This is a genomic window from Streptomyces sp. NPDC017056 (genome assembly GCF_044332485.1).
GTDB lineage: Bacteria > Actinomycetota > Actinomycetes > Streptomycetales > Streptomycetaceae > Streptomyces.
The window spans coordinates 114,404-170,585 of the sequence record NZ_JBIRPD010000003.1 but is presented as its reverse complement, the minus strand read 5'-3'; the positions used below and the strand labels follow the sequence as shown (position 1 = coordinate 170,585).

The following is a 56,182-nucleotide window of genomic DNA, read 5'->3' as shown; positions in this document are numbered from 1 at the left end:
CTTCTTCCAGCCGGTCAGGTAGGGGACGGTGGCGGTGTTGTCGAGGACCGTGCGGTGTGGGAAGAGGCCGGTCTGCTGGATGACGTAGCCGATGCGGCGGCGCAGGCGTACGGGGTCGGCCTGCGCGATGTCGCGGCCCTCGACGAAGATGCGGCCGCCGGTCGGGTCGGTGAGCCGGTTGACCATCTTCATGGTGGTCGTCTTGCCGCAGCCGGACGGCCCGACCAGCGTCACCAGCTCGCCTTCGGCGACCTCGAAGGAGAGGCCGTCGACGGCGGTGGTGCCGTCCGGGTAGCGCTTGGAGACGGACTCGAACCGGATCATTGGTCCATTGAAGCCCGCGCCCCGGAGCCGGTCGCCTTATGCGCGCAAACGGGCCTGCCCCCCGAAACTCCCTAGTCGGCCAGCTCCTCCAGCCGCTCCCGTGCCGCCCGCACCGAGCGCCCGCGCCAGGACAGGCCCGACCAGGGGTCGGCCTCGGCGAGCCGGTCGGGGATGGTGGACACCGTCCACCGCTGTGCCGTCAGTTCGGGGTCGTCCAGTTCGTCGCGGGTGATGGGGGTGGCCACCGGCGCGCCCGGCTTGGCCCGTACGGAATAGGGCGCCACCGCGGTCTGCGCGTACGCGTTGCGCTGCACGTCCAGGTAGACGCGGCCGCCGCGCGCGGCCTTGCGCTGCTCGGTGGTGAGCCGGTCGGGGTGGCGGGCGGCGAGGCGTTCGGCGGCCAGGTGGGCGAAGTCGCGCACCGTGTCGAAGTCGGCTCCGGCGTCCAGCGGCGCGATGACGTGCAGGCCGCGCGACCCGGTGGTCATCAGGCGGGCGGACAGCTTCAGTTCGTCCCACAGGTCGCAGACGCGGTGGGCGGTCCACCGTACGTCCTCGAAGTCCGCGCCCTCGGCCGGGTCGAGGTCGAAGATCAGCAGGTCGGGGTGGTCGGGGCGGTGTTCGCGGGAGAGCCAGCGGTGGACGGTGACGCTGGCCTGGTCCGCGAGGTAGACGAGGGTCGCCGCGTCGTCACAGACGACGTGGGTGACCTTGCCGCCCTCCTTGGCCTGTACGGAACGCCGTACCCAGTCGGGGAAGTGGTCGGGCGCGTTCTTCTGCATCAGGGGTTTGCCGCCGATGCCGTCGGGGTGCCGTTCCATCATCAGCGGCCGGTCGCGCAGGTGCGGGACCGCGCGCCGGGCGACCGCCTTGTAGTGCTCGGCCAGGTCGCCCTTGGTGATCCCGTCGTCCGGGAAGAGGACCTTGCCGGGACGGCTGATGCCGACCGTGCGCCGCCCCGCCTTGATGGTGCGTGTGTCGTCCGCGCCGCCGCTTTTGCCGCTCATGACGAGGACGGGTAACCGGCCGGGCCGCGCGGCAAACGCGGCCGGTGGCGGCACCTCTTCGGCGGGGGGCCGTACGAGTTGCTTCCGGGGCACCGCCCCTCGTCCTGCCGCGCACCGCACCGCACCCGTGCTTACGATCCTGGGGGCCGTCGTCAACGTGGCGCCAGTTCACCCCGAAAGCGGGCCGTGGCGGGCGCCGCATTGACGGCAGTGTCCCTTGCCCTGCCATCGGTCGGGAGGGTGGGCCGCACGGGTGGAAGGGAGCGCGACGATGAAGGCCGTAGCAGTCACCGCATTCGGCGAACAACCCCAGCTCATGGACGTGCCGGAGCCGGAGCCCGGACCCGGCGAGGTCCTGGTGCGGATGTCCGCGGCCGGGCTCAACCCGGTCGACTGGAAGATCGCCGACGGCTTGTTCAAGGACGCGGTGCCACACTCCTTCCCGCTCGTCCTGGGGTCGGACGGCGCCGGCGAGGTGGTCGGCGTCGGCGCGGGCGTGCGCCGCTTCCAGGTGGGTGACGCGGTGTTCGGCCAGTTCCAGCGGCCGGAGCGGGGCGGCGGCTCGTACGCGGAGTTCGCGACGGCCGAGGAGAAGTCGCTGGCCGGCGCCGCGCGCAGCGTCACGTACGCGACGTCCGCCGCCGTACCCACGGCCGGGACGACGGCGTACAACCTCATGGAGGAGACCCGCGTCGGCGAGGGCAGGCGGGTGCTGATCATCGGCGGGACCGGGGGCGTCGGCACGTTCGCGACCCAGCTGGCGGCCGGCCGGGGCGCCGAGGTCATCGTCACCGCGCGGCCGGCCCTGGCGGACCTGATGCGCACCCTGGGCGCCGCCGAGACGGTGGACCACGCGGTGGGGCCGGTGGCCGACCAGGTGCTCGCCGCCCACCCGGACGGCGTGGACGTGCTGCTGGACCTGGTCGGCGGGCCGGCCGCGTTCGGCGAGGCGACCCGGACCGTACGGGACGGCGGCACGGCCGTCTCCACCGTCGGGTCGGCCGACGCCGACGTCCTGACCGAGCACAACCTGCGCGGCTTCAACTTCCAGAACCGGCCCTCGCCGCAGCTGCTGGAGATCCTCGCCGGGCAGCTCGACGCGGGGCGGCTGACCGTGCCCATCGGGAGCGAGATCGCCCTGGAGGACATCCCGGAGGCGCTGGAGCTGAGCCGTACGGGACACGCGCAGGGCAAGACGGTCGCCACCTTCTAGTGCCGCCACCTTCTAGTGCCGCCACCTTCCGGTGCCGCCGCCTTTCAGTGGTCGTGCGGTCCCGGCCGGTGCACGGGCCCGTGGGTGTCCTCGCAGTGCGGGGACGCGAGGGCGGCGGCGTCCGGGCCCGCCGCTATGTGCAGGACCTCGCCGGGCGCCGCCTGTTCGCCCACGTGGTCGACCTGGAGGGTGGCGTGGGTGATGCCGTATTTCAGGCTCAGCAGTTCGTGCAGGCTGCGGCGTACGGCGTGGCAGTCGCCGCCCGGCGCTACCAGGATGTGCGCGGACAGCGCGGGTTCGCCGGAGGTGATCTCCCAGATGTGCAGGTCGTGGACCTCGACGACCTGGTCCGCCTCGACGAGGTGGTCGCCCAGCGCGTCCGGGTCCACCCCGCTCGGCGCGGCCTCCATGAAGATCCGCCCGGACTCGCGGACCAGCCCGGTGCCAGCGCGCAGCATCAGGACGACCACGACGAGCGAGGCGATGGCGTCGGCTCGCGCGAAGCCGGTGGTCAGCACGACCGCACCGGCGACGGCGGTGGCGATGAAGCCGAACAGGTCGGTCAGGATGTGCTGGTAGGCGCCCTCGACGTTCAGGCTGCTGCGGTTGGCCTTGGAGATGCACCAGGCGGCGGCGATGTTGACGACCACCCCGGCGAGCGCGGTGACCAGGACCAGGCCGCCGGTGACCTCGGGCGGCGAGACGAGGCGGGCAATGGCCTCGTACCCGAGCCAGACCGACAGCACCAGCAGCGTGATGCCGTTGGCCTGCGCGGACAGGATCTCGGCGCGCTTGAGGCCGTACGTGTAGCCGCCGCGCGCCGGCCGGGCGGCCAGCCGCATCGCGACCAGCGCCAGCACGATGGAGGCGGCGTCGGTGAGCATGTGGGCGGCGTCGGAGATCAGCGCCAGTGAGCGCGCCAGGAAGCCGATCACCACTTCCACCGCCATGAACACGGTGATCAGCGTGAGCGCGGCCCGCAGCCAGCGGCGGTCGGCGTCCGGTGAGAGAGCGTGCGAGTGGGAGTGGGAGTGCCCGTGTCCCGGCCCGTGTCCGTGTTCGTGTCCGGGCTCGTGCGAGTGGGCGGGCGCCGGTCCGTGGGCGTCGGGCGGGTGCCCGGAGGCGGCGTCGGCGGTGTGGGCGTGCTCGGTCATGGGCGCGCTCCTTCCTGGGGCGTCCTCAAGGACGTGCGCCAGGAAGCAAACCGCACTTCGCCCCGAGATCCAAAGGCTGCACCGGTGACCGTTGTCATTACCGCCGGACGGCGCATTGTTGCTGGTCAAAGCGGTGAGTGCGGTACGCCGTGCGGACGGCCCGGCCGACGCGCGGGCCGCCCCGCGGCGCGTTCACCGGTCTCGGGGCGTGCGGCGCAGGGCCGTGGCGAGCCGCCGGGCGACCTCGGGGGCGCAGCGCCCCAGTTCGACGAGCGGGCGGGGTGCGTCGGAGGCCAGTGAAGGCCCGTCCAGCCCCAGGGACGGCAGGGTGATGCCCACTCCGGCCAGCGCGTCCCGTAGTTCGTCCCGTGCGGCCTCCGCGTCGGTGATCGTCCCGTCCGCCGTCGCGCGTTCCACTGTGTCCATGATCGCAGCGCCTTCCCTTGGTGCCCGTGCCGTGCTTCCACCGAAGAGCTTCGCTCGGTGAATCCACGATTACTAGGAGTAGCCAATTATGCGCCCGTGAAACGAATTCGGAAGCGGTTCTGCGGGCGCCGTGCGAACCGGTGCCGAGAGCCCGCCGGTGAGGCCGCAGGACACGGCCTCTTACCCTTGAAACGCGCCGGCCGGGTGTCCGCGCCCGGTTGACTTTCCCGTCCGCCGGTCCTGTCCTACCGCCCCGCACGACCACCGACCCACCCGAAGCCCCGAGGTAACCGGCAGTGAGCACCGCCCCGCCCGCAGCGTCCGCGCCGCTTCCCCCTGCCCGCGTCACCGTCGTCGGCATCGGCGCCGACGGCTGGGACGGGCTGCCGGACGCCGCCCGGGAGGCGCTGCGCGGCGCGGAGACGGTGGTCGGCGGCGCCCGGCAGCTCGCCCTGCTGCCCGCCGCGTGCGCCGGTGAACGGGTCCCGTGGCCGACGCCGCTGCGGCCCGCCGTGCCGGGGCTGCTCGCCGCGCACGCCGGGCGCGAGGTGTGCGTACTGGCCAGCGGCGACCCGATGTTCTACGGGATCGGGCGGACGCTCACCGAGGTGCTGGCCGAGGCCGGTGCACCGCCGCCGCGCGTGCTGCCGCATCCGTCCTCTGTCTCGTACGCGTGTGCCCGGCTCGGCTGGCCGGTCGAGGAGACGGAGGTCGTCACCCTGGTCGGCCGCCCCCTGGCGGGTCTGGCGGGCGCCCTGCACGACGGCCGCCGCCTGCTTGTCCTGTCCGCGGGGGCCGAGACTCCCGCCGAGGTCGCCGCGCTGCTGCGCGAGCGCGGCTTCGGGCCGACCCGTATGCGCGTACTGGAGCAGCTCGGCGGCCCGGACGAGCGGCAGGCCGAGGGCACGGCGGAGGACTGGCCGCCGTCCGCCTCCGACCGCATCGACCCGCTCAACGTCATCGCCCTGGACTGCGTCCGCGCCCCGGACGCCCTCCGCCTCGCCGCCGCCCCCGGCCTGCCCGACGCCGCGTACGAGCACGACGGCCAGCTGACCAAGCGTCACGTACGGGCCGCCACCCTCGCCGCCCTCGCCCCCGCCCCCGGCGAACTGCTGTGGGACATCGGCGGCGGCTCCGGTTCCATCGGCATCGAGTGGATGCGTACGCACCGCACCTGCCGCGCCGTCGCCGTCGAGCGGGACGCCGTACGGGCCGGGCGCATCACCCGTAACGCGGACGCCCTCGGCGTACCGGCGCTGCGCGTGGTCACCGGGCCCGCTCCCGAAGCGCTCGCCGGACTTCCGGCGCCCGACGCGGTGTTCATCGGCGGCGGGCTGACCGCGCCCGGCCTCCTGGAGGCGTGCTGGGCGGCGCTGCCGCCGGGCGGCCGGCTGGTCGCCAACACCGTCACGCTGGAGTCCGAGGCGCTGCTCGCCGGCTGGTACCGGCGCCACGGCGGCGAACTCGTCCGGCTCGCCGTCGCGCACGCCGTACCGGTGGGCGGCTTCACCGGCTGGCGGCAGGCCATGCCGGTCACCCAGTGGTCGGTCACGAAGCCCTTGTCCCCTGCCGCCCCTGCCGCCCCCTCTGCCCCTGGAGACGCACAGTGACCGTCCACTTCATCGGCGCCGGACCGGGCGCCGCCGACCTGATCACGCTGCGCGGCGCCCGGCTGCTGGCCCGCTGCGAGGTGTGCCTGTACGCGGGCAGCCTGGTGCCGCGCGAGCTGCTCGCCGAGTGCCCGCCAGGCGCCCGCCTGGTCGACACCGCGAACCTGGACCTCGACCAGATCACCGCCGAACTGGTCCGCGCCCACGAAGCGGGCCTCGACGTGGCCCGGCTGCACTCCGGCGACCCGTCCGTCTTCAGCGCCGTCGCGGAGCAGATGCGCCGCCTGGACGCGGCGGGCGTGCCGTACGAGGTCGTCCCCGGTGTACCGGCGTTCGCCGCCGCGGCCGCCGCCCTCAAGCGCGAACTGACCGTCCCCACCGTCGGCCAGACCGTGATCCTCACCCGCATCGCCCAGCAGGCCACCGCGATGCCCGAGGGCGAGGACCTGGCGACGCTGGGCCGCAGCCGCGCGCTCCTGGTCCTGCACCTCGCGGCCCGCTACGTGGACCGGGTCGTCGGCGAACTCCTGCCGCACTACGGCGCCGACTGCCCCGCCGCGGTCGTCGCGATGGCCTCGCGCCCCGACGAACTGGTGCTGCGCGGCACGCTGTCCGACATCGCGGACCAGGTGAAGGCGGCGGGCGTGGTCCGTACGGCGGTCATCATGGTCGGCCGCACGCTGGGCGCCTCGCAGTTCCGCGACAGCCACCTGTACTCGACGGAGCGGGAGCGGGGGTGCGCGGCGGAATCCGGCGGGGCCGGATAGCGGGGCCGGACAGCGGGACCGCATAACGGGACCGGATAACGGGTTGATCGGGAGCGGCGGGTGCAGCAGGATCGGCCGAATGAGCGAGCGTGTGCGGCCTGTTGGGAGCGACAGCGTGGGGCCCGTGGGGAGTGACAGCGTGGTGCCCGTGGGGAGTGAGAGCGGCGTGCGGCCGGCCGAGGCCCTGATCGTCGTCGACGCCCAGTCGGCCTTCTTCGGGGGCGAGGAGGCGGTACCGCACGCGGCGGCCGTCCAGGAGCGCATCGAGGACCTGCTCGACCGCGCCAGGGCCGCCGAAGCCCTGATCGTCCACCTCCAGAACGACGGCGCGCCCGGCATGTCGGACGAGACGGGCACCAAGGGCTGGGAGCTGCACCTTCCGGTCGTCCCCGGCCCCCGCGAGGTCGTGATCCGCAAGACGGAGGACGACGGCTTCCACGAAACCCCGCTGGGCGGCCTGCTCGCCGGGTCCGGCGTACGGTCCCTCGTCGTCTGCGGCGTGATGTCCGAGATGTGCGTCCTGGCGACGGCCCGTGCCGCCCTGGAGCGGGAGTACCGCGTCGTCCTGCCCCACGACGCGCACGGCACGTACGACATCCCGCCCGCGCCCGGCGAGACCGAGGGCGTCCCGGCGGCGATGGCCTCGCGCGTGGCGGAATGGGCGCTGGGCGACGAGGTGGAGGTCATCGCGTACGCGAAGGACGTCCCCTTCGGGGCGCCGCCCGCCGCCTGACGGCTACGGTCCGCGCGGGGCGGCCCGCCCCACCACGTTCCCCGCCCGGTCGATGCAGATCACGTCCACCGCGACCGGCGCCCCGCGCAGGACCGCCAGGGCCTCGTCGCGGGCCGTCGCGGCGACCAGGTCACCGAGCGGTACGCCGCGCGCCGCGCACAGCTGGAGCGCGGCCAGCCCGGTGTTCGCTTCCGCGACCTCGGCCGCCAGTGCCTCGTCCGCGCCGCCCTGCCGGGCCAGGTCCGCCAGGAACCCCTTGTCCACCTGAGACCGCGCCGAATGCAGGTCCAGGTGGCCCGCCGCCAGCTTGGACAGCTTCGCGAAGCCGCCGCAGACGGTCAGCCGGGGCACGGGATGCCGTCGTACGTACTTGAGCACCGCGCCCGCGAAGTCCCCCATGTCCAGCAGCGCGTCCTCGGGCAGGTCGTGCTCGGCGACCACGACCTTCTCCGAGGTCGAGCCGGTGCACCCGGCCACGTGCGTACGCCCGGCCGCGCGCGCCACGTCCACGCCCCGCCGGATCGAGTCGATCCACGCCGAGCACGAATACGGCACCACGATCCCGGTCGTCCCCAGGATCGACAGCCCGCCCAGAATGCCCAGCCGCGGATTCCACGTACTGCGCGCGATCTCCTCGCCGTGATCGACCGACAGCTCGATCTCGACGTCGCCGCCGTCCCCGTACCGCGCCGCGACCCCGGCGACATGCTCCCGCATCATCTGCCGCGGCACCGGATTGACGGCCGGCTCGCCCACGTCCAACGGCAGCCCGGGACGAGTGACCGTACCGACCCCAGGCCCGGCCTTGAACACCACCCCGCTGCCCGCCGGAAGCCGCCGCACCGTCGCCCGGATCAGCGCCCCGTGCGTCACGTCGGGGTCGTCCCCCGCGTCCTTCACGACGGCCGCCATGGCCCTGGCGCGGTCCTCGCCCAGCTCCTCGGCCGCCAGCGCGAACGCGGGCGTCTGCCCCTTCGGCAGCGTGATCGTCACCGGGTCGGGGAAGTCCCCGGTCAGCAGCGCGGTGTACGCGGCCGTGGCCGCCGCGGTCGCGCAGGCGCCGGTCGTCCAGCCGTGCCGCAGCCCGGTGTGCGCGAGCTGCGCCGTACGCCCGCCCGCTGCGCCTCCCGTACCGTTCCCCTGCGAACCCGCCTCAGCCACGGAGAAGCCCACCCGTCATGACCGCTCCCACCGATCCCGTACGCCCTCGCCCGCACGTCCTGATCCTCGGCGGCACGACCGAGGCCCGCCGGCTGGCCGCCGACCTGGCGGACCGGCTGCCCGCGCTGCGCGTCACCACGTCCCTCGCCGGGCGCGTGGCCGCGCCCCGGCTCCCGGCCGGAGAAATCCGCATCGGTGGATTCGGAGGCCCGGACGGCCTCGCACACTGGCTGCGCGAGCACGCGGTGGACGCGCTCATCGACGCCACCCATCCCTTCGCCGGCACGATCAGTTTCAACGCGGCGCAGGCCGCCGCCACGGCCCATGTTCCCCTGCTCGCCCTCCGCAGGCCCGGTTGGGTCCCCGGCCAGGGCGACGACTGGCACCCGGTCGCCTCCCTCGCCGAGGCCGCCGCCGCCCTCCCCGCCCTCGGCCACCGCGTCTTCCTCACCACCGGCCGCATGGGTCTCGCCACCTTCGCCCACCCCACCGACCTCTGGTTCCTGGTCCGCTCCGTGGACGCCCCCGAGCCGCCTTTCCCACCGCACATGGAGGTTCTCCTCGACCGCGGTCCCTTCACCCTCGAAGGCGAACGCGACCTCCTCCGCCGCCACCGCATCGACGTCCTCGTGACGAAGGACAGCGGCGCGGCGGCCACCGCCCCGAAACTCACGGCGGCACGCGAGGCGGGGGTGCCGGTCGTGGTCGTACAGAGGCCGGACGCCCCGCCCGGCGTGCCGGTCGTCGGGACTCCGGATCAGGCGGTCACCTGGCTCCGCTCCACCGGAATCCACAGCTCCGCGTCCGCCTGAGCGCCATCCGCCGACAGCCGCGTCCGCAGGATCTCCGGCCCCGGCCGGCTCTGGTACGGGTTGGACGGGAACCACTGCGTGAACACGTCCCGCCACATGTACTGGAGCGTCTGCGGAAACGGCCCGGAGTTCTCGAAGACGGCCCACGCCCCGGCAGGGACGGCGAGCGCGTCCAGCCCCTCGGGAGCCTCCGCGCCGGTCACCACACCGTGGTAGTAATCGAGCTCCGTCCCCTCCGCCCGGCTCGGGTCGAGATCGTCACTCACCCCGACGATCCCCTCCGGCACCTGATCGGACAGAGCCTCCATCCGCCGCAGCGTCTCTTCGCCCATCCCCCGTACGAATTCGACGATGGCCGGATTGCCCCCCACATGCACCAGCGGCACACGCACCTTCTTGCCGACCACCCGGAACGCGTCCTTCTCCACCACCTTGTACCGCATGCTGCCGCTCCCTTCGACAATCAGGCGAAAGGACATCCGGGGCTGGGACTGCAAACTCGCACCGGTCCGCCGCGCCTCGCCCGGCCCGACCCCGTGCATGGCACGGAACGCCCGCGCGAACGCCTCGCCCGAGGTGTAGCCGTACCGCACCGCGACATCCAGCAACGTCCGCTCCCCGGCGAGCACCTCGGCACCCGCGACCGTCAGCCGCCTGCGCCGGATGTACTCCGACAGCGGCAGCCCCGCGAGCGCGGAGAACAACCGCCGGAAGTGGTACTCCGTCGTCAGCGCGACACGCGCCAGCTCGCCCACGTCGATCCGCCCGCCAAGGCATTCCTCAATGCGGTCCATGGCCAAATTAAGCCGCTCCAGCACCCCGGCCTCCTTCCCTTCCACCCACCACGCTAGAAAGAAACCACCTTGCCGGACCCGACAACTTGTGCACGGGTGGGTCGGGTGGCCGGGGACAGCGAGCGCACAGATTCACTGCATGGCGAGGAGATGGTCGTCCAGTTCCGCCACGAATCGTTCGCCGTGCCAGTGCGGCCCAGCTTGCCGCCGGGTTGGCTGAGTTTGAGGTGTCCTTTCAGGGACGACCAGGTGCCGTGGAAGTCTGCGGCGCCGTAGCGCGACAAAGGTCAGCGGCGCGGCGGCCACCGCCCCGAAACTCACGGCGGCACGCGAGGCGGGGGTGCCGGTCGTGGTCGTACAGAGGCCGGGCGCCCCGCCCGGCGTGCCGGTCGTCGGGGCTCCGGATCAGGCGGTCGGCTGGCTGCCGGTGCTTTGAGCGGGTAGCGCGCGGTGCTGTTCGCAGCCGTGCCCTTCGCTGGTTCCGCCACCTGTCCCTGTCCCGGAGAGCAGGGCGCACACGACATCCTCCGGGAATTCCGGCCCGAGGCCGGAGTGGCCGAAGAGCGCCCGGAACACGATGGGAGCGGCGAACAGGTCCAGCACGAGATCGACATCGAGGCCGGTCCGGAGATCACCGCGTGCCTGCCCCTTCCGCAGGGACGCGACGCACGCCTCCCGGCGAGGTGCCCAGAACTCGGTGAGGAAGCGTTCCCGCAGCTGCGGGTCGTCCGCGAGATCGGCCACCAGCGCGGGGAGTACAAGGCCGAAGGTCGGATCGTCCATCGCGACCCGGAGCGCTTCGAGATGCCCGACGAGGTCGCAGTGGGTGCATCCGGTGTCGATCTCTACGACACCGACCCTGCCCTGGGCCATGGCCTCGACGACCAAGTGTTTCTGGCTCTCCCAGCGCCGCCGGATGGCGGGTTTGGTGGTTCCCGCCCGCTGCGCGATGGCTTCCATGGTCAGGCCCGGGTAGCCGACTTCCCGTAGGAGTTCGGTCACCGCGGCCAGCACGGCGTGGTCGATCCGCTCGTCCCGCCTGCGCGCCATCGAACACTCCCGGGAACCGCACGCCGATCCTGTTGCCCGGCAACCTTACCGGGGAAGCAGCACGACCTTGCCGAACGCCTTCCCGCCCGCCACCCGCCGGAGTGCGTCGCCGGCCTCGGCGAGCGGGAATTCCTGATCGACCACAGCCGAGACACGGCCTTCGTCCAGAAGCGCCATCACCCTCTCCCAGGAAAGCCGGAGGTCCTCCGGAGCCACCGAATTGAGGCTGAACGCGTACAGCGACGGCGATTTGTGGAAATTACTCAGCAGCGGCGCGAGGGATGCGGCGTCGGGAAATCCGCCGGCGGCGCCGCAGAGCACATAGCGCCCGTTGGGCCGCAGGAGTTCGAGATGTTTCCCCAGCTCAGGCCCGGCGACCGTGTCCACGACAATGTCGTAAGTCGCATCGGGAAGCGTGGACGCCCCGGTCCGGTCGATGATGTGCGAGGCCCCCAGGGCCCGCAGGCGTTCACCGCGGGGCGCGGACGAGGTGACGGCGGTGACCTCGGCTCCCCGGGCGCGCGCGAACTGCGTGGCGAGCATCCCGATCCCGCCTCCGGCGCCACGGACGAGTACCCGCTCCCCGGCAGCCGCCCCCACCCGCCAGAGCGCGAGTTCGGCAACCAGCGCGTTGGCGCCAATCGCGACCACATCAGCGGCTCGCGCGCCCGGCGGGACCGGGAAGACCAGCTCGGCGTCGGCCACGGCTGTCTCGGCAAAACCCCCGAAGCCCGGTAGCAGAGCCAGCACCCGCTGTCCCACCAGTCCTTCGGACACATCCGGCCCGACCGCCGTCACCTGGCCGACGGCCTCCACCCCCGGCACCGCCCCCGCACCGGGAAATGCCGCGTATTCGCCCCGCAGCGCCATCACGTCCACATACCCGACACCGGCGGCTTCGACGTCGACGCGTACCTGGCCGGGGGCGGGAGACGGCTCCGGCGCGTCGGTTGTGGCGGTGTCTCCGGCAGCCCCGGCGATCACTGCTTTCACGGTGCGGCTCCTTCACGTCGACGAGCGACATCATAACGTTCCGACTCGGATCGGAACGTTATGATGGCCCGAGCTGGGCGTCAACCTCTCGGTCCGCGCTTCACCGCGGCCATGCCGTGCTCCAGCGGTTGGCTTCTCTGACGCGCGCCACCAGTGCCTCGCGGCGTTCGGCGTCGTCCGGGGGCGGGGGCGGGGGCGGGGGCGGCTTCGGGGGCGGGGGGTGTGGCGGCTCGTCGGTCATGGGGAGCACGTCCGGAGTACGTCGGCGAGGCGGCGGGCCACCTCGGGGGTGCAGCGGCCGAGCGTGACGAGCGGGCGGGCGGCGTCGCCGGTGAGGGAGGCGGCGTCCAGGCTCAGGGTGGGGAGCTTGATGCCGACGGCGGTGAGTGCGGTACGGAGTTCGTCGCGCGCTTCCTCGGCGTTTTTGATCGTATTTGTGGTTCGGGCGTGCTCGGTCGTAGCCATGTGTTTCTGCCTTTGAGCGGTCGACGGAATCCGCAAACACCTTGCGTGCACTCATCGTTACGCTCCGGATGGAAGTGCGGTAGCGGGTCGCCGTTGCCCTCCGGGCACGACAACGAGGAGCTGAGCGCTGTGGTGGATGAACCTGGCCTCGACGAAGAGGAGTCGGCCCGCGAAGTACTTGCCCGCGAGCTGCGCCGCCTGCGCGAGGTATCCGGTAAGACGCTGAGCCAACTGGCTGACGAAGCCAACTACGACCGTACGTACCTGAACCGGCTGGAAAACGGGGAGCGCCTGTCGAGGCGGGACGTCATGGTGGCGCTGGACCACATCTACGGCACCGGGAAACTCCTGGTCGGACTCTGGTCACTGGCACGCCGCGGCGCCTTCCTCGACCGCTTCAAGCGGTTCATGCAGTACGAGGCGAGGGCCGTCGTCATGCACAAGTACATGATGGCCATTCCCGGGTTGCTCCAGACCGAGGACTATGCCCGCGCTGTACTGTCGGCGGCTCCGACACCGATCAGCGCGAACCTGCTGGAAGACCGGGTGGCTGCCCGGCTCGGCAGGCAGGAGCTGTTGAAGCGGACCCCGCCGCCGAGTGTGCGCATCATTCTCGATGAAGCCGTGCTCCGGCGTCCCCTGCCTGATGCCAAAGCCTGGTACGGCCAGCTCAGCCACATCTTGGAGATGGCCAGAACACCGAATGTCGCTATTCAGGTGCTGCCTTTCAGCGCAGGCACACATGATCTGATGGGTGGCTCGCTGACCCTGCTGTGGATGGCCGACGGGAGTGCCGTTGCCTACCTCGAAGGCAATAAGTCGGGAGATTTGATCGAGGACATGGCCGAGGTGAACCAACACCGCGTGTCCTACGATCGGTTGAGGGACATGTCCCTCTCGCTGACTGACTCGGTCGCGTTTATCCAACAGGTGATGGAGGCCAGTACCCCATGAACACCCGTCGTGACCTGCATGCCGTCGCGTGGCGGAAGAGCAGCTACAGCAACGGTGGCGACGCGACCTGCGTCGAGGTCGCCGATGGCTTCCCCGGTGTCCTTCCCGTACGCGACAGCAAGGACCCGGGCGGCCCGGTGCTCATATTCACGCATGAGGCTTGGGGCGCCTTCATAGGCGGGCTGACTCAGTCTCCCTCGCGCTTGAGCGCGAAGACGTGGCAGGTCTTCGGGTCTCCGACGCGCGCGTAGAGCACAGGTTGATTCTTTTCCTCGCCTACCTGGAGGGTGTGGATGGTGCTGCGCTCCAACGCGGCGTCCAGGCGGTCGAAGGTGAGGGTGAGGGTGGTGCGGTCCGGGGAGACGGTCCAGCCGCCGTTGCCGATGAAGCCTGAGGAGGGGCGGGCGTCGGAGGACGGAATGGTGGTCGTGTCCTTCGGCCAGTCGTGGACCATGAAGGTGCGGCCCAGTTTGCCGCCCTGGTCCTTGAGGGTGATGGCGCCTTCGCCGGACCAGTCGCCGAGGAAGTCGGCAGCGTCATAGCGCGACGAGGGTGCCGGGCCGCAGCGTTCGTCCTTTGTGGCGCAGCCGGTGAGGGTGGACGCGAGCAGGAGTGCCGTGGTGGCGGTGGCGGCGGCTGTGGCTGTGGCGCGTAAGCGTGCGGTCATGTGAATTGTCCCCGCTTGGGTGCCCGTTGAGGGGCCGGCCGGGTCGGCGGGCCCGCGCCGAGGGTAAGCGATCTACGTCGGCGCGGCCCGCTCGTCACACGGTTACTTCTCCGGGTAGCGCCGTGGCGTCCAGACCGTTTCGCGGCTGTCGCCCGGGCGCCGTACGGACTCCGTCTGGGAGGAGCCGATGAGGAGGATCGTGCGCATGTCGACCTCCTCGGGGGCGAGGGAGGCGAGGGGGACCACGCGGATGGACTCCTCGGGGCCGCCCACGTCGCGGGCCAGGACGACCGGGGTGTCCGGGGCGCGGTGCTCCAGGAGGAGTTCGCGGGCCTTGGCGACCTGCCAGGTGCGGGTGCGGGAGCCGGGGTTGTAGAGGGCCATCGCCAGGTCGGCGGAGGCGGCGGCGTGGAGGCGGTCGGCGATGACTTCCCAGGGCTTGAGGCGGTCGGAGAGGGAGATGACCGCGTAGTCGTGGCCGAGGGGCGCGCCGGCGCGGGCCGCTGCCGCGTTGGCGGCGGTGACGCCGGGGAGGACCTGTACGGGGACGGATGCGTACGGGGGCTGGGCGGCGACTTCGAGGACGGCGGTGGCCATGGCGAAGATGCCGGGGTCGCCGCCGGAGACGACCGCGACCCGGCGGCCGCGGCGGGCGAGGTCGAGGGCGAGTTCGGCGCGTTCGGACTCGACCTTGTTGTCGGAGGCGTGGCGGGCCTGGCCGGGGCGTACGGGGACGCGGTCCAGGTACGTGGTGTAGCCGACGAGGTCGGTGGCGGAGGCGAGGGCGCCGCGCGATTCGGGGGTGAGCCAGCGGGGGCCTGCCGGGCCGGTGCCGACGACCACGACCGAGCCCGTGACGGGGGCCGGGGGCGGGGTGGCGATGCGGCTGGGGACGACGGCCACCGAGAAGTACGGGACGGTGGACGGGTCGACCGAGGCCAGCGGCGCCGTGCGTTCGCCGGGCATCGTGGCGCGTTCGACGTAGTCGGCCTCGGGGAGGCGGCCGGAGTCGGTCAGTGCCTGGTGCACGGAGGGGAAGGTGCGGCCGAGCTTCATGACGACGGCGGCGTCGGTGGCGGCGAGGCGGGCGGTCAGTTCCTCGGTGGGCAGGGTGCCGGGGAGGATGGTGAGGACTTCGTCCGCCTCGCAGAGCGGCTTGCCGAGGCGGGCGGCTGCGGCGCTGACGGAGGTGACGCCGGGGATGACCTCGGTCTCGTAGCGGTCGGCCAGACGCTGGTGCATGTGCTGGTAGGAGCCGTAGAAGAGCGGGTCGCCCTCGGCGAGTACGGCGACCGTGCGGCCGGCGTCGAGGTGCGCGGCGAGGCGGGCGGCGGCTTCGGTGTAGAAGTCGTCGAGGGCGCCCCGGTAGCCGCCGGGGTGGTCGGTCGACTCCGTGGTGATCGGGTAGACCAGGGGTTCTTCGTGGTGGTCCGGTCGGATGTGGCGCTCGGCGATCGAGCGGGCGATGGAGCGGCCGTGGCGGGCGCTGTGGTACGCGATCACGTCGGCGGACGAGATGACCTCGACGGCGCGGAGGGTCATCAGGTTCGGGTCGCCGGGGCCGAGGCCGACGCCGTACAGGCGCCCTGGGGCAGGGGAGGACTGCTCGGCCGTGTGGTCGGCGGTGTGCTGCTCGGTCACTCTTCCACGCTCGCTATCGCGTTGATCGCTGCCGCTGCCATGGCGCTGCCGCCGCGCCGGCCGCGTACCACCAGGTGTTCCAGGCCCGAGGGGTGCTGGGCCAGTGCGTCCTTGGACTCGGCCGCGCCGATGAAGCCGACCGGGATGCCGATGACGGCGGCCGGGTGGGGCGCGCCCTCCTCGATCATCTCCAGGAGGCGGAAGAGCGCGGTGGGCGCGTTGCCGACGGCGACCACCGCGCCTTCCAGGCGGTCGCGCCACAGTTCGAGGGCGGCGGCGCTGCGGGTGGTGCCCATGCGCCGGGCCAGGTCCGGTACGGACGGGTCGGCGAGGGTGCAGATCACGTCGTTGCCGGCGGGCAGCCGCTTGCGGGTGACGCCGCTGGCGACCATGTTCGCGTCACAGAGGATCGGGGCGCCGTTGTGCAGGGCCTCGCTCGCCCGGGCGACGACCTTCGGGGAGTACGCCAGGTCGCGTACGAGGTCGGTCATGCCGCAGGCGTGGATCATCCGGACGGCGACCCTGCTGACGTCGTCGGGCAGGTCCGCGAGGTCCGCCTCGGCGCGGATGGTGGCGAAGGACTGGCGGTAGATCTCCGCGCCGTCCTTCTCGTAGTCGAACTCGCTCACTGTGTTTTCGTTGCCCTCGGTCATGTCGTGGTGGGGGTCGTACGGGTGGCTGCCCGCGCCGACGCGACGGCGTCGGCGAGGCGGTCGGTGTCGGTCGGGGGGATGTGGGTCGCGGCGGGCGCCTCGTCCCGGGTGCCCCGTACTGCGACGTCGTAGCCGTCACCGGTGGCCACGACATCGACCCACGCGCCGTGCGGACGGCCGCAGCGGCGGGCGCAGCCCGACCAGTGGACCGGCAGTGCGGTGCCGCCCTCGCGCAGGGTGGCCACGGCGTCGGTCCGTACGTCGGACAGGGACTTGGCGCAGCCGGGGCGGCCGGTGCAGGCGCCGAGGCCGTACCAGGGGGAGGCGGGGTCGGTGACCAGACCGGCCGCGGCCAGTTCGCGCAGCCGGGCTCCGGCCGCCTCGGGGGGCAGGCCGGGGACGACCACGCCGCGCCAGGGTGTCATACGCAGTTCGGCGGAGCCGTCGTGGACGCAGGCGGCCAGCTGCCGGAGCTGGGTGGTGGTGAGGCGGCCGAGGGGGGCGAGGAGGGAGAGGGCGTGGGTTCCGTCGGGGGAGACGACCATTCCCGGGCGGGGTGGGGCGGGTGTCGAAGTCAGGGGCGCGGGAGTCGTCGGGTACGGCTGGGGGAGGAGCGTACGGAGCAGGTCGCGTACGGCCGTGGCGTCGTGGCCCAGCGGGAGTTCCCGTACGCGCCAGGAGCCGTTGCCTGCCTCGCGGGCGACCGAGAGGAACGCTTCGGCGGCGGCGAGGGCCGCGCGGGGGGCGTCGCCGCCGGGGAGCCGCAGGGCCTGGTCGTCGTCGCCGACGCGCAGCAGTGCCGTGCCGCCGGGTTCTGCGACCAACGTCACATCGGCGCCGAGCGAGGCCACGTCGCCGCGGCCGTCGTCCAGTGCGAAGAGGAAGCGGCCGGAGAGCGAGGGTGCCGTGTCGCTCGCACACAGGAGACGGTCCAGCTCACGGGCCCATTCCTGGACGGCGGCGCCGCCGTCGGCGCCCTGGCCGTCGAGGCCCGCGAGCGGTGTGGCCACGATGTTGCGTACGCGTTCGTGGCGGTCGGAGGGGAGGAGCCCGGCGGCGCGCAGCAGGCCCGCGAGGGCCTCGGAGCAGTCGTCACCCAGGCCGCGTAGTTCCGCGTTGCCGCGGGAGGTGAGGGAGAGGTGGCCGTCGCCCAGGCGGTCCGCGGCGTCGGCGAGGGCGACGACCTGACGGGCCGTCAGCAGCCCTGCGGGCAGGCGGAGTCGGGCCAGGGAGCCGTCGGCGGCGGAGTGCAGCCGCAGCGCCCCGGGGCAGGCGTCGCCGCGGTCCCGTACGCAGGCGTCACCGCGGTCCCGAATGAGGGTTTCGTCCCGATGCGGGGGTATCGCGGGGGTGGGCGGCATGGCGGCGAGCATACCGACGATGGCCCGGACGGTCCGCCGCCCCGTCGCCGGGCACAGCGCTTACTATGCAGGTCGGTGGGTCAGCTGGCCCACCGGACGCCAGCGACGGCGCCAAGGGAGGAAGCCCGGTGAGAACCCGGCGCGGTCCCGCCACTGTGAGCCCGGCCACCACCGGGTGAGCCAGGAACTCCCGCCGTCCGTGAACACCGCCCGGGGCGCGGACCCCGAGGAAGGCCAGACGCCGCAATGATCCTGCTGCTGTCGACGTCCGACACCGACCTGCTCAGCGCCCGTGCGGCCGCCGGTCCCGTGCCGTACCGGCTCGCCAACCCCGCCCGTCTCGACCTCGCCGAGCTGCCCGCCCTGCTGGACGGCGCCGACCTGGTCGTCGTCCGTCTCCTCGGCGGCCTGCGCGCCTGGCAGGAGGGCCTGGACCAGCTCCTGGCCGCCGGCCAGACCCGCCCCGTCGTGGTGCTCACCGGCGAACAGGCCCCGGACGCGCAGCTCATGGAGGCGTCCACCGTCCCCATCGGCATCGCGGCCGAGGCCCACGCCTACCTGGCGCACGGCGGCCCCGCCAACCTGGACCAGCTCGCCCGCTTCCTGTCCGACACCGTGCTGCTCACCGGGCACGGCTTCGAGCCGCCCGCCGCCGCGCCTTCCTGGGGCCACCTGGAGCGCTCGAAGCACCTGGCGGCCGAGGCGCGTACGGGCGCGGAGGTCGTGGCCCGTACGGACGACACGGGCGCCGCGACCGGCCCGCTGGTCGCCGTGCTCTACTACCGCGCCCACCACATGAGCGGAAACACCGGCTTCGTCGAGTCGCTGTGCGAGCGGATCGAGGAGGCCGGCGGCCGCCCCATGCCGCTGTTCGTCGCATCGCTGCGGGCGCCCGAGCCGGAGCTGATCGAGGAGCTGCGCGCCGCCGACGCCATCGTGACGACTGTGCTGGCGGCGGGCGGCACCAAGCCCGCCGAGGCGTCGGCCGGCGGTGACGACGAGTCCTGGGACGCGGGCGCGCTGGCCGCGCTGGACGTGCCGATCCTCCAGGCCCTGTGCCTGACCGGGCCGCGCAGCGCCTGGGAGGAGAACGACGAGGGCCTGTCCCCGCTGGACGCCGCCAGCCAGATCGCGGTGCCCGAGTTCGACGGCCGGCTGATCACCGTCCCGTTCTCCTTCAAGGAGACCGACGAGGACGGCCTGCCCGTGTACGTCGCCGACCCCGAGCGCGCCGCCCGGGTCGCCGGCATCGCCGTCCGCCACGCCCGGCTGCGCCACATCGCGCCCGCCGACAAGCGCCTGGCGCTGGTGCTGTCCGCGTACCCGACCAAGCACTCCCGCATCGGCAACGCGGTCGGCCTGGACACCCCGGCGAGCGCGGTGGCGCTGCTGCGCCGCCTCCGTGAAGAGGGCTACGACTACGGGGACGAGCCCGTGCCCGGCCTGGAGTCCGGCGACGGCGACGAGCTGATCTACGCGCTGATCGAGGCGGGCGGCCACGACCAGGAGTGGCTGACCGAGGAGCAGCTCGCCCGCAACCCCGTCCGTATCCCGGCCGCCGACTACAAGCGCTGGTACGGGACGCTGCCGCAGGAGCTGCGCGAGCAGGTCGAGGAGCACTGGGGCCCGCCGCCCGGCGAGATGTTCGTGGACCGGAGTCAGAATCCGGACGGCGACATCGTGCTGGCCGCCCTGCGCCGCGGCAATCTGCTCATCCTCATCCAGCCGCCCCGCGGTTTCGGCGAGAACCCGATCGCGATCTATCACGACCCGGACCTGCCACCGTCGCACCACTACCTGGCCGCCTACCGCTGGATCGCCGCCTCCCAGGAGGACGGCGGCTTCGGCGCCGACGCCATGGTCCACCTCGGCAAGCACGGCAACCTGGAGTGGCTGCCCGGCAAGAACGCCGGCCTGTCCGCCGCCTGCGGCCCGGACGCGGCCCTCGGCGACCTGCCGCTGATCTACCCCTTCCTGGTCAACGACCCGGGCGAGGGCACCCAGGCCAAGCGCCGGGTGCACGCCACGCTCGTCGACCACCTCGTACCGCCGATGGCCCGCGCCGAGTCGTACGGCGACATCGCGCGCCTGGAGCAGCTGCTCGACGAGTACGCGGCGATCTCCGCCATGGACCCGGCGAAGCTGCCCGCGATCCGCGCCCAGATCTGGACGCTGATCCAGGCCGCCAAGCTGCACCACGACCTCGGTCTGGAGGAGCGCCCGGACGACGAGGGCTTCGACGACTTCCTGCTGCACGTCGACGGCTGGCTGTGCGAGGTCAAGGACGCGCAGATCCGCGACGGCCTGCACGTCCTCGGCGGCGCGCCGCAGGGCGAGGCGCGCGTCAACCTCGTGCTCGCCATCCTGCGCGCCCGGCAGATCTGGGGCGGCACGTCCTCGCTGCCCGGTCTGCGCGAGGCGCTGGGCCTGGACGAGTCGGCCGCGACCCGTACGACCGCCGACGCGGTCGAGGAGCAGGCCCGCGGCCTGGTGCAGGCCATGGACGACGCGGACTGGGACCTCGCGGCCGTGGAGCGGGTCACCGCGGAGCTGCCCGAGGCACAGCGCGAACCGGTCGCCGCGATCCTCACCTTCGCCGCCCGTGAGGTCGTGCCGCGCCTGGCCGCCACCACCGACGAGATCGACCACGCCGTGCACGCGCTGGCCGGCGGCTTCGTCCCGGCGGGCCCGTCAGGATCGCCGCTGCGCGGCCTGGTCAACGTGCTGCCGACCGGCCGTAACTTCTACTCGGTCGACCCCAAGGCCGTCCCCAGCAAGCTCGCCTGGGAGACCGGCCAGGCCCTCGCCGAGAGCCTCCTGGAGCGCTACCGCACCGACCACGGCGACTGGCCGACCTCGGTGGGCCTGTCCCTGTGGGGCACGAGCGCGATGCGTACCTCCGGTGACGACGTGGCCGAGGCGATGGCGCTGCTCGGCATCCGGCCCGTCTGGGACGACGCCTCGCGCCGCGTCACCGGCCTGGAGCCGATCCCGGCGGACGAACTGGGGCGCCCGCGCGTCGATGTGACGCTGCGTATCTCCGGCTTCTTCCGCGACGCGTTCCCGCACGTCATCGGCCTGCTGGACGACGCCGTACGGCTCGCCGCGTCCCTGGACGAGCCCGCCGACGTCAACTACGTCCGCGCGCACGCCCAGGCCGACCTGGCCGCGCACGGCGACGAGCGCCGCGCCACCACCCGCATCTTCGGCTCCCGCCCCGGCACGTACGGCGCGGGCCTGCTCCAGCTCATCGACTCGCGTGACTGGCGTACGGACGCCGACCTCGCCGAGGTCTACACGGTGTGGGGCGGCTACGCGTACGGGCGCGGCCTGGAGGGCTGCCCGGCGCGCGAGGAGATGGAGACCGCGTACAAGCGGATCGCGGTGGCGGCGAAGAACACCGACACCCGCGAGCACGACATCGCCGACTCGGACGACTACTTCCAGTACCACGGCGGCATGGTCGCGACCGTGCGAGCGCTCAAGGGCACCGCGCCCGAGGCGTACATCGGCGACTCCACCCGCCCCGAGACGGTGCGCACCCGCACGCTGGTCGAAGAGACCTCCCGCGTCTTCCGCGCCCGCGTCGTCAACCCGCGCTGGATCGAGGCGATGCGCCGCCACGGCTACAAGGGCGCCTTCGAACTCGCCGCGACCGTCGACTACCTGTTCGGGTACGACGCCACGACCGGCGTCGTCGCCGACTGGATGTACGACAAGCTGGCGCAGACGTACGTCCTCGACCCGGAGAACCGCGCCTTCCTCCAGGAGGCCAACCCCTGGGCCCTGCACGGCATCGCGGAACGCCTCCTGGAGGCGGAGTCGCGCGGCATGTGGGCCGAGCCGGACAAGGAGACGCTGACGGCGCTCCGGGAGGCGTTCCTGGAGACCGAGGGCGACCTGGAGGACAAGGGCTGAGGCCCCGGGACTCCCCTACGACGGCGGAGCGCCGGTCGGGCTGACTGCTCAGCCCGACCGGCGCTCCGCCGTTATGTGAGGTGACAGGGCCTCAGCTGCGAGACGTGACGGGTCTCGGCTGTGAGACGTGACGGGGTCTCAGCCCGTCGTGCTGAACCCCTCGCCGACCGTCAGCGTCACCACGCCCGCCCCCGCGGACGCCCCGTCCGCCGCCTTCTCCGTCTTCACGCCCGACAGCCGGGCGCTCAGCACCTTCGCCTGCGCCTCCATCGACGCCGGGTAGCCGATGACCGTCTCGTTGGCGCCCGGGGCCGCGTTGCCGGTGGACACCACCGTGAAACCCAGCTTGCGCAGCTCCGTCGCCACCCCGGCTGCGTAGCCAGGCGTGCCGGTGCCGTTGAGCACCCGCACCTTCACCGAGCGCGCCGTGACGAGGTTCTTGGCGGCGGCGGCCAGCTTGTCCTTGTCGATCTCCTTGTCGTGCGCCAGGTCGCTGAAAAGCGTGCCGGCCTGCGGGTACTGCCACACGACGTTGGCCTTGTCGGTGGGCACGTCGGCCTCGCGCGAGTAGTTCGGCACGGTCAGGAAGGTCAGGCGGTCGCTGGGGATGTCCTTGACCGTGGAGGCCAGCTCGGACAGCGGCTTGACGCCGGCCAGGTCCTGGTCCGTGGTGAGCGACTTGGTCGCCGAGTCGAGGAAGTCGTACAGCGCCGTCGGGCTGCCCAGCTTGGACTGCGCCTTCTGGCCGAGCGCCTTCATGAACTCCTGCTGGCGGCCGATCCGGCCGAGGTCGGAGCCGTCGCCGACGCTGTAGCGGGTACGGACGTAGCCGAGCGCCTTCTCGTCCTGGACGTTCTGGCAGCCCGCCTCCATGTCGAGGTGCGCCTTCTTGTCGTGGATCGCGGTCTTCGGGCAGACCTCTATGCCGCCCAGCGCGTTGACCATGCCCTTGAAGCCCTGGAAGTCGACCGAGACGAAGTGGTCGATGCGCAGCCCGGTGTTCTTCTCCACGGTCTTGATCGTGCAGGCCGCCGCGTTCCCGACGTCGCCGCTCTCCCCGCCGATGGTGAACGCTTCGTTGATCTTGAAGTGGTGGGGCTTCGACTTCCGGCCGTTGCCGCTGTCGCAGGACGGGATGGACACCCAGGAGTCGCGCGGGAAGGAGACGGCGGTGGCCCACTCGCGGTTGGCGGCGATGTGCAGCACCATCAGCGTGTCCGACTGCATCGTGTCCAGGTTCTTGCCGTACTTGGCGTTCGCGCCTGCACGGCTGTCGGAACCGACGACGAGGATGTTCTTCGAGCCGGGGCTGAGGTTGGCGGGGCGGTCGCCGCCGAGGCGGCTGCCGACGTCCGCGCCGTGGATGTTGCCGTCCAGCTTGAAGTAGACCCAGCCGCCGATGCCTGCCGTGATCAGCAGGAGGACGCCGATGACGCCGCCGGTCCAGGCGAGGATGCGCCCCCGCCGGGTCATCCGGACCTTGCCCGCCTTGCGCGAACGGCCGGAGCCGGCTGCCCTGCGGGACCGGCCGGGGCCCGACCGGTCGGGTCCTGACCGGTCGGCCCGCCGTGAACGGCTGCCGGAGCCCCCGGCGGGTCCGGAGGGGCCGGTGGGGCCGGTGGGGTCCGAGGGGCCGGAGTGGACGGAAGTGCCGGTCTGGCCGGTCTGGCCGGAGGAAGCGCCCCGCCGGGGCCGGTGCCTGTCTTGCACGCCTAAAGGTCCTTCTGGTGCGTCAGATGCCCGCGCTCGGCAGGACGAGCATGCGGTCGGGGTCGTACGGGAACCACTGCGGGCAACTGCCGCTGCTGCCGCGCATCGTACGCAACCTGCACCACAGTTCGCCCGCCCCGTCCCGCCACCAGGCGCTGATACGGCCCAATTCCCAGCCACCGTCCGGATATTGCAGCTCCACCGGCTGGTAGACCCACTGCACCTCCGCCTCCGGAGGCGGACCGCCCTCGGACCGGGACCCGCACCTCGTCGTCATCTCCCCCTCCCGACGCGCCCGTTGTGAACGTTCTGGCGCACTCTACAGCCAAGATCTACAGGGCTGTAGAAATGTACGGGTGTGGGGCGGATCACATGGCGGGGGTGCGGGGCGGGGTGGCCGCTGTGCCGTACGGCGGTTCAGGGCTGGGTGGCTGCTGTGCTGTACGGCTGTTCAGAGCGAGACGGCTGCTGTGCTGTACGGCTGCTCAGAGCGGGGTGGCCGCTTTCAGAACGAGGAAGAGGGCGACCGCCGCGTTGAGCGAGGAGAGGGCCGAAGCGGCGGTGCCCGCGGCGGCGACCAGGGCGGCCAGGCCCGCCGGCGTCAGGGCGGGCGGCCAGCTGCGGGCGGGCGGTACGGGGCCGAGAAGGGCCGCCACCCGGCGCGGTACCGGGCCGGGCTCCGGATCGGCGAAGCCCGCCAGCAGCGGGCTCGGCGCGGGCCGGGAGACCAGCGCGGCCTTGCCCACGGCGCGCGCGGTCAGCCGCCGGTCGCCGACGGTACGCGCCGCCTCCTCGTCGGCCCAGCGCTCGGCGCTGAAGGCGACCGCCGCGCGCAGCGGCAGCAGCAGCGGGTTGGCGCAGCCCGCCAGCCGTACGGCGAGCAGGAAACGGTGGTGGCGCTCCGCCAGGTGCGCCCGCTCGTGGGCGAACAGCGCCCGGCGCTCGTCGCTGTCCAGGCTGCGCAGCATCCCGCGCGAGACCGCGATCCGGCCGGGCCGTGCCGCCCGTCCGGGGCGGCCGGGCAGGCCGGGCACGGCGTACGCGTACGGGATGTCGTCGGGGAGCACCGCCAGTTCCGTACCGCCGGGCAGGCCGTCCAGCGCCTGGTGGGTGCGGGAGCGGACCCGGTGGTGCCGGCGCAGCTCGGCGCCGCAGGTCGCGAGGACGGCGGCGAGCGCGGCGATGGCCGCCGTACCGGCGACCTCGGCGATCGGCACCGCGGCGCGCACCTCGGGGTCGGACCAGCCGTCGGGCAGCGGGTTGCCCGGCAGCTGGGCGGTCCCCACCACCACCAGCAACCCCAGGCACAGCGTGCTGCACACGCCGAGGACCACGGACAGGGCGGTCAGCAGGCGGGTGGTGCTGCGCGGGTGCAGGTGCTGACCGGCGAGACGGGCGATCGGCAGCGCGGTCAGCGGCAGCAGGAGCGGAAGGAAGACGAAGACGCCCATGGGTCAGTCAGTCTCCGGGGCGGTGGCGGCCGACGGGGGCGGGGTCGCTGGGGCCGCCGTTTCCGGGAGCGTCCTCGGCGGTGTCTCCGGCGGTATCTCCGGCGGCGCGCGCGGGATCGTCGTCGGCGGGGTCGTCGTCGGCGGTGGCGCGCTCCAGAAGGGCGCGCAGCAGCTGCTCGTCGTGGGCCGAGAGCGCCGACACGAAGCTGGTCAGGACGGCGTCCCGGTCCGACTCGCTGTCCAGGACGCGGCGCATGCGCAATGCGGCAAGCCCGGCCTCGTCGGCGGCCGGGGTCCACACGTAGGACCGGCCGACGCGCTCACGGGTGACGGCCTTCTTGGCGTACAGGCGGGAGAGAATCGTCATCACCGTCGTGTACGCGAGGTCGTCACCGAGGTGTTCCTGCACCCAGGCGGCGGTGGCGGGGCCCGGTGAGCGGTGGAGCGCGGCCAGCACCTGCGCTTCCAGCTCGCCCTGGCCCCTGCGGCGCGCGCGGTCGCGTCCGCCCGCAGGGTCGCCGAAGAGGTCCCCGTTCATGCCGTCGCCTCCCGTCGTGCCGAGTGCCCCGCTCGTCCGGGGCGTCGCCGCATCCTACTGAGCGGTCAGGGAACGCGTCCCCGCTCCCGTTCGTCTCCCTCTACAGCACTGTAGATTTTGTGGTCTGCCGCACAGGGGGCCACACCCCGATCCGGGAGGAACATCCATGGGAGTCTCGCTGGCCAAGGGCGGCAACGTCTCGCTGTCGAAGGAGGCACCCGGCCTGACCGCCGTGACGGTGGGCCTCGGCTGGGACGTGCGTACGACCACCGGCACGGACTACGACCTGGACGCCAGCGCCCTGCTGTGCAACGAGTCGGGCAAGGTCGTCTCCGACCGGCACTTCGTCTTCTACAACAACCTCACCAGCCCGGACGGCTCCGTCCAGCACACCGGTGACAACCTGACCGGTGAGGGCGAGGGCGACGACGAGTCGGTCAACGTGAACCTGGCGGGCGTGCCCGCGGAGGTCTCGAAGATCGTCTTCCCGGTCTCCATCCACGACGCGCAGAGCCGCGGCCAGAGCTTCGGCCAGGTCCGCAACGCGTTCATCCGCGTGGTCAACCAGGCCGACGGCGCCGAGCTGGCCCGCTACGACCTGACCGAGGACGCCTCGACCGAGACCGCCATGGTCTTCGGCGAGCTGTACCGCAACGGCGCGGAGTGGAAGTTCCGCGCGGTGGGCCAGGGCTACGCGTCGGGCCTGGCCGGCATCGCGGCCGACTTCGGCGTCAACGTCTGACCCGTATCCGGCTCGTATCCGGCCCGTATCCGGTACGACGGCGGGCCCGCGGCGCGTGTGCCGCGGGCCCGCCTGCCCGGCCTCATCTGCCCGGCCTCGCCTGCCGGATCTCGCCTGCCGGGCCTCGCCTGCCCGGCCTCGCCTCAGAGGTCGAACTCGGCCGGCGGGATGTCCAGCGCGTAGCAGACCTCGCGCACCACGGCCTGCTCGGTCTTGTCGAAGTCGCCGTCGGCGCCGCCGATGACGATGCCGATCTGGATGACGGCCCGCGCCTCGACCGGCTTCTTCTTCACCTTGCCGATCTCCTGCATGATCCCGACCTTGCCGAAGTCGAAGTCGGCGGTCAGCTTGTCCAGGTAGGCGTCGAAGCGCCGGCGCAGGTCGTCGGCGGAGAAGTTCTGCAGCACCTCGTTGGTGGCGATGAGCTGTGCCACCCGCTGCCGCTCGGAGGGGTCCACAGACCCGTCGGCGGCCGCGACGAGCGCGCACATCGCCATGCTCGCGTCCCGGAAGGCGCCGCTCTTGAGCTCGTTCTTCTTGGCGGTGAGCTGGGTCTGCATCGTCTGGGCGGAATCCTTGATCCGGTCCCACAGAGCCATGGGGTTCTCCTTGTCGTTCCCGTGGGGGTGTCGCGCGTCGCCGCTGGCCGCGTGCTGTAGGCCGAGTAACGCGCAAGCAAAATCTACAGGCTTGTAGAAGTTAGGTGCGCGAGGGTGCGCGAGGGCATATGGCCCGCGCCCCACGACATGCGGCCCACCCACCCCCCGACATGCGCGAAGGGCCGGGGCAGCAGCCCCGGCCCTTCGTTTCCCCCGTCCCCCGAAGTCCCCCCTCGGGCGATTCAGGCGGTCAGGCGCGTCACCTGACCCGTCGCCTGATCCGTCACCTGACCCGTTACCTGACCCGTTACCGCAGCCGCAGCGCGGTGCGGATCGTCGTGAACAGCTGCGTCTGGTCGGTGACACCGAGCACGCGGTACGCCTGCGGGCCCTGCGCGGCGATCCGTACCTGCGTACCGGTGTGCTCCTGCGACTGGCCCGGCGTGTTGGTCGAGTAGTTGACCTTCAGCTTGCCGCCCTCGTCGGTGACCAGGGTGGAGGAGAGGCCGGGCGGGTTGGCCTCCAGCGGCACGATCTGGCTGGAGTGGCCGTGGTCGGCGGTGGTGACGACGAGCGTGTCGGGGTGCTTGGCGGCGTAGTCCCTGGCCACCTTCACCGCGCGGTCGAACGCCGCGGTCTCACCGATCTGCCCGCAGGGGTCGGCCGCGTGGTCCTGCTTGTCGATCGAGGCGCCCTCGACCTGGAGGAAGAAGCCCTTGTCCCGGCCGTGGCCACGCTGCGACTTCTGCTTCTTCTCCAGCAGCTGGATCGCCTTGGCCGCCTGCTCGTCCAGCTCCGGCGTGCCCTTGGGGCGCTTCGGGTTGGCGGTCGTGCAACGCTGCGGGTCGGTGCCGCCGACCGCGGCCGGCTTGCCGGTCCACTCCACGGGCACGTTGCCCGGCGCGAAGAGGCCCAGCACCGGCTTGCCGCCCGCGACACTGCGGACGCGCTGGAGGCCGTCCCGGTCCGTGACGACCTGGTAGCCCAGCTTGCGCGCCTGCTCGGCCACCGTCATGCCCTTGTACGGACCGTCGGTGATCTTCTGGTCGAAGCGCTGCTTGCCGCCGCCGAGGAGGACGTCCACCTTGTGGTTGACGCTCTGCTCGGCGATCGACCCCGGACCGCCCTTGCTGATCTTGTCGGTGGGGCACTTGGCCATGTCGGCGGGGCCCTGGCAGCTGCGGTCGGTGGCGTGCGAGGCGAGTACGGCCGGGGTGGCGTCGGTCAGCTCGGCGGTGGTGACGGAGCCGGTGGCGTAACCGTTCTTCTGCGCCAGCTCAAGGATGGTCGGCAGCGCCTTGTCGGTGTCCGGCGTCTTGGATATCCGGCCGTTGACCGTCTTGTGGCCGGTGGCCCAGCCGCTGCCGCTGGCCGCGGAGTCCGTGACGTAGTCCGGCTTCTTGTTCTTGTCGACGGCGTACGTCGTGTACGAGCCGGTCAGCGGAAACTTGTCCATGTTCAGCCGGCCCGCGGCCCCCACGGTGTAGTCCCGCGCGAGGGTGATCTCGGAGTCGCCCATGCCGTCACCGATCAGCAGGATGACGTTCTTGGCCGCACCACCCTTGACCGCCCGCGCCGCCTGGTCCTCGGAGCCGAACGCGGCGGCCCCCGCGGGCACGGCGGCCGCGGTGGCGAGCACCACGGCGGCGCTGGTGATGACGCTGCGACGGGACAGGCGCAGTCTTCGCATGGGTTCTCCTCTTCGTACGACGGCCGGGTGCCGACGCAGCGAAGCCCACCAGCCCCCGGTGAACCCCGGATGACCAGGAGACGGCGTCCCGGCCGCCGCCAGGGCAACGCCGACCGCTCGGGGCGGACCGGCCCGCTGATCCCCGCGTCCACCCGGTTGGGCCGACCGTGTGGTGTTCATCAGAAGAACGGCGAATCGCGGCCGTGGGTCCTCGTGTTCCCGAGGCGCTTTCCCATCATGAGGAAAGTACGCAAATCGGTCATCGGGAAAAGCGTCACCGGTAGGTCGTGGCCACGCCACCGCGCCGCCGCCCCCGACGACCGCGGTACCACCGCAGGGCCACCACAGAAGTACCGCAGTACCGAGCAGAAAAGAGAGGGATCATGGCCGCCACCAAGGTCACGAAGCTCTGGACGGCTTTCGCCGTTCTCATCGTGCGGCTCCTCGCCGCACTGGGGTTCCGCACCCCCGCCACTGCCTCCATCCCGGCCGCCGCCACGGCCGAGGACACGCTCAACGGCGCGGCGGCCGTCGCCGCCGCCGGGACCGGTACCGAACGGGACACGGCGGCATCACCGCCTGGCCCGGACGCGCCCGGGTCCTGCGAAACCGCCGAAAGCGGCACGGGCAGGCGGCGCTTGAGGCGCCGGTCCGGCGCCGGACACCGCCGCGCCTCGGAACGCCGTACGGCACCGGCTCGCCGCAGAACACCGAGCCGCTGCAAGGCACCGGGGCGCCGTAAGGCTTCGGACCGCCGTAAGACCTCGGACCGCCACGCCACCCCCGAGTGCCGCCCCGCCGCGCCGGCGTTCCTCCTGCCCCGGATGCCGTTCGGGCGGACCCTGCCGCCGACGATGAAGCAGCGCATCCGCGCCGAGGCGCACGGTGCGGCGCCCAGCTCCCGCAGCGTGCTCGGCGACGCCTTCGACACGCCGTACTCCGCCCCGCGCCCCGCGCCGTACGCCGGCCCGGTGAGTGAGCCGCCGGCCCGCGTCGCCGCGGTGCCCGCGGCCCGCGCCGCCGCCGTGCTGCCGGCCGCCCGGCGGCCCGAGCGCGAGCTGTGCCCCGCCTGATCCCGCACCGCGGTACCGGTGCTCAGGGCTCAACCGGCAGACGGCTGTTGCCGCCCGGCGGCCTCGTGGACGAGGTGCAGGTCGAGACGGCGCTCCCGGTCACCGGTGGCGAGTGTGACCCGGTCGGCGCGCGGCGGGTAGCCGGCGGCCGTCACGGTGTAGTCGCCACTCGCGAGACCGGTGAAGGCGAAGGTGCCGTCCGGGCCGGTGAGGGTTTGGGCGGACAGTGATCCGTCCCGTTCCAGGAGAGTGACGGCGGCGTCCGGCAGCGGGCGTCCGTGCGGGTCGCGTACGGTGCCGCGGAGCGCGGTGGCCGGAGCGAGCCGGGCATCCTGGCGTGCGGGAGTGGCACCGGAGAGCGTGAGGGAACGTGCCTGCGGACGGTGGTCCGCGGCGCTCAGGACCAAGGTGACGTCGGCCGGGGGAAGCCCGGCCAGTTCCCAGTCGCCTTCGAGGCCGGCCGTCGTGGTGGCCAGGACGTCGCCACGGGCATCGGTGAGGACGACGCAGCCGCCGTCGAGCGGAGCGCCGTCGGTTCCCCCGAGCAGGGTGCCGTACAGACGGTACGAGCCGGGCGGAGTGACGTTGTCGAGGGCGGGCGCTGACGTGGTGGCGTCGGCGCCGGCCGCCTGTGTGGCGTGGCCGGGAGTGGTGGCTCCCGGTACCCGGCCCCGCGCGGCCGGATCTGCCCGACCGGTGCCGTCCCTATCCCCGTTCCCGTCCCTATCCCCGTTCCCGTTCCCATCCCCGTCCCCGTTCCCGTTCCCGTTCCCGTTCCCGTCCGCCTCGTCCGGGGTGACCTGCTCGAAGGCGGTCTCCGTATCGCCGCGGGCGAGCAGCCGCGGCCGGGACGCCGGGCGCTGGGACGGCAGGAACGCCGCCAAGAGCAGGCCGAGGGCGACCGCCCCGGTGGCGATGAGGAACGAGACCCGGAACCCGGCCATAGTGGGCACCGTTGCGCCGCCCGCCGGGGCGGACAGGTGGGCCAGCACCATGCCGATCACCGCGCTCGACACGGACGTGCCGATCGAGCGCATCAGTGTGTTGAGGCCGTTGGCGGCGCTGGTCTCCGACGGGTCGACGGCGCCGACGATCAGGGCGGGCAGGGACGAGTACGCCAGGCCGATGCCCGCGCCGACGACGACCGAGGTGATCACCGTCTGCCAGGCCGCGCTCATCAGGCCCAGGCCCGAGGCGTACCCGACCGCGATGACCAGCATGCCCAGCATCAGGGTGGCCTTGGGGCCGCGGCGCGCGGATATTCGCGCGTACACAGGCGAGATGAGCATCATCGTCAGGCCGAGCGGGGCCACGCACAGGCCCGCCACCACCATGGACTGGCCCAGGCCGTAGCCGGTGGCGGCGGGGAGCTGGAGGAGCTGCGGCAGGACCAGCGAGATCGCGTAGAAGGCGACGCCGACCATGATGGACGTGAGGTTGGTGAGCAGGACCTCGCGGCGCGCGGTGGTGCGCAGGTCCACCAGCGGCGCGGGGGTGCGCAGTTCGTAGACGCCCCACAGGACGAGCAGCGCGACCGCGCCGCCGAACAGGCCGAGGGTGGTGGGCGAACCCCATCCCCAGTCGCTGCCCTTGGTGATGGGAAGCAGCAGGCAGACCAGGCCGCCGGTGAGCCCGATGGCGCCGAGCACGTCGAACCGGCCGGTGGCGCGTACGGAGGTCTCCGGGACGAGGGCGACGCTGAGCAGCATGGCCAGGATGCCCAGGCCCGCCGCGCCGAAGAACAGCGCGTGCCAGTCGGTCTGCTGGGCCACCAGGGAGGCGGCCGGCAGGGCGAGGCCGCCGCCGACGCCGATCGAGGAACTCATCAGCGCCATGGCGGAGCCGAGCCGTTCGCGGGGCAGTTCGTCGCGCATGATGCCGATGCCGAGCGGGATGGCGCCCATGGCGAAGCCCTGGAGCGCCCTGCCCACCAACATCGTGGTCATGTCAACCGTGAAGCCGCAGATGAGAGAGCCGACGACCATGAAGGCGAGGCTCGCCAGGAGCATCCGGCGCTTGCCGTAGAGGTCGCCGAGGCGGCCCATGATGGGCGTGGCGACGGCGCCGGTGAGCAGGGTTGCCGTCATGACCCAGGTGGCGTTGCTCGGCGCCGTACCCAGGAGGACCGGCAGGTCCTTGATGACGGGTACGAGCATCGTCTGCATGACGGCGACGACGATGCCGGAGAAGGCGAGGACGGGAACGACGGCGCCGTGCGCGGTCCGCCGGGCCCCCGTCGAGTCGTTACGGGACGGTTCGGTGGGGTCGGGCAGGGGATGCGCGGCGGTGGGCGCCGGTTCCCCGGCGCGCTGGTCCGTCGTCTGCGGCATGCGTGCGGCCTCCGGTGGTCCAAGTCGATGCCTCATGAACGCTTTTGCTCGCGCGGGCATTCCGGCCCGGACCGCCGCCCCATTCGGCACACTGCGGGAACGGTCAAGCACCCGCGCCCGGGCGGCGGGTCATGGCCCAGGTACGGGGACCTCCGCCCGGCAGCGGGTAGTCGGCAGTCACCGTGAAACCGAGGTGCTCGTAGAAGCGCACGTTGCGCTCGTCGGAGGTCTCCAGGAAGGCGGGCACGCCCGCCCGTTCGGCGGCTTCGAGCCCCGGACGGATCACCGCGCCGCCCAGGCCGCCGCCCTGCCGCCCGGGGTCGACGCCGACCGAGCCGAGGAACCACACGGGCCCGGTGGGACGGTGCGGGCGCATGGCGGCCTCGGCCTGCGCCGCGGCCTCGGCGCGGTCCCCGGATATCTCCGCGAACCGCGGCCCGATCTCCGCGAACACGTCGACCGCACCCACGGTTTCGGGGGTGGTCCATACGGCCACGGCGTCCCCGTCATCGGCCACCCACACCTTGCCGCAGTCGAGGCCGACACGGGAGACGAACAACTCGTTGAAGCGGTACAGGCGGCCGAGATGGTCATCGGCCGCGATGGTGTGACGGGTGAAGGGATAGTCGGCGAAGGCGCGTTGCAGCGTGCGCAGGGCCCTGGGAAGGTCTTCCCTGGTGGCGGGGCGGACTAAGGGGTCGTGCGTGGCCACGAATAACACCGGTCCGGTCGGTTGCGGGTGAACTCGGGTAGTAGGTCGCCGAAGCTGAACTCAGCGAACGAGCAGGCCAACTCAGGTAATAACGGTGAGCAGGTCAACTCAGGTATCAACGATGAGCAGGTCAACTCAGGGGACAACGAGGCGTTGTGGTTCCGCAAACGCTTTGTTCGGTGCCGGCGTCAGGGCATGACCGTCAGCGCGCACGGAACCTGGAGGCTGGCCACGGTGGGCCCGCCGACCGGGCTGCTGATCCCGAGGAAGCCGTCGAAGGCGGCCAGCCGCCGCTGTATGCCGAGCAGGCCGCTGCCGGCCTCCATCTGCGCGCCGCCGTTGCCGTCGTCGGTGACGCTCACGGCCAGGGAGCTGGCCCGGTACTGGATGTCGATCAGCACGCGGCCCGCCCCGGAGTGCTTGGTCGCGTTGGCCAGCAGCTCGCAGACGGCGAAGTAGGCGGCGGACTCCACCGCGGGCTCCGGCCGGGACGGCAGGTTGGCGGTCACCTCGACCTGGAGGCGGCTCTCCAGTGCGAGCGAGCGGACGGCGTCCACGAGGCCGCGGTCGGCGAGCACCGGCGGGTGAATGCCGCGCACCAGGTCGCGCAGCTCCTCCAGAGCGCGTACCGACGCGTCGCGCGTCTCGGCCAGCAGCGCGCGGACGGCTTCCGGGTTCTCGTCCAGGAGCGCTTCGGCGGCACCGAGCTTCATGCCCATGGCGAGCAGCCGGGCCTGTGCCCCGTCGTGCAGGTCACGCTCGATGCGGCGGATCTCGGCGGCGGAGGAGTCCACAACGTCCGTACGGGTACGGGCCAGGTGCTCGACGCGCAGCCCCATCTCGGCCTTGGCGGTGGGCGCCAGCAGGGAGCGGGTGATGCGGGCGTGCAGGCGCAGCACGTACGGGGCGATCAGCAGGCCGACGGGTATCTCGGCCAGCCCGAGGCCGCCGGCGGCCCAGGCGGTGGCCTGGCTGCGGACGGGCACGAACAGGTACCAGGTGCCGTCCCAGGCATCGGTCACCGGCTGCCAGACGAACGGCAGCACCATGCCGAAGAGCCCGTGGGCGAGCATCGCGAACGGCACCAGCGCCAAGAGGCCGGTGACGGTGACGGCGCACTGGGCCCACAGCAGGTCGCGCCAGGTCGCGCTGTCCGTGAGGATCGCCTCGCACCTGCGCCAGGCGCCCTTCCAGCCGCCTTCCGTACGAGGCGCGGGCCGGTACGGCTCGGCGATCGGCACGCCGGTGGCGCCGGTCAGGCGCCGCTGGGTGTTGGCGGACCAGCGCAGGGCCGCGACGATGCCCGGCACGAGGAAGAGGCCGAAGCCGAGGAGCGCCAGCGACATCCCGGCGAGGACGAACCAGGCGAGGAAGACGGCCACCAGCCCGAGGAAGAACATGGCCAGCCCGCGGCCCATGGCCAGCCAGCCGGCCACGAACCAGTTGCGTCCCTGGCGCGCGCTCTGCACGCCGCTGTTCAAAACACCGCTGCTCGAATCCTCGGTCATCTGAGTCGTCTCCGTGTCTGTGCTGGTGCAGGGTTTTCCTGGCGTCGTGCGGTATCGCGGTGACGCGGTATCGCGGTATTCATAATCCGGCGCCCTGGCCCGGAAATCAGTGGTGCTAGACCTACCTCCGCGGGGGAAAACTCCCCCCGCCGCCGCGTGCGTGACCGCGCCGAGGCCAGACAGTGGCGAGGTCAGACGGTGGCGAGGTCGTGCAGTGGCGAGTTCAGGCAGTGGCAAGCGCACCGGGTGGCCCCGGAGGCGGCGCGCCGGTCCGGGAAGCGTCGTTGTTCAGGTACTTCAAGACGGCCTGCACCCGCCGGTTGTCGTCCTTGGACGGCAGCAACTGGAGCTTGCTGAAAATGTTGTTGATGTGCTTGCCGATGGCCTTGTCCGTGACGAACAGGGACTCGGCGATGGCGGCGTTGGACTTGCCCTCGGCCATCAGGCCCAGCACCTCCAGCTCGCGCTGGGTCAGATGGCCCAGGGGCTCCCGCCGCGACCCGTTGCGCAGCAGCTTCTCTATGACCTTGGGGTCCATGGCCGTCCCGCCGTCCGCGACGCGGCGGACCGCCTCGATGAACTGGCCGCTGTTGAGCACCCGGTCCTTGAGCAGGTAGCCGACCGCGCCCACGCCGTCCGCGAGCAGCTCACGGGCGTACAGCTGCTCGACGTACTGCGACAGCACCAGCACCGGCAGCCCGGGAACCCGGCGGCGCGCCTCCAGGGCGACCTGGATGCCTTCGTCGGTGAACGTCGGCGGCAGCCGTACGTCCACGATGGCCACGTCGGGGCGCTCGTCGAGCAGGGCGCGCAGCAGCTCGGGCGCGCTGCCGACGGAAGCGACCACCGTGCAGCCGTGGGCCGACAGCAGGTGCTCCATGCCCTCCCGCAGGAGGAACAGGTCCTCTCCGAGAACGACGCGCATCATGGCCTCCCCCGCGGCAGCCGTTCGTGACGCCGTCCCCGCACATGGCGCCGCTACCGTTCGGACCTTACCCGCTGCCACTGACAAGCCCGGGACAATGCGGTGAAGTACGGCAGTACACGGCAAATCACCGCCGTACTTCACGAAGTCGACCACCTACAGCCGCCCTTTCACAGCCGCCCTTTCACAGCCGCCCTCTCACCGCCGCCCTTTCACCGCCGCCCTTTCACCGCCGCCCTTTCACCGCCGCTTCCCCCGGTCGAACCAGACCGTGGCCAGCGTCGGCAGCAGCCCGGCCCAGAACAGCACCTGCGGAACCGTCCGTTCCGTCCACGGCACCTGCGAGATCGACAGGGCGCAGAGCATCGCCCAGGCCCCCTGGGCCAGCACGATGCGGGCCCAGCGGCCACGGCGCACCAGGGACCGCACGTTCAGCTGTACGCCGGTACGCAGCCGGCGGTACCGGAGCAGCGCGCCGAACCCCCAGAGCGCCGCCATCGGCACGAGCGCCCACAGCCGGTTGCCGAGCGGAACCGGCAGCTCCCGCGGCACCTCACCGTCCTGGGGATACAGGTCGAGCATCACGCCCGCCGCCGCCACACACAGCAACGCCAGCCAGCGGGTCCCGCGGAGCAGCCGGTAGGTCGCCTCGTCCAGCGCGCTGCGCAGCCACTGCGACTCGGGGAGGGTGGAGAGCGCGTCGGCGTACAGATCGGCCGCCGCCGCGGCCTTCACGCCGGGGGCGTTCGCGGCGCTGTCCGCCTGCATGACCACGGCCAGCGAGTTCGTCGGGTCCAGGCGGCGCAGCGTGTCGAGGGTCTGCCGCGCCCGCTCCTGGTCCCCGGCGATGAGTGCCGCCTTGTAGAGCGACTCGTAGGCCCTCGGTTCCTCGGGCGCGAGCCGTACGGCCTCCAGTCCGAAGCGCACCCCTTCCTGCCGGTCTCCGTCGGGCAGCCAGGGCTGGATCTCGGCGAGTGTCCCGTAGGCGGTCCAGCGGAGCGGGTCGACACGTATCGCCTCGCGCAGTACCGCGCCGGTCTCCTCCATCCGGTGCGCTGCGCGCAGGGAGCGGGCACGCATGTGCAGGGTGGCGTAGTCGTGCGGCGCCAGTTCCAGCGCGCGTGCGCTCACATCGACTGCCTGCTCGGGCTGCTGAGCGCCGAGGTGGCAGCGCGTGAGTTCCAGCAATGCCCACACGTCCGCCGGCTCCTCCTGCAACCGGGAGCCGAGCACCGCCGCGGCCTCGTCGTACCGGCCGAGGTCGACCAGTACCTCGCCCCGGGCCACCATCGGATGCTGCTCCATCAGAGCTTCCGCTTCTTCTTCAGGTACGCGAGCAGGTCGTCGTACATGCCGCCCTCGTTGGCGAACATGGCCACGTTCCGCGCGGACGAGAACCACGCCTCGGTGGACGGCACCACGGCCTTGACCGCGCCCAGCAGGTCCTTCATGCCGATCATGCGTACGGTGCCGGTGCGCGCCGAGTCGAGCAGCGCCGTCTCGGCCGCGCTCTCGCACACGTGGGCCAGGTCGGCGCCCGAGAGCCCGTCCGTGGCCTTCGCCAGCTTGCCCAGGTCGACGTTCTCGATCGGCCGGTCACGCAGGTGGTAGCGCAGGATCGCCTCGCGCGCGGGCGCGTCGGGCGGTAGCACGAGCAAAGTGCGGTCCAGGCGGCCCGGTCGGCGCAGGGCGAGGTCCACGTCCCAGGGCAGGTTGGTGGCCGCGAGCACGAAGACGCCCTCGTTGGCCTGCGCGTCGATGCCGTCCAGCTCGGTCAGCAGCTGGTTGACGGTGTTGCGCATGCCGCTGTGCTGCGTACGGCTGCGCTTGCCGCCGAGCGCGTCCAGCTCGTCGAGGAAGACCACGCAGGGCGCCTGGCGGCGGGCCGTGGCGAAGATCTCGTGCATGTTGCGCTCGGAGTTGCCGATCCACATGTCGAGTACGTCGTTGACCGACACCGACAGGAAACTCGCGCCCAGTTCGCCGGCCACCGCCCGGGCGATGAACGTTTTGCCGCAGCCCGGCGGCCCGTACAGCAGCAGCCCGCCGCGCAGGCTCTTGCCGTACAGCTTGCGCAGCTCGGGGTTGCGCATCGGGGCGAGGAACGCGGCCTCCAGCCGGTCCTTGACCTCCTGCATCCCGCCGACGTCCGCCAGCCGTACGGTGCCGGGCGCGTCCACCTCCCAGGCGTCGGCGTCCCCCGGGTCCCCGCTCCCGTCCACCGCCAGCGGGGCCTCCTGCTCCACGAACCGCGGCGGCACCACGTCCCGGACCTGCCCCTCGGCAGCCCGCCAGTCGAACCCTGCGGCCCCGCCGGCGGCCGACCGCTCCTGCACGGGCGGCGCCTCGGCCGACGCCGGGCCGGGCGCCGCCATGGCCCGTGCCATCAGGTCCCGCGCCTTCGCGTTCCCGGGTGCGTACTGCAACACGACAGCCGCCTCCGAGACGGCCGCGTCCTGTTCCCCCGTCACCAATAGCAACTCCGCCAGATGCAACCGCAACGTCACATCCTCCGGCGCCCCCGCGAGAGCCGCACGCAAACTCTTGACCAACCCCGTGTCTTCTGACATGCCCACAGCCTATGCAGGCACTTTGCCGACGGCCCGGGGCCTGGGGCCCGGGGCCGGGGCCGGGGCCGGGGCCCGGGATCCGGGATTCGGGGCCCGGGATCCGGTATCTGGGGCCCGGCCACGCACCCAGGAAGACAACCCCGTCATTTTCATGTACAAGACAGACACCTGGGCTCTCCCCACACCCCACGGGCCACTGCCCGGCAACCCGGCAACTGCACGCCAAGTACGGAGCACTTCACCTTGACCGCAAGAACCCGCGCCGTCAGAACTCTGACCGCAAGAACCCTGACCACCAGAACCTTCACCGCGCGCGCCGCCGCCGTAACCGGTGGCGTACTCCTCGCCCTCTCCCCACTGACCGCCCAGGCCGCCCAGGCCGCCCAGGCCACGGCGGCCACGCCGGCTGCCAAGCCCGCCCGGCTCGCCCAACCCACCCAACCCGCCCAAACCGCACCCACCGTCGCCGCCAAGGGCGCCGCCCTGCTGGACGGCACGAGCGGCGACGCGCTCTTCGGCAAGGACGCGGACACCGCCCGCCCCATAGCCAGCACGGCGAAGATCATGGTCGCTACCGTGGTGCTCGACACCAAAGGCGTCGACCTGGAGCGGCAGGTACCCGTACGCCAGGAGTACCGCGACTACGTCACCAAGCGCGGCGCCAGCACCGCGGACCTCCAGACCGGCGACAAGGTCACCGTCCGCCAACTCCTCTACGCCGCCCTTCTCCCCTCGGGCGCGGACGCCGCCTACGCACTCGCCGACACCTTCGGCACCGGCCCGACCAGCACCGAACGCACCAAGTCCTTCATCGCGAAGATGAACTCCAAGGCCGGCGAACTCGGCCTTCCCCACACCGGCTTCACCACCTTCGACGGCACCGGCTCCGACTCCAGCACCCCGCGCGAACTGGCGAAGCTGGCCCGTCACGCCATGCGGAACGACACCTTCCGCACGGTCGTCAAGACCAAGCAGTACAAGGGCGAGGCCCCCGCCGCCAACGGCCGCACGCGCTACTACACCTGGAACAACACCAACCGGCTGCTCGGCTCGTACGACGGCGCCATCGGCATCAAGACCGGCACGACCACCCCGGCGGGCGAGTGCCTGGTCTTCGCGGCCACCCGCGGCGACAAGACCCTCGTCGGCACCATCCTCAACAGCAAGGACCGCTACAACGACGCCGCCAAAATGCTGGACTACGGCTTCGGCACAACCACCACAAAAACCCTGAAACTCCGCAAGCTCCCCGCAAACACCCCGCGCGACTGACCCACTCCAGCAGCAACGAGGCCCTGGCCCAGGCCAGGGCCTCCACCGCGCAGCGACCGCCGGAAGCGGCTACTGCTGACCGGCGAATTCGGCGATCGCCTCCCGCAGCGGCCCCGCCGCGCTAGCCGGGTCGGTGCGGGTGTCGAGGCCCAGTACCTTGATCCGCCCCAGGAGGCCGCGGGGACCGTTGAACTCCAGGACGTGATCAGGCGGTTCATGCGGAGCGGGATACACGATCAGCGCGAGGGGCTGGTGCCCCGGGCCGGTGTAGCCGGCAATGTAGGTGAGCAGCTGGTGACGGTCCTCACGGGAGACGTTCTTCCTCGCGTAATCCTTGTACTTCGCATCGACGACGAGGAAGCGCGTGGCGCCGCCCTTCTCGGCCGGTGGGTCGAATGCCAGCAGTACGTCGGGCCGAAAGGGCCGGGGCCTTTTCCCGAAGCCCCCGCTCGTGCGGATGTAGTCGCCCTTTGACCGTGCCCTCCTGCCGCCCACCTCGACTGCCGCATCGACCGCCATCCGCCGGACCACGGCCTCCCACAGGTCGTCCAGCTTGAGCAGGAGGCCCTTCGCCCCGAAGCCGTACGGGTCGAGGAGGTCGGTCACCCCGCCGCCGCCGAGCACCATGCGCGCCCACGCGTGCGCGGCCCGGTAGTGGCTGTTGAGCCTGGTGTACTGCCCCCGGGAGAGAAGAGCCAGGGCGTCGAGTGGCCGGGCGGGGGCGGGGAAGTCCCGTGCGGCGGCAGCCAGCTGTCTGCCGAGTTGCGGGTCGCAGGACCGCTCGGCCGCTGTGGTCAGGGCTGCCCCGCACACCAGGTTCTCCCAGCCTCCGTCCTCGTACTCGAAGGTCTGTACGTGCAGCCTGTCGACGGTCCCGTAACAGCGGGTTGCCTGCGCCTCCAGATCCAGCCGTCCACGCAGGGAGGTGTCCACCCGCTGCCGGCGTACGTAGTCCCTGCGAAGCCCGCGGCGCAGCAGCAGACGGCACTCGTGCAGCAGGGCGGCGGGGACCAGCCCCGCGTAGCCGTCTTTCCCGATCGGCCAGTCGCGCAACTCCTCGTCGGGCTTTCCCTGCCCGTTGGCGTAACAGAGCCAGTCGATCAGCCGCTCCCCCGCGATCGGGAACTTGGGTTCCAGTACGAGTCGGATCTGACTGAGTTCGAGCACCCCGGCGGTCGTCAGAGCCCTGATGACGTAGCCACTGTGCCCCTTGGCCACGCGAACGGCCTTGAGCCTGTCGAGCCTGTCGAGGTCGTCGCGGCTCAGCCGGTCGAACGGCACGGTGACGGGCTGGTACTCCTTGAGTTTCCTTTCGCGTCCGACGGGTTCCTCCGGCATCCGGCTACTCCCCGTCCCAGCCGACCGCGCCGTCCTCGCCCGTGACCCCGGCGGCCACGAACGTGTCCGCCAGCATGCCGGGCAGGTCCTGCGGGTTGGTCTGCACGACCCGACCGGTCCGGCCGTCCACCAGCTTGCCCAGCACGCTTCCGAGCAGCCCGGGCCGGCCCTGGCAGTACTCCGCCACCAGCGGAACGATCTCGTGGTGGAAGGCGAGGGAGAGCTGTTCGGCGGTGTCGAGCGGCCGGTCGTCGGCGAGGAGATACGCCTGGCCGATCAGGTGGTCGGGACCGAAGTGCTCGTCGAGCCGTCCGTTCAGCCCCTCCAGGAAGGAAGCCAGCCCGAGCCCTCCGACTTCGCCGTCCAGGGCGTCCACGTCCGGTGGCACGTGGACGAACGCGAAGCGGCGCCGGATCGCGGAGTCGATGTGCCCCACACTGCGGTCGGCGGAGTTCATGGTGCCGATGATGCGGACGTTGGGCGGCACGGTGAGCCGCCGCCCGCTGGTGGGCAGGGTGATGGAGACCGACCCCCGCTTGTCGAGCTCCAGCAGAGTGATCAGTTCGCCGAGGATGCGCGGCAGGTCGCCGCGGTTGATCTCGTCTATGACGATCAGGAAGGTGTCGTCGGGCGCTTCCTTGGCCGCTGCGCAGACCCGCCAGAACAGGCCGTCCTTCATCTCCAGGTGGAGCCCGGCGCCCGTATGCGCCGTATCCGGCTTGAAGCCCTCGACGAAGTCCTCGTAACCGTAGGACGGGTGGAAGGTCACCATGGTGAGCCGGGCAGCATCGGCGTCTTCGGGTACGCGGGACAGCTCCGCGAGTGCAGCGGCCCGTTCACCCGGCGCGGCTTCGATACGGTCCGCCCGCCCCGCCAGGGCAAGCGCGACGCTGAGAGCCAGGCGCGTCTTACCCGTGCCGGGCGGCCCCTGGAGTACGACCTGGCCTTTGTGGTCGAGGAGGTCTTTCACCTTCCGCACCGCATCGGGAAGCTCGGCCTGCTCGACGTCGTCCGCCGGGGCGGCAGCCTCGCTGAGGACCGCTTCGCGCCCGCGCCGGATATCCCTCATCAGGGTGGCGGGGACCTTGGCGAGAGCTTGCTGCCAGGCGTGCCGCGGCGAGTCGAAGCGCTGGGCGTACGAGGTGTCCCAGTCCACGCCGACGGTGTGCCGGTGGGTCTCGGCGTCCGCGGCGTAGGAGTAGCCCTCGGTCACGGTGCCCACGGCCAGTACTTCCGACTTCCCGCGGTTGGCGACGATCAGATCACCGCGCTCCAGGTCACGGACGGCCAGCAACTGCCGAGCGAGCCGCAGGTTTCCGCCGGTGCTGTGCGGCCAGTGCTGGTCCAGCGCGGCCTTGAGCTCCTGGTCGCTCTCGTACTGGCCGAGGCTGCCGACCTCGTCCCAGGCGATCCTGATCCGGCGGTTCGCCAGACAGTCGTCCCAGAGGCTCGCCTGCTCTCCCGGCGCGATCTTCCAGACCGTGCGGTCGTGCGGACGCGGATCGTGGAAGGCGTACAGGAAGCTCATGACCTCGTGGAGCGACCAGCCGTCGAACTCCGGCTGTTCCCGCACGAGGCGCAGGAGTTCGCGGTTGGCCTGCCAGGTGCGCACACCCGAGGAGTACGTGCGTGCGCGGCCGCCCAGAAGCGTGGTGAAGTGGCGGATGTGCGCGGCGGAGAAGATCGGCAGAAACCGACCGGGGAAGTACACGGCCAGCGCCTTGGTGGTCAGTGCCTGGCCGTACGACAGCGACTCCAGCTCGTCCAGGCGGTCGTACGCCCCCTCCGCCGCTGCGGCGAACGCGGCTACGAACTCGCTCCGCACCTGTGCCCACGCGTCGTATGCGTCGAGGCCGTGCAGCGCGCTCGGCACGATCCGCCACTCGCCGGACCTGTGCTGGTACACGATGTGCTTCGCCGCGCTGCCACCGCGGATGCTGCCGAAGAAGTCGGTGCCGTACTCCATCAGCCGGCAGAAGGAATACCCGCCCTGCCGGCCCGCGGGCCCCAGCGCGTACCGCTCCAGCGACAGCCCGCCCCAGCCCTCCAGCGGGAACTCCGCCAGCACCCGCTGCCGCTCTTCCTCGGCCTGTTCGGCAGCCCACGCGGCCGCCTCCCGGTCGAACCGTGCAATACGCGACGCGAGCCCGTCCCGGAACTCCTGCCCCTCAGCCATGCGCGCATTCTTCGCCACCGGGCCCGGCCCGGGCAACGCGATCAGGGTGCGCGACGCCTGATGCGGTCCGGACAACGACGAAGGCCCAGGTCTGCGACCTGGGCCTCAATAGTGGAGCGGGTGACGGGAATCGAACCCGCGCTCTGAGCTTGGGAAGCTCATGTTCTACCATTAAACTACACCCGCTTGAGCGCCGTCCGTATGAGGACGGTGCAGCGTCGCACACTCTACCCCATCGCCGGCCCATGGTGCGTTTGACCGTGAGGTTTGGTTGTGGGGTTTTTCTTGTGGGCGGGGTGGGTTGCGGGTCGGGGTGCGGGAGTTGGGGCGTACGGTTGGGGCGCGGAGTGCCGCGTTCGATGGCACCCAGTTCATCCCCTAATGTGGCTTTTGTTGTCCACGCACTTGGGAGAGGGACTTGATGGAGCGCACCGTCGTACGTTGTGCCGAAGGGCACGTGTTCAGCACCGCTTCGTTTCCCATGCAGACCACGGACCGGCTCGGCCCCGGGCGGCTGCTGCGGTGTCCGCGCTGCGCGCGGCTGCGGCATTCGGTGCCGGTGGGCGAGAAGCGCTGAGGTCGCCCGGCCCTGACGGCGGGCCGGGGGTGAGGCGAAGCGGACGGCAGCCGGTGGAGCGGCTGTAACGATTTCGGGCGAGGGCCCGGTTCCCGAGGCGGGGGCCGGGCCCTCGCCGTTGTCGGTACGCGGGCCCGTTGGCCTGCGCGGGCGTGCCGGGCGGTGGTGTGCGGGCGGGGCGGGCCCGGGCGCGTATCCTCGATGCGTGCTTCTCTCAGACAAGGACATCCGGACCGAGATCGACGCGGGCCGGGTCCGCATCGATCCCTACGACGAGTCGATGGTGCAGCCGTCGAGTATCGATGTGCGCCTCGACCGGTATTTCCGGGTGTTCGAGAATCACCGATACCCGCACATCGACCCCGCCGTCGAGCAGCAGGACCTGACGCGCGAGGTGGTGCCGGAGGGGGACGAGGCGTTCATCCTGCACCCCGGTGAGTTCGTGCTCGCCTCGACGTACGAGGTCATCACGCTGCCCGACGATCTGGCCTCGCGGCTGGAGGGGAAGAGTTCGCTGGGGCGGCTGGGGCTGCTGACGCACTCGACGGCCGGCTTCATCGACCCCGGTTTCAGCGGACATGTCACGCTGGAGCTGAGCAATGTCGCGACGCTGCCGATAAAGCTGTGGCCCGGCATGAAGATCGGGCAGCTGTGCATGTTCCGGCTGTCGTCGGCCGCCGAGCACCCGTACGGCTCCGCCAAGTACGGCTCGCGGTACCAGGGCCAGCGGGGGCCGACGCCCTCGCGGTCGTTCCAGAATTTTCATCGGACACAGGTCTGAGAGTGCGAGAGAACCAGTGAGTGGTGTGCGGGAGAACCTGACGTACGAGCGCTTCGGTGGCGCGATTCGCGAGCTGGCGCAGACGATCGCCGACGACGGGTACGAGCCCGACATCGTGCTGTCGATCGCGCGCGGCGGCGTCTTCGTGGCCGGCGGCCTGGCGTACGCGCTGGACTGCAAGAACATCCACCTGGTGAATGTGGAGTTCTACACGGGCGTCGGTACGACGCTGGAGATGCCGGTCATGCTGGCGCCGGTGCCGAACGCGATCGACTTCTCGGACAAGAAGGTGCTGATCGCCGACGACGTCGCGGACACCGGCAAGACGCTGAAGCTGGTGCACGACTTCTGCCTGGGGACGGTGGCCGAGGTCCGCAGCGCGGTGATCTATGAGAAGTCGCACTCGTTGGTGAAGTGCGAGTACGTGTGGAAGCGCACGGACGAGTGGATCAACTTCCCGTGGAGCGTCGAGCCGCCGGTGGTGCGTCGCGAAGGGCAGATCCTCGACGCGTGATGCGTGATGCGTGATGCGTGATGCGTGATGCGTGATGCGTGATGCGTGATGCGTGACGCGTTACGTGTGACGCGTTACGTCTGATGCCTGACGGTGGGCGTCGAGAGGGCGAGTAGGGCGCGACGTCCGGCCGGGGGCCGGGAGTGAAGCGCACCGGGCGGTGACGGCCCGGTGCGCTTCTTGTTGTTTAGAGAGCGGTATGTGAATTCGGGCCAATCCCGTTCCGGCTGTTCCACCTGTCGCTACCTGCGAGTAGAAACCGGCGGAGACAGCAGACCGGAGGGGAGGCCCAAGGGTGCGTGCGAGAGCGGGGCGGCTGATGGCCGCCGCAGCGGCGTTGGCGGTGGGGTTCGGCGGAGCGGGCGTGGTCGCGGGGGTGGGCGCCGGTACGGCGGCGGCCGCCCCGGCCGGCGCGGCGGCCGCCAAGCCGCTGCCTCCCGAGCTGGAGAAGATCCGGGCGGCCGAGGCCGTCAAGCTGTACGGGGACGCGGCCGAGCGGCCGGCCGGGCAGCGGAAGACCTCCTTGATCTCGCTGGGCGACAGCGAGATAGCGGGGGAGGGCGTCGGTACGTACGAGCCGGGGACGAACGGGCCGGACAACTGGTGCCACCGCTCGCCCGAGGCCGCCATCCACCGCACCGGGATACCGGCGGAGGTGACGTACAACGTCGCGTGCTCCGGTGCGGCCACCGGCAACATCAACATCGGCGGGACCAAGCAGTACGCCGACGAGCTGGTGCAGAGCGACAACCTGGCGATCAAGGCCCGCAACACCCGGTTGAAGATGGTGCTGCTGGTGGCGGGCGCCAACGACGACCTGCAGTTCGGGCCGGTGATGACGGACTGCGTCACCCGGTGGTTCACCCTCCAGGGCCCCTGCGAGCCCAAGTACCAGCCGGGGTGGCAGGGACGCGTCGACGCGCTGGTGCCCAAGGTCGAGCAGAGCGTCCGGGACCTGCGGACCGTGATGCGCGACGCGGGGTACGCGGACGGCGACTACAAGCTGGTCGTGATGGGCTACCCGAGCCCCATCGGGCCGGACGTGGAGGACAACCCGAACTTCCCGGGCAAGCTGCCGGGCGGGTGTACGGGCTACACCTCCGACTCGGCCTGGGGCCGCAACACCGCCGTACCGGCCTTCGAGAAGGGCATGCGGAAGGTCGCGGCGGACACCGGGGCGGCGTACCTCGACAACTCGCGGCTCTTCCACGGGCACGAGGTGTGCATGGAGGACACCTGGGCCCGCGGGCTGTACGTGGACCTCGCCAATCCGTTCCCGCCGAACGCCAACTCCGTACGCCAGTCCTTCCACCCGAACGCGCGCGGCCACGGCGCCTTCGCCTCCTGCCTGACGCAGCTGTACGCGTCCGACCGGCGCGAGGCGTCCTGCGCGGACCCGGCGAGCACGGGGCAGCCGAAGCTGTACCCGCTGGCCTGGGACGACGTGTACACGCCGCTGAAGAACGCGGGTACGGGCAGCTGCGTGGACGCCAAGGGCGCGAGCAGCAGTAACGGTACGGCGGTCGTGGGCTGGGACTGCAACGGCCAGCGGAACCAGCTCTGGTGGCAGGACGCGGAGCGCCGCTCCGTGCACGTCGGGCTGACACAGGACCGGTGCCTGGACGTGCCGGGCGCGAAGTACGAGGCCGGGGCCGGGCTGATCCTGTGGAACTGCTCGGGCGCGGCCAACCAGCAGTTCACGAAGGACGCCGCGAGCGGTTCCGTCCGGCCGGCGGCCGCGCCGGGGCTGTGCCTGACGCTGGGCTCGGCCAAGGACGCGGTGCGGTTGCAGAAGTGCGACGGGTCGGCGGCGCAGCGGTTCGCGTGACCCCGTGACCCCGTGATCCGCTGATACGCGGAAGGCCCCGCTCCGGGTGGAGCGGGGCCTTCCGTAGTGGCGGGTGCCCGGGCGCAGAAGCAGCGGCGCGGGTGTACGGGTGGCTAGAGCGTGCCCAGCTTGACCAGGGCCAGCAGCGCGACCAGCTGGATCGCGGAGGCGCCGAGGGCCTTGAACCACGGGAGGTCGTGCGACTTGCTCACCATCGAGGTGAACAGCGCGCCCGCGGCCAGCCAGGTGGCCCAGCCCACCACCTGCACCAGGGGGCTGTCGCCGCCCAGGAACATCGCGAAGAGCAGCCGCGGCGCGTCCGTGATCGACATGATCAGCATGGACAGGCCGACGGTCGGCTGCCAGGCGCCGTCGCCGCCGAGCTGGCGGGCGAGGGTGTGGGTGACCGCGCCCAGGATCAGACCGCCGATGACGAACATCACGGCGGTGATCAGCACCCACGGGATGCTGTTGGAGAGCGTGGCGTTCAGCACGTCCTCGCGGGCCTTGTCGAAGCCGAAGACCGCGAGCAGGCCGTAGACGAACGTGACGACGAGGGCCGGGCCCCACACCGCGTGGTCGCGCATCTGCCAGAACGTCGGGCCCGGACGGGCCACGATGCCGGTCAGCAGCTGCTTCCAGTGCAGGCGGGGGCCGGGCGGCGGTGCCGTGGTCTGGCCCGCGCGGTAGGTGCCGTCGTCGCCGTACCCGTCGTCGCCGTACCGGCCGCCGTCGTATCCGCCGTTGTCGTACCGGCCGTTGTCGGTGCCGCCGGACGGGCCGTACGCGTCCGGGGCCTCGCCGACGCTGAACTGCTGCGTGTGACCCGGGCTGTTGTCATTGGCGTACGGGGCGTACGACTGCTGCTGCGGCTGGTAGCCGCCGTCACCGAAGTACTCGGGCTCGCCGTACCCGCCGCCCTGCTGTCCGCCGCCGTGCTGCGGGCCCCCGTGCTGCTGGTTGCCGTACGGCTGCGGCGGCCGGGGAGGTTGCTGCTGCCACTGCTGCCCGTGCGGTGACGGGGGCTGCTGCCCGTACGGCTGTCCCTGCTGTCCGTACGGAGCCTGCTGCCCCTGCTGTCCCTGCTGCGCGGACCGGGCATCCCGTCCGCGACCCATCCTGAATCCAGCCACGTCATCGAACGTACCTGGTCTGTGGGGCCCTGGGGCCGGGCCTGGGGGAAGGGGGCCGGTTTGCTGCCGACCTGTGACATCCCCTAGGGGGATCGGGGCGGCTCCCCGAGGGGATGCGGGGGCTGTGTGCCTGGCGGGGGGGGAGGAGGGGGCGCGTGGTGCGATGCCAGCGAGGCCACCGGCTTCTCTCCACGGCCCATGAGGCATCGGATCTTCGTAGTCCGACGCCCCACGGGCGGGAGGGTCCGGCGGCGGTTACGGGGGGATACCGGCCGGTACCCAGGGGCCCGCCGGTGAATGCCGCCGTCGGCACTCACGGGCGGACAGACGTATCGGCGTAGCCGACGTGGCCCTGGCTCCCCAGACCGTAGCGACCCGGGGGTGCCGGCATGATCCATTCTGCGCAGCCGGTATCCGGAACACGCGGCGCGTTCCTCAGGGCGCGCTCCTCAGGGTGTGTGCAGTGTCTGCGAGGGGGTCTCCCCGAACCGCTCCCGGTAGCTGCGCGCGAACCGCCCGAGGTGCACGAAGCCCCACCGGTACGCCACCTCGCCCACGCTCAGGTCACCGGGCCCCGCCCGGCGCAGCTCGTCCCGGACCCGGCTCAGCCGTACGTCACGCAGGTAGGCCATCGGCGACATGCCGACGTGCCGGCGGAAGCCCTCTTGGAGCCAGCGCACGCTGACGCGCGCGACAGCGGCCAGCTCCGCGGTGTCGAAGGGGTGCTCGGGGCGGCCCTGGATGGCGTCCACCGCGCGTTTGACGGGCGCCGGCCGGTACGCCGGTGCCGCGGACGCCGACGGCTGGGTGAGTTCCTCGCGGTGCGGGTGCTCGGCGGCCAGCAACAGCCCGCTCATCAGCGCCTCTTGGAGCGGCACCGACACCAGCGGCTGGTGCAGCAGCCCGCCCGTCGCCTGGATGTCCCGTACGGCCGTCCGCAGCAGCCGCGCCCAACTGAGGCCCGCGCCCCGGGTGACGTCGAAACCGGAAGCGAAGCGCACCGGCGTACGGACGGGCCTGCCGAGCAGCTGCTCCAGGTGCCGTTCCAGGCCCGCCGCTTCGATCTTCACCGTCAGCATCCGGCATCCGGCGTCCCACCGGTCGATGGTGGTGGCGCCGTCCGGCCGGAACACCCCCGCCCGTTCCGGCGTACTGGTCTCCGCCACCCGCGCCCCTTGGCGCCATTGGATGCGCCCGGTCAGCGGCACGTCCACGTGGTACGAGCCCAGCTCACCGAACCGCATCCGCAGGTCCATGCCGAAACCGACCTCGCCGGCGGTGATCGCCCCCATCCGGATGACGTCGAAGTGCGCGCCCACGTCGATACCGGGGCCCAACCGGTCTATGTGGTTGGCGTAGAAGGCATCCCTGATCAACCACCGAGCCTCCTCCAGGTCCGCCGTCCGCAGCGACAGCACGGAGGGTGACGAAGGGGGCGCGGCCCCCGGCTCCGCAGACATCCTCAGCAAGACCTTTCCCCCCGGGGACGCCCAGGAAGACAGAACCGTCCGTCCGGCCCCGGCCGCCGCAACCACGCACTCGGGAAAAGAATAGGTGCACGCTCCAGTGGGTTGGCCGCGGTTATCCGTATAGGGCTCGCAGGCACGGGGGTTGGGGCGCGCGGTGGAGCGCGTACACCGGGGCACGCACCGGCGAGCGGAACGCGGAGGCCGTCCCGTCACCCCATCGTGAATGTTTCGGTGGAGAACGAGAGTTCGGGGGTGGGGGTGGGGCCGGTGGGGGTGCCGGGGTGGAGGGTTATGAAGTCGTGGGTGGTGCTTCGGCGGGTGAGGAGGACCAGGTCGGCGTGGTGGTCGGCGTTGTAGTCGGTGAGGGCGAGGACGGTGGTGCGCAGGGGGCCGGTGCCGGGGAGTGCGGGTTGGGGGAGAGGGCGGGCGCCTCGGGGGGACAGGCCCGCTGAGGAGCCGGGGACGAAGGCCGGGCGGGTGGTGGCCCTGGAGGTGGCGTCGTCGGTGTCGCTGACGACCAGGTCGGTGTAGCCGTCCGCCGTGACGTCGGCGGCGTGCAGGACCCGGCCGCTCACGGGGAGGGACGGCGCGCCGCCGGTCAGGCCGTAGCGGGGGAGCAGGCGGGTGCCGGTGGCGGTGACCGCGTCGGTGCCGGGGCCGCGGTGGAAGCGGCCGAAGGCGAGGGCGTGCCCGTAGGGGAAGGCGGCGCCCGCGCGGGCGGGGCCCTGGGGTCCGCCGAGGGCCAGCCGGCCGGCGGCGGGGTGGCCGGGGTCGGCGGCGCGTACGAGGAGGTCGTCGGCGCCGTCGCCGTTGGCGTCGAGGGGACCGGGCAGGGGCGCGAGAGCCGTACCCGGGACGTCCAGAGGCGCGCCGGTCCTCGGGGTGCCCCGGCGGGTGAACGGGCCGCGCAGGAAGCTGATCCGGGGGCCGGACGCGGTCACCGCGAGGTCCGTCGCGCCGTCGCCGTCGAAGTCGCCGCACACCGGCTGGTCGGGCCACTCGTTGCCGTCCCTGGCCCGCTCCGGGATGCGCAGCGGTACGGCGCGCCCCGCCGCCAGGCCCCGGGGGGAGCCGAACAGGATCTGGACCGGTACGGGCGGGCGGCCGACGCCGTCGTACGGCGGGTCGGTGGTCACGACGAGGTCGGCGAAACCGTCGCGGTCGAGGTCGCAGGCGGTCTCCGCTTCGAAGGCGGCCGGTACGACGCCCTTGGTCGGCGCGGCGTTACGGGCCGGTGTGAGCAGCTGGCGGGCGCCGGGGACCAGGCCGCGGGCCGACCCGTAGACGATGCCGATGCCGGGGTCGTCGTCGTGGGCGGCCCGGTCGCCGGTGGCGAGCAGGCCGGTGGCGAGCAGGTCGTTGACGACCAGGTCGGGGTGGCCGTCGCCGTTGAAGTCGTACGGGACCCGGCTGCCGGTGCCGTGGGGCACGGGACGCGGCGCGGGGCCTGCGGAGCGCTGGGCGGGGGCCGCGGAGTGGCCGGGCCGGCCGGGGGGCGGGGCGGCGTTGAGGGGGCCACAGGCGGTGAGGAGGGCGAGGGGGAGGACGAGGGCGAGGATGAGGCCGGGAATGCGGGGGACGGGCGCGGGGGTGCGTCTTCGGCCGTACGGGGGCAGGTTTCGTCTTCGTCCGGGCATGCGCGCACCGTGTCCCGTCCAGCCCCAAAGGGCCCAATAGCACCGTCGGTTGGTCAGCCGGGGCCGATGGTGCAGCGCGTGCGTCCGATTGCGCAACGGTTGGGGCCGGACGGGGCGGAACCGGTCAGGACGACGGAACCGATCAGGACGTTTTCGCGGCGCCGCCCGTCACCCGCTCGTACAGGGCCCGCGCCTGCCGGTCGAAGAGGACGGCCGTCGACTCGTCGTCCGTGTCGCCACCGCTCAGCACACCTATCAGGCGCCCCGGGTGGCGGGCGTCGCGATAGTCGGCGAGCCAGGGGCCGCCGCTGGTGCCCTCGTAGAAGCCGCCGCACGTCATCCGGGCCATGAACGGCTGGTCGTCGTCGCGCCGGGTGTCGGTGGTGCAGATGATCGGGCGGTTGCCGGGGTTGCGGTTCTCGTAGGGGTAGCCGACGACGGTGACGTGCCGGTCGGGTCCCGAGGACCAGTCGGGGGTGGCGGCGCCGACGACCTCCTGGATGCTGCGGCCCTGCGCGTCCGGCTCGACGGTCAGGAAGGCGTAGTCGCCGCGGTCGTCGTCGCTGCTCTCCCAGGTGTCGGGGATGTGGATGCCGCTGACCTTCCACTTCCCGTACGGGGCCGTGCCCTCGCCGGCGCCGGAGAAACGTGGCGCGAACTCCACGTCCCCGGTGAGCGGCCCTGGCTCGTATCCGTCGGCCTCGTCCTCCGGCGTGAAGTCGACGCAGTGGGCGGCGGTGGCGATCAGGTTGCCCTTCGGGCTGTCGACGACGCTCGCGGTGCAGTGGTGCTCGCCGTCGGCGATCAGCACGCCGACGAAGGGGACGCCCTCGAAGTGCCGCGCGGACGGCTGCGCGGCGTCCGCCGCCTGCGACGGGCCGCCGCACCCGGTGAGCGCGACGAGCGCGGTGAGTGTGGCGGCGGTGGCGAGGGCGGCGGCGGATCTCATGTACGGGACGGTACGTGGAGGACGGGCCGGGGGCAGGAATGGGGCCGGGGCCGGGGGCAGGAATGGGGCCGGGGCAGGGGTAGGGCCGGGGCGGCGACGGTTGGGCGCGTCGGGACGGTGCGGGTGCGACGGGACGTAGCGGGTTCGTCGGTACGGTGGCGGGGCGTCGCTACGCTCCCGTCCCGTCGACACGGCGCCGACGCGTCGATCCGCCCCCGTACGTCGATCCGCACCCGTACGTCGCTACGCCTCCGTACGTCGCTACGCCCCCGTACCGGCCAACGCCCGCGTACCGGCCAACGCCCGACGACCGACGGCCGGCCCCGCACGATGCGGGACCGGCCGTCGGCACGGAAGAGAGGGCGGGTCACCTCACGGGTTACTTCACCGGCTCCGGCTCCGGCGCGTCCGTGGCGGCCTCTTCGCCTGCCGGGTCGACCGGGGTCTTGACGGAGTCCAGCAGCAGCTGGGCCACGTCGACGACCTGGATGGACCCCTTCGCCTTGCCGTCGTTCTTCTTGCCGTTGACCGAGTCGGTCAGCATGACGAGGCAGAACGGGCAGGCGGTGGAGACGATGTCCGGGTTCAGGGAGAGGGCCTCGTCGACGCGCTCGTTGTTGATGCGCTTGCCGATCCGCTCCTCCATCCACATACGCGCGCCACCCGCGCCACAGCAGAAGCCGCGCTCCTTGTGGCGGTGCATCTCCTCGTTCCGCAGGCCCGGCACCTTGGCGATGATCTCGCGCGGCGGTGTGTAGACCTTGTTGTGGCGGCCCAGGTAGCAGGGGTCGTGGTACGTGATGAGGCCCTCGACCGGGGTGACGGGGACCAGCTTGCCCTCGTCGATCAGGTGCTGGAGCAGCTGGGTGTGGTGGATGACCTCGAACTCGCCGCCCAGCTGGGGGTACTCGTTCGCGATCGTGTTGAAGCAGTGCGGGCAGGTGGCGACGATCTTCTTCGCGGACTTCGGCTTCTTCGTCGCCGGGTCCTCGTCGTCCTCGCCGAAGGCCGCGTTGAGCGAGGCGACGTTCTCCGCGCCCAGCTGCTGGAACAGGAACTCGTTGCCCAGCCGGCGCGGCGAGTCGCCGGTGCACTTCTCGTCGCCGCCCATGATCGCGAACTTCACGCCCGCGATGTGCAGCAGCTCGGCGAACGCCTTGGTGGTCTTCTTCGCGCGGTCCTCCAGGGCGCCGGCGCAGCCGACCCAGTACAGGTACTCGACCTCGGTGAGGTCCTCGACGTCCTTGCCGACGACCGGGACCTCGAAGTCGACCTCCTTGGTCCACGCCAGGCGCTGCTTCTTGGCCAGGCCCCAGGGGTTGCCCTTCTTCTCCAGGTTCTTGAGCATCGTGCCGGCCTCGCTGGGGAAGCTGGACTCGATCATCACCTGGTAGCGGCGCATGTCGACGATGTGGTCGACGTGCTCGATGTCGACCGGGCACTGCTCGACGCAGGCGCCGCAGGTGGTGCAGGACCACAGGACGTCCGGGTCGATGACGCCGTTCTCCTCCAGGGTGCCGATCAGCGGGCGCTCGGCCTCGGCGAGCGCCGCCGCGGGCACGTCCTTGAGCTGGGCCGCGGTCGCCTTCTCGGTGCCTTCCTCGTCCTTGCCGCCGCCGGCGAGCAGGTACGGGGCCTTGGCGTGCGTGTGGTCGCGCAGCGCCATGATCAGCAGCTTCGGCGACAGCGGCTTGCCGGTGTTCCAGGCGGGGCACTGCGACTGGCAGCGGCCGCACTCGGTGCAGGTGGAGAAGTCGAGCAGGCCCTTCCAGGAGAAGTGCTCGATCTGGGAGACGCCGAACTGGTCGTCCTCGCCCGGGTCCTCGAAGTCGATCGGCTTGCCCGCGCTGGTCATCGGCTGGAGCGCGCCGAGGGCGACGTCGCCGTCGGCCTCGCGCTTGAACCAGATGTTCGGGAAGGCCAGGAAGCGGTGCCAGGCCACGCCCATGTCGGTCTTGAGGGCGACCGTGATCATCCAGATGAAGGAGGTCGCGATCTTCAGGGCGGCGAAGAAGTAGGTGAGGTTCTGGAGCGTCGAGACGTCCAGACTCCCCAGCCACGAGACCACCGGGTACGAGATGAAGAACGACGCCTCGTAGCCGTCCCCGTGGTGCTGGGCGCCCTCCAGGGCGTGCAGCATGAAGATGCAGACGCCGACGATCAGGATGACCGCCTCGACGAAGTACGCCTGGCCGAAGTTGGAACCCGCGAAGCGGGACTTGCGGCCCGGCTTGCCCGGCTTGCTCAGCTGGCGGATGACGATCAGGGCCAGGATGCCGAGCACCGTCATGGTGCCGATGAACTCGACGAAGACGTTGTACGGCGCCCACTCGCCGACGACGGGCAGCAGCCAGTCCGCCTTGAAGAGCTGTCCGATGGCGTTGACGATCGTCAGCAGCAGCGAGAAGAAGCCCACCGCGACGAACCAGTGCGCGACGCCCACGACGCCCCAGCGGTTCATCCGGGTGTGGCCGAGGAACTCCTTGACCACCGTGACCGTGCGTTGCGTGGGGTCGTCGGTCCGGGTGCCGGCGGGTACGGACTGGCCGAGCCGCATCAGGCGGACGATCTGCAGGATGGCACGGCCGAACAGTGCGACGCCGACCGCGATTAGGACCAGCGACACGATGATCGCGGCGAGTTGCATGGGTGGCTCCTCGGGCCTGCGAGTGCGGGGGTTACGGGGAATACTTGAGGGGCTGCGCGTACATACGAGGGGTACGCGTCCGCCGGGACGACAACTAGAGCGATTACTAAGCAGTAACTTTTCGGGTCTGCGCTGAGGTTACCCAGTATCCCGAGCCCCATGAAGCCGCCCGGCCGGTGATCTGTGTCGCGCAGGCAACCCTTCCCGCCCGGCGGTGCGTCCCCCACAGTGGGAGTGACGGTAAGCCCGACATAAAAGTTGAGCGAGGCTGGCTCAGGTCAATTGACAGGTTTGCATCGGTGCTGCACCCTTGAGCCTGTTCCACTCAAGTCATGGAGGAATCGAAATGGCACGTGCGGTCGGCATCGACCTGGGCACGACGAACTCCGTCGTCAGTGTTCTCGAAGGCGGTGAGCCCACCGTCATCACCAACGCCGAGGGCGCCAGGACCACGCCGTCCGTCGTCGCCTTCGCCAAGAACGGCGAGGTGCTGGTCGGCGAGGTGGCCAAGCGCCAGGCGGTCACCAACGTCGACAGGACGATCCGTTCGGTCAAGCGCCACATGGGCACTGACTGGAAGGTCAACCTGGACGGCAAGGACTTCAACCCGCAGCAGATGAGCGCCTTCATCCTGCAGAAGCTGAAGCGCGACGCGGAGTCCTACCTCGGCGAGAAGGTCACGGACGCGGTCATCACCGTTCCGGCCTACTTCAACGACTCCGAGCGCCAGGCCACCAAGGAGGCCGGCGAGATCGCGGGCCTGAACGTCCTGCGCATCGTCAACGAGCCCACCGCCGCGGCCCTGGCCTACGGCCTGGAGAAGGACGACCAGACCATCCTGGTCTTCGACCTCGGTGGCGGTACCTTCGACGTCTCGCTGCTGGAGATCGGCGACGGTGTCGTCGAGGTCAAGGCCACCAACGGTGACAACCACCTCGGTGGTGACGACTGGGACCAGCGCGTTGTCGACTACCTGGTCAAGCAGTTCCAGAACGGCCACGGCGTCGACCTGTCCAAGGACAAGATGGCGCTCCAGCGTCTGCGCGAGGCCGCGGAGAAGGCGAAGATCGAGCTGTCGTCCTCCACCGAGACGACGATCAACCTGCCCTACATCACCGCCTCCGCCGAGGGCCCGCTGCACCTGGACGAGAAGCTCACCCGGGCGCAGTTCCAGCAGCTCACCTCGGACCTCCTGGAGCGCTGCAAGACCCCGTTCCACAACGTCATCAAGGACGCCGGCATCGAGCTGTCCGAGATCGACCACGTGGTCCTGGTCGGCGGCTCGACCCGTATGCCGGCCGTCGCCGAGCTCGTCAAGGAGCTGACGGGCGGCAAGGACGCCAACAAGGGCGTCAACCCGGACGAGGTCGTCGCCATCGGCGCGTCGCTGCAGGCCGGTGTCCTCAAGGGTGAGGTCAAGGACGTCCTCCTGCTGGACGTCACCCCGCTGTCCCTCGGTATCGAGACCAAGGGCGGCATCATGACCAAGCTCATCGAGCGGAACACGACGATCCCGACCAAGCGCTCGGAGATCTTCACCACCGCCGAGGACAACCAGCCCTCCGTGCAGATTCAGGTCTACCAGGGCGAGCGCGAGATCGCGGCGTACAACAAGAAGCTCGGCATGTTCGAGCTGACCGGTCTGCCCCCGGCCCCGCGCGGCGTGCCGCAGATCGAGGTCACCTTCGACATCGACGCGAACGGCATCATGCACGTCGCGGCGAAGGACCTTGGCACCGGCAAGGAGCAGAAGATGACCGTCACCGGCGGCTCCTCGCTGCCGAAGGACGAGGTCGACCGGATGCGCCAGGAGGCCGAGCAGTACGCGGACGAGGACCACCGCCGCCGCGAGGCCGCCGAGACCCGCAACCAGGGCGAGCAGCTCGTCTACCAGACGGAGAAGTTCCTCAAGGACAACGAGGAGAAGGTCCCCGCCGAGGTGAAGACCGAGGTCGAGACCGCCGTCACCGAGTTGAAGGAAAAGCTCAAGGGCGAGGACACGGCCGAGATCCGCACCGCGACCGAGAAGGTCGCCGCGGTCAGCCAGAAGCTGGGCCAGGCCATGTACGCCGACGCGCAGGCCGCGGGTGGTGCCGAGGGCGCCGCCGGTGCCGCGGGTGCCGCGGGCGGCCAGCAGGCCAAGGCCGAGGACGATGTCGTCGACGCCGAGATCGTGGACGACGAGAAGCCGAAGAAGGACGGTGCCGCGTGACGGAGGAGACTCCGGGCTTCGACGACAAGAAGCCCGACGTCCCCGCCGATGCCGCACAGACCCCTGATGACGCGGCGCAGGCCGAGTCCGCCGACACG

Annotated in this window: 49 protein-coding genes, 1 tRNA gene, 1 pseudogene and 1 riboswitch (2 of these 52 cut by a window edge); of the genes and pseudogenes, 18 read left to right on the top strand and 33 right to left on the bottom strand. The window is 71.7% G+C overall.

The annotated features are described in order from the left end of the window. Both ACH4OW_RS06450 and ligD read right to left on the bottom strand, forming a co-directional pair. Window positions 1–324 carry the 5' end (the start) of a betaine/proline/choline family ABC transporter ATP-binding protein gene (locus tag ACH4OW_RS06450; protein WP_360136937.1) on the bottom strand. Its footprint begins 834 nt before the window's first position, so the window shows 324 of its 1,158 coding nt (coding positions 1–324); it begins with the start codon at window positions 322–324; its stop codon lies off the left edge, out of view. A 71-nt stretch (window positions 325–395) separates the two neighbouring features. Next, window positions 396–1,331: a non-homologous end-joining DNA ligase gene (gene ligD, locus ACH4OW_RS06445; RefSeq protein ID WP_398025434.1), complete on the bottom strand. Its 936-nt coding sequence runs from the start codon at window positions 1,329–1,331 to the stop codon at window positions 396–398. A gap of 271 nt (window positions 1,332–1,602) precedes the next feature. Between ligD and ACH4OW_RS06440 the strand changes: the two genes are divergently transcribed. Further along, a complete protein-coding gene (locus ACH4OW_RS06440; RefSeq protein WP_360136943.1) occupies window positions 1,603–2,544 on the top strand; it encodes an NADP-dependent oxidoreductase in 942 nt (313 codons plus the stop codon). Between the two features lie 44 nt (window positions 2,545–2,588). On the opposite strand, the gene ACH4OW_RS06435 is transcribed toward ACH4OW_RS06440, so the two are convergent. Both ACH4OW_RS06435 and ACH4OW_RS06430 read right to left on the bottom strand, forming a co-directional pair. After that, window positions 2,589–3,698, bottom strand: a complete 1,110-nt coding sequence (locus ACH4OW_RS06435; protein WP_398025432.1) for a cation diffusion facilitator family transporter — start codon at window positions 3,696–3,698, stop codon at window positions 2,589–2,591. A gap of 192 nt (window positions 3,699–3,890) precedes the next feature. Then, the gene (locus ACH4OW_RS06430; protein WP_398025430.1) at window positions 3,891–4,124 is read right to left on the bottom strand and encodes a hypothetical protein; all 234 of its coding nucleotides are present in this window, start codon (window positions 4,122–4,124) and stop codon (window positions 3,891–3,893) included. 296 nt (window positions 4,125–4,420) lie between these two features. On the opposite strand from ACH4OW_RS06430, the gene cbiE reads away from it, so the two are divergent. From cbiE to ACH4OW_RS06415, 3 genes are all read left to right on the top strand, one after another. Then, window positions 4,421–5,734, top strand: coding sequence for a precorrin-6y C5,15-methyltransferase (decarboxylating) subunit CbiE (cbiE, locus tag ACH4OW_RS06425; protein ID WP_398025428.1), 1,314 nt, complete (start codon window positions 4,421–4,423; stop codon window positions 5,732–5,734). Continuing rightward, a complete protein-coding gene (gene cobM, locus ACH4OW_RS06420; protein ID WP_398025425.1) occupies window positions 5,731–6,501 on the top strand; it encodes a precorrin-4 C(11)-methyltransferase in 771 nt (256 codons plus the stop codon). The genes cbiE and cobM overlap by 4 nt, the downstream gene beginning before the upstream one ends. Window positions 6,502–6,649: 148 nt before the next feature. After that, window positions 6,650–7,234, top strand: a complete 585-nt coding sequence (locus ACH4OW_RS06415; protein ID WP_398025423.1) for an isochorismatase family protein — start codon at window positions 6,650–6,652, stop codon at window positions 7,232–7,234. Window positions 7,235–7,237: 3 nt separating this feature from the next. Here the strand turns inward: ACH4OW_RS06415 and ACH4OW_RS06410 are convergent, their stop codons facing one another. Next, on the bottom strand, window positions 7,238–8,395 hold the full coding sequence (locus tag ACH4OW_RS06410; RefSeq protein ID WP_360136961.1) for a cobalt-precorrin-5B (C(1))-methyltransferase: 1,158 nt from the start codon (window positions 8,393–8,395) through the stop codon (window positions 7,238–7,240). Between the two features lie 17 nt (window positions 8,396–8,412). On the opposite strand from ACH4OW_RS06410, the gene ACH4OW_RS06405 reads away from it, so the two are divergent. Continuing rightward, window positions 8,413–9,207, top strand: coding sequence for a cobalt-precorrin-6A reductase (locus tag ACH4OW_RS06405; RefSeq protein ID WP_398025421.1), 795 nt, complete (start codon window positions 8,413–8,415; stop codon window positions 9,205–9,207). On the opposite strand, the gene ACH4OW_RS06400 is transcribed toward ACH4OW_RS06405, so the two are convergent. Further along, window positions 9,153–10,025: a GyrI-like domain-containing protein gene (locus ACH4OW_RS06400; RefSeq protein WP_398025986.1), complete on the bottom strand. Its 873-nt coding sequence runs from the start codon at window positions 10,023–10,025 to the stop codon at window positions 9,153–9,155. The two genes, ACH4OW_RS06405 and ACH4OW_RS06400, sit on opposite strands and share 55 nt — an antisense overlap. A 256-nt stretch (window positions 10,026–10,281) precedes the next feature. Here ACH4OW_RS06400 and ACH4OW_RS06395 point away from each other — a divergent pair. Then, window positions 10,282–10,437, top strand: a pseudogene (locus tag ACH4OW_RS06395) (precorrin-6A/cobalt-precorrin-6A reductase); the annotation flags it as partial. Here ACH4OW_RS06395 and ACH4OW_RS06390 read toward each other — a convergent pair. The 3 genes from ACH4OW_RS06390 to ACH4OW_RS06380 form a co-directional block, all read right to left on the bottom strand. Next, window positions 10,407–11,051: a TetR/AcrR family transcriptional regulator gene (locus tag ACH4OW_RS06390; RefSeq protein ID WP_398025418.1), complete on the bottom strand. Its 645-nt coding sequence runs from the start codon at window positions 11,049–11,051 to the stop codon at window positions 10,407–10,409. The pseudogene ACH4OW_RS06395 and the gene ACH4OW_RS06390 overlap by 31 nt on opposite strands. A 45-nt stretch (window positions 11,052–11,096) precedes the next feature. Next, on the bottom strand, window positions 11,097–12,044 hold the full coding sequence (locus tag ACH4OW_RS06385; RefSeq protein ID WP_398025416.1) for a zinc-binding alcohol dehydrogenase family protein: 948 nt from the start codon (window positions 12,042–12,044) through the stop codon (window positions 11,097–11,099). Window positions 12,045–12,281: 237 nt separating this feature from the next. After that, the gene (locus ACH4OW_RS06380) at window positions 12,282–12,509 is read right to left on the bottom strand and encodes a hypothetical protein (protein ID WP_398025414.1); all 228 of its coding nucleotides are present in this window, start codon (window positions 12,507–12,509) and stop codon (window positions 12,282–12,284) included. A 129-nt stretch (window positions 12,510–12,638) separates the two neighbouring features. Here ACH4OW_RS06380 and ACH4OW_RS06375 point away from each other — a divergent pair, with 129 nt between their 5' ends. Both ACH4OW_RS06375 and ACH4OW_RS06370 read left to right on the top strand, forming a co-directional pair. Further along, window positions 12,639–13,463 carry a helix-turn-helix domain-containing protein gene (locus ACH4OW_RS06375; RefSeq protein ID WP_398025412.1) on the top strand — a complete coding sequence of 275 codons (825 nt, stop codon included), beginning with the start codon at window positions 12,639–12,641 and terminating at the stop codon, window positions 13,461–13,463. After that, window positions 13,460–13,714 (top strand): DUF397 domain-containing protein, encoded by a 255-nt coding sequence (locus ACH4OW_RS06370; protein ID WP_398025410.1) that lies wholly within the window; start codon window positions 13,460–13,462, stop codon window positions 13,712–13,714. The genes ACH4OW_RS06375 and ACH4OW_RS06370 overlap by 4 nt, the downstream gene beginning before the upstream one ends. Here ACH4OW_RS06370 and ACH4OW_RS06365 read toward each other — a convergent pair. From ACH4OW_RS06365 to cobG, 4 genes are all read right to left on the bottom strand, one after another. Further along, complete coding sequence (locus tag ACH4OW_RS06365) at window positions 13,651–14,130, bottom strand: hypothetical protein (protein WP_398025407.1); 480 nt, start codon at window positions 14,128–14,130, stop codon at window positions 13,651–13,653. The genes ACH4OW_RS06370 and ACH4OW_RS06365 overlap by 64 nt on opposite strands. A gap of 102 nt (window positions 14,131–14,232) precedes the next feature. Beyond that, window positions 14,233–15,771: a precorrin-2 C(20)-methyltransferase gene (locus ACH4OW_RS06360; RefSeq protein ID WP_398025404.1), complete on the bottom strand. Its 1,539-nt coding sequence runs from the start codon at window positions 15,769–15,771 to the stop codon at window positions 14,233–14,235. Further along, on the bottom strand, window positions 15,768–16,424 hold the full coding sequence (locus tag ACH4OW_RS06355; protein ID WP_398025402.1) for a precorrin-8X methylmutase: 657 nt from the start codon (window positions 16,422–16,424) through the stop codon (window positions 15,768–15,770). The genes ACH4OW_RS06360 and ACH4OW_RS06355 overlap by 4 nt, the downstream gene beginning before the upstream one ends. After that, the gene (cobG, locus tag ACH4OW_RS06350; RefSeq protein WP_398025399.1) at window positions 16,421–17,797 is read right to left on the bottom strand and encodes a precorrin-3B synthase; all 1,377 of its coding nucleotides are present in this window, start codon (window positions 17,795–17,797) and stop codon (window positions 16,421–16,423) included. The genes ACH4OW_RS06355 and cobG overlap by 4 nt, the downstream gene beginning before the upstream one ends. Before the next feature lie 105 nt (window positions 17,798–17,902). Further along, window positions 17,903–17,975, top strand: a riboswitch (cobalamin riboswitch). Between the two features lie 56 nt (window positions 17,976–18,031). On the opposite strand from cobG, the gene cobN reads away from it, so the two are divergent. Continuing rightward, window positions 18,032–21,703, top strand: coding sequence for a cobaltochelatase subunit CobN (gene cobN, locus ACH4OW_RS06345; protein ID WP_398025397.1), 3,672 nt, complete (start codon window positions 18,032–18,034; stop codon window positions 21,701–21,703). Window positions 21,704–21,841: 138 nt separating this feature from the next. On the opposite strand, the gene ACH4OW_RS06340 is transcribed toward cobN, so the two are convergent. The 4 genes from ACH4OW_RS06340 to ACH4OW_RS06325 form a co-directional block, all read right to left on the bottom strand. Continuing rightward, on the bottom strand, window positions 21,842–23,176 hold the full coding sequence (locus ACH4OW_RS06340; protein WP_398025984.1) for an LCP family protein: 1,335 nt from the start codon (window positions 23,174–23,176) through the stop codon (window positions 21,842–21,844). A gap of 259 nt (window positions 23,177–23,435) precedes the next feature. After that, window positions 23,436–23,690, bottom strand: coding sequence for a hypothetical protein (locus tag ACH4OW_RS06335; RefSeq protein WP_360138613.1), 255 nt, complete (start codon window positions 23,688–23,690; stop codon window positions 23,436–23,438). Between the two features lie 208 nt (window positions 23,691–23,898). Beyond that, on the bottom strand, window positions 23,899–24,864 hold the full coding sequence (locus ACH4OW_RS06330; RefSeq protein ID WP_398025395.1) for a M56 family metallopeptidase: 966 nt from the start codon (window positions 24,862–24,864) through the stop codon (window positions 23,899–23,901). 7 nt (window positions 24,865–24,871) lie between these two features. Next, window positions 24,872–25,402 (bottom strand): BlaI/MecI/CopY family transcriptional regulator, encoded by a 531-nt coding sequence (locus ACH4OW_RS06325; protein WP_360138607.1) that lies wholly within the window; start codon window positions 25,400–25,402, stop codon window positions 24,872–24,874. A gap of 166 nt (window positions 25,403–25,568) precedes the next feature. On the opposite strand from ACH4OW_RS06325, the gene ACH4OW_RS06320 reads away from it, so the two are divergent. After that, window positions 25,569–26,144 (top strand): TerD family protein, encoded by a 576-nt coding sequence (locus ACH4OW_RS06320; protein WP_360138604.1) that lies wholly within the window; start codon window positions 25,569–25,571, stop codon window positions 26,142–26,144. Between the two features lie 143 nt (window positions 26,145–26,287). Here the strand turns inward: ACH4OW_RS06320 and ACH4OW_RS06315 are convergent, their stop codons facing one another. Beyond that, complete coding sequence (locus ACH4OW_RS06315; protein ID WP_360138601.1) at window positions 26,288–26,743, bottom strand: TerB family tellurite resistance protein; 456 nt, start codon at window positions 26,741–26,743, stop codon at window positions 26,288–26,290. 307 nt (window positions 26,744–27,050) lie between these two features. After that, on the bottom strand, window positions 27,051–28,433 hold the full coding sequence (locus tag ACH4OW_RS06310) for an alkaline phosphatase (protein ID WP_398025392.1): 1,383 nt from the start codon (window positions 28,431–28,433) through the stop codon (window positions 27,051–27,053). Window positions 28,434–28,816: 383 nt separating this feature from the next. Between ACH4OW_RS06310 and ACH4OW_RS06305 the strand changes: the two genes are divergently transcribed. Then, entirely contained in the window at window positions 28,817–29,506 is a 690-nt protein-coding gene (locus tag ACH4OW_RS06305; RefSeq protein WP_398025389.1) for a DUF6344 domain-containing protein, read from the top strand. 29 nt (window positions 29,507–29,535) lie between these two features. Here ACH4OW_RS06305 and ACH4OW_RS06300 read toward each other — a convergent pair whose 3' ends face one another. From ACH4OW_RS06300 to ACH4OW_RS06275, 6 genes are all read right to left on the bottom strand, one after another. Continuing rightward, on the bottom strand, window positions 29,536–31,836 hold the full coding sequence (locus ACH4OW_RS06300; protein WP_398025387.1) for an MFS transporter: 2,301 nt from the start codon (window positions 31,834–31,836) through the stop codon (window positions 29,536–29,538). A gap of 103 nt (window positions 31,837–31,939) precedes the next feature. Continuing rightward, on the bottom strand, window positions 31,940–32,548 hold the full coding sequence (locus ACH4OW_RS06295; protein ID WP_398025385.1) for a GNAT family N-acetyltransferase: 609 nt from the start codon (window positions 32,546–32,548) through the stop codon (window positions 31,940–31,942). Between the two features lie 188 nt (window positions 32,549–32,736). After that, complete coding sequence (locus ACH4OW_RS06290; RefSeq protein ID WP_398025383.1) at window positions 32,737–34,056, bottom strand: sensor histidine kinase; 1,320 nt, start codon at window positions 34,054–34,056, stop codon at window positions 32,737–32,739. A gap of 223 nt (window positions 34,057–34,279) precedes the next feature. After that, a complete protein-coding gene (locus tag ACH4OW_RS06285) occupies window positions 34,280–34,981 on the bottom strand; it encodes a response regulator transcription factor (protein WP_360138631.1) in 702 nt (233 codons plus the stop codon). Between the two features lie 240 nt (window positions 34,982–35,221). Then, window positions 35,222–36,286: a tetratricopeptide repeat protein gene (locus ACH4OW_RS06280; RefSeq protein WP_398025381.1), complete on the bottom strand. Its 1,065-nt coding sequence runs from the start codon at window positions 36,284–36,286 to the stop codon at window positions 35,222–35,224. Continuing rightward, complete coding sequence (locus ACH4OW_RS06275) at window positions 36,286–37,551, bottom strand: ATP-binding protein (protein ID WP_398025379.1); 1,266 nt, start codon at window positions 37,549–37,551, stop codon at window positions 36,286–36,288. The genes ACH4OW_RS06280 and ACH4OW_RS06275 overlap by 1 nt, the downstream gene beginning before the upstream one ends. 288 nt (window positions 37,552–37,839) lie before the next feature. Here ACH4OW_RS06275 and ACH4OW_RS06270 point away from each other — a divergent pair, with 288 nt between their 5' ends. Beyond that, window positions 37,840–38,823, top strand: a complete 984-nt coding sequence (locus ACH4OW_RS06270) for a D-alanyl-D-alanine carboxypeptidase family protein (RefSeq protein WP_398025981.1) — start codon at window positions 37,840–37,842, stop codon at window positions 38,821–38,823. Window positions 38,824–38,892: 69 nt separating this feature from the next. Here ACH4OW_RS06270 and ACH4OW_RS06265 read toward each other — a convergent pair whose 3' ends face one another. From ACH4OW_RS06265 to ACH4OW_RS06255, 3 genes are all read right to left on the bottom strand, one after another. Next, window positions 38,893–40,161, bottom strand: a complete 1,269-nt coding sequence (locus ACH4OW_RS06265; protein WP_398025376.1) for a PE-PGRS family protein — start codon at window positions 40,159–40,161, stop codon at window positions 38,893–38,895. 4 nt (window positions 40,162–40,165) lie between these two features. Further along, window positions 40,166–42,337: an McrB family protein gene (locus ACH4OW_RS06260; RefSeq protein WP_398025374.1), complete on the bottom strand. Its 2,172-nt coding sequence runs from the start codon at window positions 42,335–42,337 to the stop codon at window positions 40,166–40,168. Between the two features lie 112 nt (window positions 42,338–42,449). Next, a tRNA-Gly gene (locus ACH4OW_RS06255) sits at window positions 42,450–42,523 on the bottom strand. A 235-nt stretch (window positions 42,524–42,758) separates the two neighbouring features. Between ACH4OW_RS06255 and ACH4OW_RS06250 the strand changes: the two genes are divergently transcribed. From ACH4OW_RS06250 to ACH4OW_RS06235, 4 genes are all read left to right on the top strand, one after another. Continuing rightward, window positions 42,759–42,914: a hypothetical protein gene (locus ACH4OW_RS06250; protein ID WP_360138571.1), complete on the top strand. Its 156-nt coding sequence runs from the start codon at window positions 42,759–42,761 to the stop codon at window positions 42,912–42,914. Between the two features lie 205 nt (window positions 42,915–43,119). Beyond that, window positions 43,120–43,695 (top strand): dCTP deaminase, encoded by a 576-nt coding sequence (dcd, locus tag ACH4OW_RS06245; protein ID WP_360138568.1) that lies wholly within the window; start codon window positions 43,120–43,122, stop codon window positions 43,693–43,695. Between the two features lie 16 nt (window positions 43,696–43,711). Then, complete coding sequence (locus ACH4OW_RS06240; RefSeq protein WP_030180867.1) at window positions 43,712–44,209, top strand: phosphoribosyltransferase; 498 nt, start codon at window positions 43,712–43,714, stop codon at window positions 44,207–44,209. A 319-nt stretch (window positions 44,210–44,528) separates the two neighbouring features. Further along, entirely contained in the window at window positions 44,529–46,037 is a 1,509-nt protein-coding gene (locus ACH4OW_RS06235) for a ricin-type beta-trefoil lectin domain protein (protein WP_398025979.1), read from the top strand. A gap of 113 nt (window positions 46,038–46,150) precedes the next feature. Here the strand turns inward: ACH4OW_RS06235 and ACH4OW_RS06230 are convergent, their stop codons facing one another. From ACH4OW_RS06230 to ACH4OW_RS06210, 5 genes are all read right to left on the bottom strand, one after another. Next, a complete protein-coding gene (locus ACH4OW_RS06230) occupies window positions 46,151–47,155 on the bottom strand; it encodes a Yip1 family protein (RefSeq protein WP_398025977.1) in 1,005 nt (334 codons plus the stop codon). A 464-nt stretch (window positions 47,156–47,619) separates the two neighbouring features. Beyond that, a complete protein-coding gene (locus ACH4OW_RS06225; RefSeq protein WP_398025371.1) occupies window positions 47,620–48,546 on the bottom strand; it encodes an AraC family transcriptional regulator in 927 nt (308 codons plus the stop codon). A gap of 302 nt (window positions 48,547–48,848) precedes the next feature. Continuing rightward, window positions 48,849–50,276: a VCBS repeat-containing protein gene (locus ACH4OW_RS06220; protein ID WP_398025369.1), complete on the bottom strand. Its 1,428-nt coding sequence runs from the start codon at window positions 50,274–50,276 to the stop codon at window positions 48,849–48,851. A 142-nt stretch (window positions 50,277–50,418) separates the two neighbouring features. Then, window positions 50,419–51,225, bottom strand: a complete 807-nt coding sequence (locus ACH4OW_RS06215) for a trypsin-like serine protease (protein ID WP_360138559.1) — start codon at window positions 51,223–51,225, stop codon at window positions 50,419–50,421. A gap of 379 nt (window positions 51,226–51,604) precedes the next feature. Then, window positions 51,605–53,872, bottom strand: a complete 2,268-nt coding sequence (locus ACH4OW_RS06210) for a (Fe-S)-binding protein (RefSeq protein ID WP_398025367.1) — start codon at window positions 53,870–53,872, stop codon at window positions 51,605–51,607. Between the two features lie 346 nt (window positions 53,873–54,218). On the opposite strand from ACH4OW_RS06210, the gene dnaK reads away from it, so the two are divergent. After that, window positions 54,219–56,084: a molecular chaperone DnaK gene (gene dnaK / locus ACH4OW_RS06205; protein WP_360138553.1), complete on the top strand. Its 1,866-nt coding sequence runs from the start codon at window positions 54,219–54,221 to the stop codon at window positions 56,082–56,084. Further along, window positions 56,081–56,182, top strand: the 5' end (the start) of a protein-coding gene (gene grpE, locus ACH4OW_RS06200; RefSeq protein WP_360138550.1) for a nucleotide exchange factor GrpE. Its footprint extends 561 nt past the window's final position; the window shows 102 of its 663 coding nt (coding positions 1–102); the start codon lies at window positions 56,081–56,083; the stop codon falls past the right edge of the window. The genes dnaK and grpE overlap by 4 nt, the downstream gene beginning before the upstream one ends.

Bases quoted from the DNA above. Each gene is read 5' to 3' on its own strand.
- ligD (WP_398025434.1), bottom strand. From the start codon at position 1,331: ATGAGCGGCAAAAGCGGCGGCGCGGACGACACACGCACCATCAAGGCG.
- ACH4OW_RS06440 (WP_360136943.1), top strand. From the start codon at position 1,603: ATGAAGGCCGTAGCAGTCACCGCATTCGGCGAACAACCCCAGCTCATG.
- ACH4OW_RS06435 (WP_398025432.1), bottom strand. From the start codon at position 3,698: ATGACCGAGCACGCCCACACCGCCGACGCCGCCTCCGGGCACCCGCCC.
- ACH4OW_RS06430 (WP_398025430.1), bottom strand. From the start codon at position 4,124: ATGGACACAGTGGAACGCGCGACGGCGGACGGGACGATCACCGACGCG.
- ACH4OW_RS06405 (WP_398025421.1), top strand. From the start codon at position 8,413: ATGACCGCTCCCACCGATCCCGTACGCCCTCGCCCGCACGTCCTGATC.
- ACH4OW_RS06390 (WP_398025418.1), bottom strand. From the start codon at position 11,051: ATGGCGCGCAGGCGGGACGAGCGGATCGACCACGCCGTGCTGGCCGCG.
- ACH4OW_RS06380 (WP_398025414.1), bottom strand. From the start codon at position 12,509: ATGGCTACGACCGAGCACGCCCGAACCACAAATACGATCAAAAACGCC.
- ACH4OW_RS06370 (WP_398025410.1), top strand. From the start codon at position 13,460: ATGAACACCCGTCGTGACCTGCATGCCGTCGCGTGGCGGAAGAGCAGC.
- ACH4OW_RS06365 (WP_398025407.1), bottom strand. From the start codon at position 14,130: ATGACCGCACGCTTACGCGCCACAGCCACAGCCGCCGCCACCGCCACC.
- ACH4OW_RS06355 (WP_398025402.1), bottom strand. From the start codon at position 16,424: ATGACCGAGGGCAACGAAAACACAGTGAGCGAGTTCGACTACGAGAAG.
- cobG (WP_398025399.1), bottom strand. From the start codon at position 17,797: ATGCTCGCCGCCATGCCGCCCACCCCCGCGATACCCCCGCATCGGGAC.
- cobN (WP_398025397.1), top strand. From the start codon at position 18,032: ATGATCCTGCTGCTGTCGACGTCCGACACCGACCTGCTCAGCGCCCGT.
- ACH4OW_RS06340 (WP_398025984.1), bottom strand. From the start codon at position 23,176: ATGACCCGGCGGGGGCGCATCCTCGCCTGGACCGGCGGCGTCATCGGC.
- ACH4OW_RS06335 (WP_360138613.1), bottom strand. From the start codon at position 23,690: ATGACGACGAGGTGCGGGTCCCGGTCCGAGGGCGGTCCGCCTCCGGAG.
- ACH4OW_RS06330 (WP_398025395.1), bottom strand. From the start codon at position 24,864: ATGGGCGTCTTCGTCTTCCTTCCGCTCCTGCTGCCGCTGACCGCGCTG.
- ACH4OW_RS06325 (WP_360138607.1), bottom strand. From the start codon at position 25,402: ATGAACGGGGACCTCTTCGGCGACCCTGCGGGCGGACGCGACCGCGCG.
- ACH4OW_RS06320 (WP_360138604.1), top strand. From the start codon at position 25,569: ATGGGAGTCTCGCTGGCCAAGGGCGGCAACGTCTCGCTGTCGAAGGAG.
- ACH4OW_RS06315 (WP_360138601.1), bottom strand. From the start codon at position 26,743: ATGGCTCTGTGGGACCGGATCAAGGATTCCGCCCAGACGATGCAGACC.
- ACH4OW_RS06310 (WP_398025392.1), bottom strand. From the start codon at position 28,433: ATGCGAAGACTGCGCCTGTCCCGTCGCAGCGTCATCACCAGCGCCGCC.
- ACH4OW_RS06305 (WP_398025389.1), top strand. From the start codon at position 28,817: ATGGCCGCCACCAAGGTCACGAAGCTCTGGACGGCTTTCGCCGTTCTC.
- ACH4OW_RS06300 (WP_398025387.1), bottom strand. From the start codon at position 31,836: ATGCCGCAGACGACGGACCAGCGCGCCGGGGAACCGGCGCCCACCGCC.
- ACH4OW_RS06290 (WP_398025383.1), bottom strand. From the start codon at position 34,056: ATGACCGAGGATTCGAGCAGCGGTGTTTTGAACAGCGGCGTGCAGAGC.
- ACH4OW_RS06285 (WP_360138631.1), bottom strand. From the start codon at position 34,981: ATGCGCGTCGTTCTCGGAGAGGACCTGTTCCTCCTGCGGGAGGGCATG.
- ACH4OW_RS06280 (WP_398025381.1), bottom strand. From the start codon at position 36,286: ATGGAGCAGCATCCGATGGTGGCCCGGGGCGAGGTACTGGTCGACCTC.
- ACH4OW_RS06275 (WP_398025379.1), bottom strand. From the start codon at position 37,551: ATGTCAGAAGACACGGGGTTGGTCAAGAGTTTGCGTGCGGCTCTCGCG.
- ACH4OW_RS06265 (WP_398025376.1), bottom strand. From the start codon at position 40,161: ATGCCGGAGGAACCCGTCGGACGCGAAAGGAAACTCAAGGAGTACCAG.
- ACH4OW_RS06260 (WP_398025374.1), bottom strand. From the start codon at position 42,337: ATGGCTGAGGGGCAGGAGTTCCGGGACGGGCTCGCGTCGCGTATTGCA.
- ACH4OW_RS06250 (WP_360138571.1), top strand. From the start codon at position 42,759: ATGGAGCGCACCGTCGTACGTTGTGCCGAAGGGCACGTGTTCAGCACC.
- ACH4OW_RS06235 (WP_398025979.1), top strand. From the start codon at position 44,529: ATGGCCGCCGCAGCGGCGTTGGCGGTGGGGTTCGGCGGAGCGGGCGTG.
- ACH4OW_RS06230 (WP_398025977.1), bottom strand. From the start codon at position 47,155: ATGGGTCGCGGACGGGATGCCCGGTCCGCGCAGCAGGGACAGCAGGGG.
- ACH4OW_RS06220 (WP_398025369.1), bottom strand. From the start codon at position 50,276: ATGCCCGGACGAAGACGAAACCTGCCCCCGTACGGCCGAAGACGCACC.
- ACH4OW_RS06215 (WP_360138559.1), bottom strand. From the start codon at position 51,225: ATGAGATCCGCCGCCGCCCTCGCCACCGCCGCCACACTCACCGCGCTC.
- ACH4OW_RS06210 (WP_398025367.1), bottom strand. From the start codon at position 53,872: ATGCAACTCGCCGCGATCATCGTGTCGCTGGTCCTAATCGCGGTCGGC.
- dnaK (WP_360138553.1), top strand. From the start codon at position 54,219: ATGGCACGTGCGGTCGGCATCGACCTGGGCACGACGAACTCCGTCGTC.